This is a genomic window from Desulfobulbaceae bacterium DB1 (assembly GCA_001914235.1).
Lineage (GTDB): Bacteria > Desulfobacterota > Desulfobulbia > Desulfobulbales > SURF-16 > DB1.
In genome coordinates, this window is record MQUF01000002.1 from 57,672 (window position 1) to 115,342 (window position 57,671).

The following is a 57,671-nucleotide window of genomic DNA, read 5'->3' on the forward strand; positions in this document are numbered from 1 at the left end:
CGGACTCGTCTTTTCGGAGATGATCAGCTGCCACGGCCTGACATACGAACAGCAGAAAACATGGGAGATGCTGCAAACCGCGGCCGACGAAAGGCCGGTGGTCATGCAGCTGTTCGGCGCGGAAACCGATGTCATGGCCCGGGCAACGGCCATGATCGCGAAACTCCCCATTGACTGCATTGATATCAATATGGGGTGTCCGGTCCGCAAGGTCGTGAAAAAAGGAGCCGGATGCGCCCTGATGAAAACACCGGAACTGGCCGGCGAGATCATCCGGGCCGTGGTCGGCAATACCGACAAGCCGGTCACGGTGAAATTCCGTTCAGGCTGGACCCATCAATCCATCACGGCACCGGATTTTGCCCGAATGGCCGAAGAAGCGGGAGCGGCGGCGGTCACCATCCATGCCAGAACATGGAGCGACGGTTTTTCCGGCAGCGTGGACTGGAAAATCATTGAACGCGTCAAAAACAGCGTTGGCATTCCGGTGATCGGCAACGGGGATATCCATTCCCATGCCGAGGGAATTGCCATGATGGAAGCAACCGGTTGCGACGGCGTGATGATCGGCCGGGCCGCCCTCGGGCGCCCGTGGATCTTCAGTCCGGAAGAGATGCCCTCCTCGCCCGGTGTCCGCCTGCTGGCAGTCAAGCGCCACCTGGAACTCATCGCCCTCTTTACCAAACCGGCACACGCCCTGGGAAAGATACGAAATTACGCCGGCAAATATTTCAAGGGAATGCGGCACGGAACCACTATCCGCAACACGATTTACGCAATGAAAACCTTTGCCGAGCTCGATCGCTATATCACGTCGCTGCTGGACCGGTCACTTGCGGAAGATCGACAGGATCAGGGAGACAACAACACTGATGACAATTGAGGTGGCCAGGGGAAAATAAAAACTGAAGCCTCCCCGGCGCACGACAATATCACCCGGCAGTCGTCCGACGGGAAATTTGCTCAGCCAGGGCCACAACAGCCCGACTATGATCAGTATTGCGCCGATAAGAATAAGATTTTTCGCCATGGCGGAAGGATGCGCAACTTCTCGTGCTTGTAAGAGTCAATAAAAACTGCTACGATTTGGGTTGATGTCGGCCCGGACGGAAAGCTGCTTCTTGACATCGTCCGAAAAGAGTCCCCGGAGGCCGACAAAATTTTTTAAAAAATACCATTAATAGATCATGTCCACAATACTTGTTGTTGATGACGAACTCAGCATGCGCGAGTTCCTGAAAATCCTTCTGGAAAAAGAAGGGCATCAAGCGGTAACCGCCCAGGACGGTGAAAAAGCCCTGAAAATCATTGATACTCAGGAATTCGACCTTGTCATTTCCGATATCAGGATGCCGGGGATGGGGGGCCTTGAACTGCTTGAGCATGTGAAAAAAAAGCACAGTGATCTTCCTTTTGTCATGATAACCGCCTTCGCCTCGCCCGAGGACGCGGTGCAGGCCATGAAACACGGGGCCTACGACTATATCACCAAACCGTTCAAGCTCGATGAAATCAAATCCATCATCCATTCATCCATAGCAGGTTCGCCAAATATCGCGGCCGGCAAAAAGGATACGCCTTCTTCCTTTCCCAATATTATCGGGGAAAGCGCGGAAATGAAAAAAATCTTCGACCAGATTGATCGAATCGCCCCCACCCATGCCAATGTGCTCATTGTCGGCGAATCGGGCACGGGCAAAGAGCTGGTGGCCCAAGCCATCCATCAAAAAAGCAAGGCGGCAGACAACAACTTCGTGCCGATCACCTGCAATGCCATCCCGGAATCACTTTTTGAAAGTGAACTGTTCGGTCATGTCAAGGGGTCTTTTACCGGCGCCAATGCCAACAAGATAGGTCTTTTTGAGCTGGCCAACAACGGCAGCGCCTTTCTCGACGAAATCGGCGAACTGACCCCCCTTGTGCAAACCAAGCTGCTGCGCGTGCTTCAGGAAAGGGAATTCAAACGGGTGGGCGACACCAAAACAATCAAGGTCAATGTCCGCATCATTTCGGCGACAAATCGCGACCTGGAGCAGGAAATCCTGGAAAAACGGTTCAGGGAGGATCTCTTTTACCGTCTGGCGGTTGTCCCTCTCCGCATGCCTCCCCTGCGGGAAAGAAAAGGCGATGTCCCTCTGCTGGTGGACTATTTCCTGAAAAAATACTCAAAAACATTTGAGAAAGATGTCCAGCAGCTTTCCTCCTATGCCATGGAGGTGCTGATGAACTATGATTTCCCGGGCAATGTCAGGGAACTTGAAAACATTATCGAACGGGGAGTCGCTCTTTCCACATCAAACATCATCCTGCCGGAAAGCCTGACATTATCTTCCCAGCGCCGGATTGAACCTCTCTCCGCACCTGTCCCTGAAAACGGAGATACGCTTTTTGCCCTGGCCGGCGAAGAAGAGCTTTATGACCTCGGCCTTGAACAGGTAACGAGCAAATTCGAAAAAAAAATGATCGAACTCGCCCTGAAAAAAGCGGGCAACTCGAAAATGAAGGCCGCGGATCTCCTGAAAATCAGTTTTCGTTCCATGCGCTACAAGGTGAAAAAATATGATATCCAGTAAACCACGGCTCCATTATTTCTCCCGAAACAGAAAAAGAACCATGCTTCACCAGGTCGACGCGGCCTGATCCCCGCCACCGGACAAAGCACAAGCCACTCTCATGATATTGAAAAAATTACGTTCTTTTTCCAGCACCGCAACCGAGGCTGATTATCATCTGAAAAATCAACTGCACTGGGTTCTTTTTCTCCGGGTTGTCATTCTGAGCATACTCCTCGGCCTCACCGTGCTGCTCCAGAACAAGGAACATGACATCGTTCTGCCGCCGATTATCCATATCATCTGGTTTTTGGTCGGAACGTACCTTTTTACCATCATCTCCGCCCTGCTCCTCAAGTTCATTTCCTGCTATCGCCGTTTTGCCTATTTCCAGATCACCATTGACTGTGGTCTGACCAGTTGTCTTGTTTTTTTTACGGGCGGCAGCGAATCCATCTTCACCGTTATCTATTTTCTCCCCATCATCAGCAGCGCCATGATCCTTTTCCGCCGTGGGGCTCTGCTGCTGGCGGCGTTGTCAACCTGCAGTTACGGCGCAATCATCGCCTTGGAATATCTCGGCCACACAGATCCCCTTCTGCGCAGCGGATCTTCCCCTGTCACCAGTATCAGGCTGGCCATGCACTTTTTTTCCATCCGCGGCATCAGTTTTTTTCTGGTGGCAATCCTGAGTTCCATGCTTTCCGAACGGCTTTACCGAGCCGAAGCCCAACTTTCAAAGGCATCTCGCGATCTCGACAGACTTGCCTTGCTGTACAAACAGATCTTTGACGATATCGCCACCGGCATCATCACCGTTGATTCAAATGGACGCATTTCCTCCTTTAACCGTTCCGCCGGTATCATAACAGGTTATGGGGCCATGGATGTTCTCAGTAGAAGTTTTGATCGCATATTTCCGGAACTGACAACCGAAAAAACCGACACTCTTCGCCCCATGACCTATCTGAAAAAAAAGGGGGGAGACAAAATTCCGGTGGGATACTCCTGGACACGGCTCAATATGCCCGGTGACTGCACCAATTGCCGGGTCTATACCATGCAGGATCTCAGCGTGATAAAAAAGATGGAAGAACAGGTGCGCCAGTCAGAAAAAATGGCGGCCATCGGCGAGATGGCGGCGGGCATCGCCCATGAATTCCGGAACCCTCTGGCCGCCATTTCAGGAGCGGCCCAAGTGCTTGAAAACGATTTTGAACCGGGGACTCCATCCAAGAGCCTGATGAATATTATCGTCCGGGAATGCGATCGCCTTGAAGGAACGATCAGTGAATTTCTCCAATTCTCCAAACCAGCCACGCCGGAAAAAAGCTGGATTTCCCTGCGCGGCATTGTCGAGGAAGCCCGCGACCTGCTGCAACAGAAAAAAGATTGGGGCGAACGATTTCATGTGCAAACGAAAATCCCTGAAAATCTTGACTGCTGGGGAGATGCCCGGCAGATAAAACAGATTTTCCTCAATCTGATGGAAAACGCGCGCAATGCCATGGAACAAACCGGTGGCATCATGACGGTGTCAGCCGAAGAAATAAGCGAGGATGAACAGGAAAAAACCCTCCTCCACATTACGGATACCGGTCCGGGGATAGCTCAGAAACATAGAGAACGAATCTTTGAACCTTTTTTCACCACCCGGGAAAACGGCACCGGACTTGGCCTGGCAATCGTCAAGCAACTGGTTGAAAGCCATGGGGGGGAGATCCGGCTTGAAGAAAACCGGGAACAAAAAGGAACCACATTCAGCTTCACCCTCCCACTTCCCTGACATTATATTGCCTCATGACAATCCCCTCACACGCCACGACAACCAGCAACATCCCGGCGACCCGGCAAAATCCGCTTTGCCGTGCCTTGTCCGGCAAATCAACACCGCGAAGATATCTGGTCGGATATCTCTTCATCTTCGCTTTTGTCTTTAATTTCCAGTCAATCGCTTATGGCGCTTCAAGTTTTTCTTCTCTTTTCGGCTACACCTCGGAACCGCAAGATACCCTGCATTATCTTCCCCAGTGGCTTACCGTACTTGAACGCCACCTTATCGAGGATGTCCCTGAAGGGAACTGCACGGATTCCTTCTTTAACCGCTGTCATTTAAAGAACTGGCTCCAGTTTCTCGAAACGATCAAGACCAAGCCTCTTCTGGAGCAGATTAGCGAAGTTAATCTGTATGCCAATCAAAAAACATATATTCTTGATATGGCCAATTACGGGAAAGAAGATTACTGGGCCATTGCCAAGGAATTTCTGTATAACGGCGGCGATTGTGAAGATTATGCGATAACCAAGTTTTTTTCCCTCCGCTGGCTTGGTTTCGACATGGACAGCATACGTATCGTCATCCTGCAGGATACGAATCTGCGTGTTGCCCATGCCGTTCTCGGGGTCGAGTACAACAACGACGTCCTCATTCTTGACAACCAGACGCAGCAAGTCGTTTCCCACAAAGCCATTGTCCATTATCTTCCACTGTATTCCATAAATGAAAAAAAATGGTGGCTGCACCTGCCCGGAATGTAAATCCGGCTAAATGGCCACAAAAAAGCAGCGTATCATGCGTCAAAATCTCCAATGAGTTTATTTTCTATTACATGGGCAAGCGCTGCAATCACCTTTCTGTCATATTTTTCCCCGGCAAGACGCAGAAGTTGATCAAGGGCATCCGTGATAGTGAGTTTCTCCCTGTAGGCCCTCGGACTTATCATTGCCACGAAACTATTGGCTGCCGAAAGAATGCGAGCAGTCAGAATAATTTCATCACCCTGCAGCGAATTGGGATAGCCGGCCCCGTCAAGGAGCTCATTCTTCTGGGCAATGGTTTGCTGCACCGGACCATCGAAATCGATGTCAGCCAATATTTCCGTCGCATAAAGAGTCTCCCGGCGCAATATATCCTGTTCCTCATCCGTCAACGGCGAAGTCTTCAAAAGAAGTTCCCTGGGAATGGAGAGCTTGCCGAGATTGCAAAGGTTGGCGGCTACCTTGAGGGTTGTCACCGACACACTATCAAGACCCATCGCCAGAGCTATTCCCTCCGCCACCTGTGCCGTTTTACCGGAATGGTTGGCCGAGTGTGGGTCGTGGAGATCAATGGCCCGCATCAAAGCGGCAATGATCTGCTGCATGAGCCGTTCTTTCCGGATTTGCGCCTCCCGCAGGATGGTCACATCGTTCAAAGTGAGAAGAGTTGCCGGCCGACCGTCATGTTCGTAACGGATCTGCAAACAGCAAACCTGAAAAACGAGCAGATCCTCCCCAAACGACAGATCCACCTCGCCGGTTACCACCTTGCCGGAACTCTCCGTCTCCGAAATAAAAATTTCAAGCTGCCTGAAATTTTCCGGTCCGAAAACATTGCGCAACCCCTTTCCCTGGAGCCCGACGGGAGAAAGGCTCAACTTTTCCGCCAAGGCACGATTGGCGAAAATGAGCTGTTTTTCGTGGTCCAGCAGCATAACGTAATCCGTCATGTTGTCATTAATGGCATTCAACAGTATCGTTTGCGCCTCAAGCTGACCGGACTTGACGGACAGTTCCCCGGCAGCCTTTCTTTCCCTGATACTGGTGCCGTGCCACCAGGCAGCCACCATCAGACTGGCGCCGACAAGCAGGGCCATGAGCAGGGTAACAAGCAGAAAACGTTGATGCGTGTTGGATTCCGCCAGCGCCTCTGCCGTGGATATCTTCTGGACAAGAGTCCAGCCCAGCATATCCAGTTTACGACTGGTGAAAAGGCATTCCTTGCCGGCATAATCACTGCCGCTGCCGAACTGGCCGGGATGTTGCACGGCATGGGCGGAAATGAGATGCTCCGTATCGGCGGACAGCGACCGTTTCAGCGCAGGGGTGTTATCGGCGAGAGGAGACAGATAGAGAATCAGGTCATTCTCTTGGCGCACGAGCAAGGCCTCTGTTGTCTCGGTGGAAAATCCGGCATTGCTCAACAGAGGGAAAAGCGAATCCACGGCATTTTGGAAACCATAAAGAACCGCTATCGGCTGCTGCCGGTCACTTTGTTTCTGGAGAGCAAAAATCGGCACGAGAAACCCGGCCACCGGCTGATTGTTGGCATTGAGGTGCATGCCGAAAAACAATTGTTTGCCGCCGGCAACAACTTCACGAACAGCTTTTTTAAGGCTGGGATCAGGGAGGGTCACACCTGGGGTTGCAGTGACGATCCGGCTGTCCGGAGAAAAGATGACTATCCCGTTATCCGCGTGAAAGGCGACATTTGCTTGAACCAAAGGCGCCCCACCCTGTCGACTTTCAAAACCGCCGCGCTGGGCGGTGGCAACCAGCAGATTCCGCAGGTAGGAAAGCTCTACCGGTTCCGCCGTGCGATTTTCCTCCGGTCGCTCAACAAGCTGTTGCACATAAAGCTGCAAGGAACCGTTATCGGCGAGTTCCCGCAATGTTGCAAACCTGCCGTCGGCCCACTGATGAACGGAATTTGCACGGCTGTCCGCCATAACGCCAAGAGTCAGCATCCAACTGTTCAGGTCCCTCTTTCTTTCGTATCCGGCAAGAGAAAAGACCGCCCATACACCAAAGATGAGGATACAACACAGCAGGACGACACTGACATAAAATGCCGCGGGACCGGATCCGGATTTTTTCATAGTACCTTTCCTCGACAACAAAGGGGAAGTGAATACAATATCCTTTTTTGCGTATTTCAAATAAAATCAGTGTACACAATCTTCCGACCTTACATCAAAAAAAAAGGCGAACCGAGGGGATATTCCTCGATTCACCTTTTGCCGAATTGAAGCAAATGATCTAAACCGTATCAGTCAACAAACACGACGGACTCTTCATCTTCGTTTTTGACGGCAATCTCTCCGATAAGATACGGAGATTCCCCAAGGGCTATCAACTGTTGCGAAACATCATCCACGATGCGTGAATCAACAACAAGCACCATGCCGATACCGCAGTTGAAAGTGCGAAACATCTCCTCAGACGATATTTTACCTTTTTTCTGCAAGAATTGAAAAATCGGCAGAATCGGCCAGCTTTCCTTCTGGATGCAGGCCTTGGTTCCCTTGGGCAACACTCGGGGAATATTATCGATAAAACCGCCGCCGGTGATATGCACCAAGCCCCGCACCTTGAAATTTCGAAAAAGGTTAAGCAGCGGCTCGACATAGATACGTGTCGGCTTCAATAATTCCTCACCCAAGGTGCCGCCAAGTTCCTTGACATAATCCGTGACCGACAGGCCCAGCTCTTCAAAACAAATTTTCCGCACCAGGGAATAGCCGTTACTGTGGATACCGCTGGAAGCAAGGCCGACAAGCTTGTCGCCCACCTTTATTTCCGATCCGTCAATAATCTTGTCGCGTTCGGCAATGCCAACCACGAAGCCTGCCAGATCATAATCGCCGGCATTGTACAGCCCCGGCATCTCAGCGGTCTCGCCGCCGATCAATGAACATTTTGCGATCTCACACCCCTTGGCGATGCCCCTGACAACGTCTGTCGCCACATCCAGCTCAAGTTTGCCGATGGCAAAATAATCAAGAAAAAAAAGCGGTTGAGCTCCGGAAACGATAATATCGTTAACACACATGGCAACCAGATCGATGCCGATGGTATCATGAACATTGCAGAGACCGGCTATCTTTAATTTTGTCCCGACACCGTCCGTGGATGACACCAACACCGGATCGCTGAAACGGTCTCCACCGATAGCAAACAACCCTCCAAACCCACCAATATCAGTCAAAACTCCCCGTCTGAAGGTTGCAGCCACCAACGGCTTGATATTTGAGATAAATTGATTTCCCTTATCAATATCAACACCTGCTTCGGCATATCTGGAACTTTGTTTTTGATCCATTTTTTTTATTAACCGCATTCTCGTTAATTAAGGCCTTGAAAGGACTGACGCCCGGCGTAAAGTACCGGGGCAGACGAAAGGCTATAGTTTTCTGATATATTACTTCCTAAACACCTTGCCGGATCACAAAATGGCAATTAAATATGCAAATTATTTACTTTTCAATGGGTAAAAAGTCAATTGCTTTTCTTTAAATTCCGCCGTGACAATTTCCGACAAAAAACAAAAAAACTTACAAATTCAAAATGTTAAAAGAGACAATGCGAACAACTTCACCGGTCAACAAAATGAATCCCCATTCACCAGGTTGATTTCCACTATCACATGCGTTATTTTAGAAAAATGAAAAAAAATCACATACTCAACATTTTATTGTTCATAATGATGCTTATTTTCGTAGCACGTTCTCTCAATTTCGGAGAGAATCGAAAGGCCACATGAACGCCGTTCTTTTCACTATCCCAGTCTGCGGATATTTGCGTTCTTCCTGAAACCAGAAAATAATTCCCCATTGAAAAGGAGTTCCGCCATATGCTGACCTATGATGCTTGTATCAAGTACGCCGAAGAAGAACATTATTGCCCTCATTGCAAAACACGCCTTTCCTGCTGCGAGACCCCCCCTTTCCATATCGGGGACGGACTCGGTTGGGGATGCGATGTCATGTTTGTCTGCCTCAACGATGAATGTCCCATCTTTGAACGAGGCTGGAAGCACATTGAAGAACAATACGGGCACAGCGGCTCCTATCGCTACATGCTGCTCCCCGGCGAAAAAAAAGGCGATCTGATGATGGTCGGCAGCAGTGAAGCTTTTACCGGCTGCATTGTCGATCCCGAGGCGTTGAAAGGGCAGAACATTCGCTACCAGAAAGAAAAAGAGGCTCTCAGTCAACTGCCGACCTGCATCGAGAAACACGACATCGCCCCCTTGCTGACTCTCTTGCTTGATGAATGCGCCGGTTTACAAGGAAGAATGAGCGCCTGCAAGCTCCTGGTCGCAATGAATGATCTTGGCTGCATCGACCCCATACGAAATCACAAATTTGCCAATACGGACCTGGAACAGAATGCCAATATGGCAATCCGCCAAATCCTCCAGGCGAATTTCAAGAAGGAATGCCCGGCCTGCCTGGAAATAGTTAAAAGTCAGGCTAAAATATGCAAGCACTGTAACAAGGAATTTTGATTGATACCGGCACGATAATCCGATGATTCATCGTGACGGAAATCCGGCATCACCACTTTTTACCGGTTCGTCAATTTTCACCTTGCTATTAAAAAAAGAATTTATTATAAACACAGGACTTTAATATGACCACGTGATTAAAAGTTGGATGGTGGGCGTAGCTCAGCTGGTGGTAGCTTCGGATTGTGGCTCCGACGGTCGTGGGTTCAAGTCCCATCGCTCACCCCATTCTATTTTAAGGAGATTTAAGCAATTTGCTTAAATCTCCTTTTTTCTTTTTCATTGCCCTCCCCTCTCCGCCCGACAGGAAAATTCCCCCTTGGACAGCTATAAATCGCGCTTTTTTTTGCGGTTCAAAAGAACAGTTCATAAATACATATGATTATGTTATACAGCTGTCAAATTTCCTCTAGAATCCTGCCTTCCTCTTAAATTTTATTGTGACCGCATAATTCAATATGAGAGAAAACAAAACGATTGCAAGACGACGGTCGCTCCGGCGGATCATCGAAATGCATCCCGCGCCTTTGGTGGCATTCAGTTTTGTCCTGTTTATCATCGCGGGGAGCTTCAGCCTGATGTTGCCGGCCGCGACACAATCAGGTGACATGCATTTTATCGACGCATTATTTACCGCCACCTCGGCGGTTTGCGTTACCGGCTTGGCTGTCGTTGATACCGGAACCTTTTTCAGCACTTTCGGCCAATGCATCATTCTGGCACTCATGCAGATCGGTGGCCTTGGCGTCATGACCGTATCAATCATGCTGTTCAGGGCCATCGGCAGGAGCATCACTTTCCGGCAGCGCATGGTCCTGCAGGATGTCTTTGCCCATACCCCTCGTGAAGACATTCTGCATGTGCTGAAGACCATCATCGGATTCACGTTTCTCGCCGAAGCAGGCGGATTCATTTTTCTCTATCTCCACTGGAGCGCTGAATTCCCTCCAGCCAGGGCCGCCTTTCTCGCGCTGTTCCATGCCGTTTCCGCCTTTTGCAACGCCGGTTTCTCACTTTTCCCAGACAGTATGGTGCGTTACAGCAACAACATACTTTTAAATTTCACCATCTGCGGGTTAATCGTCACCGGAGGCATCGGCTTTCCGGTGGTGCATGATATTTTCAGAAGAACCAGACAGGGAGGGACAAGGCGAACCAGATTGTCCGTGCAGACAAAAACCGTGCTCCTGACCACAATAATCCTGATCGTTGTCGGAAGCTTGATGTATTGGTTGCTTGAATATGGCCATTCTCTTGCCGGCAAATCCCTGTCGGAATCCCTGCTGGTTTCCCTCTTTCAATCAATTACCTGTCGGACTGCCGGGTTCAATACCGCGGATATTGCGGCGCTCAATCCCTCCACGCTGACCATGATGATTGGTCTCATGTTTTTCGGGGCTTCGCCGGGTTCCTGCGGCGGAGGGGTCAAGACCACCACCTTGGCGGTGATCATCTTGTTTACCTGGAGTCGAATCAGACACAAAAAGCGGGTAAACATCTTCCACAAAAGCATTCCGTCTGAAACGATAAGCAGGAGTTTGTCGCTGGCCCTGGTGGCGACCTGTCTCATCGGCGTCACACTTTTTCTGCTTCTGGCAGGTGATACCTTTGCCAGGATACATCCTTCTGTTGGGGGCGAAATGTTTCTCGCCTATCTTTTTGAAACGGTTTCCGCTTTCGGTACCGTTGGTCTTTCCATGGGATTAACGACAATGCTGTCCACCTGGGGAAAATTACTCATCATCTTCTTGATGCTGGTCGGCAGGGTCGGCGTGCTGACCTTTTCCTATATTATCATAGGCGGTGCCATTGCCGACGGCATTGAATATGCGGAAGAAAATATCATGATCGGTTAGCGGTGTGACGTGATCACACGGCAAAGGAGTCAGGAAGCATGAAAAAATTCGCGGTTATCGGACTCGGCAATTTCGGATTTCATGTTGCCAAGGCCTTATACAATGACGGCAATGAAGTTGTAGCCATTGATACGGATAAAGCCCGCGTCCAGGCTATTGGCCCATATTCATCCGAGGCAATCGTCATGGATTCAACGGACAAAGAGGCCTTACGCACCTTGGGACTGGACCAGATGGATGGAGTCATCGTTTCCACCGGCACCAAAATAAGCACCAGTGTTCTCATCTGTCTGTATCTGCAGGAAATCGGCGTAAAGACTATTTTGGCGAAAGCCCTGGATGAAGATCATGAAAAAATATTGAAACGCGTCGGCGCTACCGAGATCATCCACCCGGAACGGGATATGGCCCTGCGCATCGCCAGGGTCTTGTCCACTCCCAATGCCCTCGACTTCATTCCGCTGGCCAAGGATTTCGAACTTGTCCAGGTGGCACCACCCAAGGAATTTCTCGGCAAAAGTCTGACGGAATTGAATCTGCGGGCCAGGTATAACATCCAGATCATTGCCGTCAAGGAACTGGCACCGGAAAATATGGTACTGGCACCGCCGGCGAATTTCGTCGTCAAAAACAGCGACCTTCTTATCGTGCTCGGCAAATCCCAGGACATCAATAAAATCAAGGCACTCAGACAATAACACTTTGGTGATGATGTATGTTTTTTTCTTGATGATGCCGAATTTCACCCAAAAAACGCAAAGGTATTTGATCAAACATACAGATATTCGCCTGCTTGACTAACAAGAAACTAATAGACGATCTCCCGTGATCATTGCTATAAATAGAGATACGATGAAAGGGTTCCTTGAAAAATTGTCGAGGAAAAACCGATGGAAAGATTAGACGGAACGCATCCCGCGAATGCCGTGATCGTCGGCTGTGGACGCTTGGGTTCATTGCTGGCCGGCGAACTGAGCCGAATGGGCAGTCGGGTAATGATCATCGACCGCAACAGCTCTTCCTTTGAGCTTCTTGACGTCGGATTCAGTGGTTTTCGGGTGATCGGCGATGCCGTTGAGGTCGAGGTACTGCTGGCCGCCGATTTACAGCAGGCTGATTGCCTTCTGACCACAACGGAAAAAGACACGGTCAATCTCATGGTGGCCCAGGTGGCAAAGATCCTTTTTTCGGTCCCGCTGGTGCTGGCACGGGTCTATGACCCGAAACGGGAAGTCCTTTATCGTGAATTCGGCATTGAAACCATCAGTCCAACGAGCCTGACGGCTGATGCATTCCTGCGCGCTCTTTGCCCGAAAAGAGGTTTGTCGTGAAGGTCATCATCGCCGGCAGCGGTAAAATTGTCTATTACCTGGCCAGGCAGTTTGCCAAAAAAAGGATTAAAACCCTGGTTGTCACCCCTCACCCGGACGAAGCGAAGGATCTGGCACAACGAATCGGCGAACCTGTTCTCAAGGGTGACGCCACTGATCCCCGTATCCTTGAGGAGGCAGGAGCGCTTCAGGCCGATGCGGTGCTGGCGTTGACACCGCACGATGAAGACAATCTGGCCATTTGTCAGATTGCCGGCAAAATGTACAAGGTGCCCCGCACCATCGCCCTGATCAATGATCCGGAAAACGAGGAAATTTTCCACAAACTCAACGTCTCGGTGGCCATCTCCGCAACCCGTATCCTGTCCATCCTCTTCGAGGAACAGGCCGGTTTTGAGGAAATCGGCAAAATGATTTCCGTGGCCGGGGGGAATGTCTCTGTTTCAGAGGTTATTCTCCGGGAAGGATCACCTGCCGACGGCGCCGCAATTCAAACGATCGCCTTTCCCGAGGAGGCATTGATCGGCGGCGTCATTCGCGGCGGCAAAGTACTGATCCCCAAAGGCAGCACGGAGTTGCAGGGTGGCGACCGGCTGATCGTGATTGCCACGGAGGCGAGCCTTGATCAGGTCCTGCATGTTCTTACCGGAGAAGGAAAGATTGAGTGACAGGCGCTATCGTGCATACCTGGGAGAACGGTATCGCGTTCTTGGTGGCTATACCGGCGTTCTTTTCTGCCTTGTCGGCGTGATCATCACTGCTCCGGCAGGGCTCGTCCTGCTCTTCCCCGGCGAAAAAGAGACGGCCATGGGATTTCTTTGGCCCGGTCTTGTCCTGACTTTTGTTGGAGCTGTTCTCCGCATTACCCTGCGACCAAAGCAAAACGATATCCTTTCGACCACCGAAGGCGCCGCGATTGTCGTCATGGCCTGGAGCGGTGCCGTCATTGCGGGAGCCGTTCCTTTTCATTGGGCGGGCCTGGATGTGACGCAGGCCGTGTTCGAGGCAACCAGCGGCTGGACAACCACCGGCCTTTCAGTGATCGATGTCGCGCGGATTTCACCGCTGCTGTTGTTCTTCCGCAGCCTCATGCAACTGGCAGGAGGGGCCGGTTTGGCCATCCTGATGCTCGGCGCCATGAGCGGACCGGCAGGTGTCGGCCTGAGCACAGCCGAGGGCAGGGCCGACCAACTCGTACCGCAAGTCCGACAGTCTGCCCGGTTAGTCCTGAAGCTGTATACTCTTTACACCCTGCTGGGCGTGGCGGCTTTGCATTTTGCCGGCATGGATTGGTTTGACGCCGTCAATCATACCTTTTGCGCCGTCTCCACCGGTGGATTTTCAACCCGGCTTGATTCAATCGGTTTCTGGAACAACCCGGCAATTGAAGCGGTGTTGATTCTGCTGATGCTCCTCGGCACCACGAATTTCCTGACCGTCTATACCATTGGGCACGGCAGGCTTGGAGCGGCTCTGCGTAACGGCGAATTGCGCGTCATGGCCCTCCTGCTGCCGGTATCGGTCACCCTTCTTTTCTGCGGAGCAACCTTCACCGCATATAAAAACGCATCCGAGCAGTTCCGGGCAGCCATTTTTCAGGCGGTCAGCGCCCTTTCCACCACAGGTTACGCCACTGTCTCTTTTTCCGGCTGGAACGGTTTTACCTTGCTCGTCATCATCATACTGATGCTTATTGGCGGCGGGACAGGATCAACGGCGGGCGGCATCAAACAGCACCGCATTTATCTGCTGGCCAAGGGATTGAAAAGGGAACTGAGCAAGGTCTTTTTCTCCGCCAAAGTCGTTTCCGAAGATGTTTTCTGGCTGGGGAACCAGCGCCGCTTTCTCGAGGAAAACGATCTGCTGAAAGCAGGACTGTATATCGCGCTTTATCTCTTCACCTGGCTTGCCGGAGGATGCGCCATTGCCGCTTTCGGTTATCCCCTTGCCGACAGCCTTTTTGAATTCGCCAGCGCTCTCGGCACGGTTGGGCTTTCCGTCGGTGTCACCTCGCCCACAACACCGGCCGGGCTGCTTTGGATAGAAATTATCGGAATGCTGCTGGGCCGTTTGGAATTTTTCGTGATTTTCTGGGGCATTATCAAGATCGGCAGGGACCTGTCACTCTTTCTGCCGGGATGCCGCGTCGGCAAGCAATAAGCCTTTGCTGCCGCAACAAACCGCGGCGAACGAACTCAAACAGGCTATATCGCTCGTGCGGCACGACGCAATATATCACGCAACTCCCTATCCATGTTATCCCGATGCGACCCGGCCCAATAAATCTTGCCGCAGCCCTCGCATTGATGAAAAACCGTATAATATTTTTTTGTCAAAGGTTCGAGCGCCCCCAGCACGTCCTCTTTGCGCGCGGCATACAGCAATCCGTTACAAAGAAGGCAACGGCTGCATGGATTTATTTTATTCCGGAGACCATAAAGCCGTATCACTTCAACAATCTGATCACTCGGCCGTTTTCCCCTGACAAGATGACCGAAATCAACAACCTTCCTCTTGAGCAGGTTTCGATCACGGGTTAACAGAATCCTGCGCCGGCAACCGGCAATTGCAGCGATCCTGGGGTCTCCGAGGCTTTCGGAAAAAAGCGTATCAAATCCAAGGTGACGCAACTTGACGCCAAGTTTTCCGACATTGACATCAACAATAAAGCGAAAATCAACTAACGGATCAGGGCGGAGAAGAGAAGGGGAAAGGAAGTCGGATGCGCTGGAAATGGGGAAAATTTCAATTTCCGCATGAGGGTGAACAGCGGCGCCAAAACCAGTTTCAGCACCATCAATCAAAATTTTTTCAATTTCCGGATGCGGGACCCCGAAGGACTCAATCAAATCCTTGACAGATGTTTGCCGTTGCAAATCAAAACGGACAAGGGAATCCTTGATAAATTGTCGCGGCAGTAAATCGACAAGATTGCCGTTAAAATGAAGGGTGACCATGTGTCTGCGGTTATGCGGCACGTTACGGCAACAATTTGTCAACCACTCCGTAACAGCTGGAGGATCTCTTCCATATCAGGCCACAAGGGTGCCTCAAAAGACAAAAGTTCACGAGAAACGGGATGATAAAACGACAGGCAATGGGAGTGCAAACATTGTCGCTGCATGGTCGACTCGGCGATGCCCTTCTTCTTCCTGCCATACATTTCATCTCCGGCAATGGGGCATCCAAGATGAGCCATGTGAACACGAATCTGATGTGTCCGGCCTGTTTCAAGATGAACCTTGACATAAGCAAAGCCGGAACGAAACGTCTCAAGAACTTGCCAGTTGGTGACCGCCTCACGCCCACCCTGCTCCAGAACCGCCATTTTTTTTCGATGGATCGGATGACGTCCGATACAAGTGACGATCCTGCCTGCTTTTTCTTTCGGAATGCCGGAAAGGATTGCCAGGTACGACTTGACCACCTTCCGTGACTTGAATTGATTGACCAGGCTTTGATGGGCCGCATCGTTTTTCGCGACAACCATGACGCCGGAGGTATCCTTGTCCAGTCGATGAACCACGCCCGGCCGCAGCTGTCCGCCGACACCGGACAAATGGGAGCAGTGATAAAGCAATCCATGAACAAGGGTACCGCTTGAATGACCATGAGAAGGATGGACAACAAGTCCGGGGGGCTTCGCCACAACAACCAAGTCTTCATCCTCAAAAAGGACGACGAAATCAAGATGCTGAGGAACAAGGGAAGAGGGTTCGGGCGGCGGCAGAAAGATTTTTATTTCTTCTTCCTCCCTGACACGGTATCCGGTCTTTTTTATTTGATCATCGACAAGAATATTGCCGGACCGGATAAGATGCTGAATGCGGGATCGAGTCAACCCGGCGCACGCAGGGTGATCAGCCACCAGCTGATCGAGTCTTTTTCCGCGAAGCGCGGCTGAGACAATAAAAGTGATATCTTCCTTATTGACGGATGGTGAATCGTGAACGTTCAAATGAAAACAGGATAAAGGGTCGGCAAAAGGCACCGTTTCAACCGCGCTGTACGTGAAAAAAACTTAATTGTCGAAAATACGTTCGATATCCTTTTCAACCTGATCCTCCTGGACCTTGTTGGCAAGGGCAATTTCTTTCATGAGAAGATTCTTTGCCGTATCAAGCATTTTTCTTTCGCCGAAAGAGAGGTCCTTATCTTCTTTGAGAAGATAGAGATCACGCAAGACCCCGGCTATCTTATACACTGAACCGGTCTTTATTTTTTCCATGTATTGCCGGTAACGTTGATTCCACGGCTGTGCTTGAATTTCCACATCCCTGTCTTTCAGAATATCAAACACCCTATCCGCTTCAGCGGAAGAAATAATGCCCCGCAGACCGACATTTTCACTGTTACTGGTAGGAATCATGACCACCATGCTGGTGTCTATGATTTTCATCACATAAAACGACTGCTCACGATCACCTACCGTTCTCTTTTCAATTGACTGAATCTCACCTACACCATGAGCGGGATAAACCGCCATATCGCCTTTATTAAACACACTATCCCCCTTTGTCCGCCTAAATTTGAAAAAATGGCATAACCAGGTTTGACGGTCTCGCCGAAAGCCGCTCGATCGTCGTACAGTAGTGCATGATAACTGTTTAATTAATCGTCACAAAAATTCGGTGCCAGGATTTTCAAAAGCCATCAAGTTTCCGGCTAAACAGAAAACTAACCATACTCTAATCTATTTATCATAACACGGATCAGGGGGTTTAGCAATCAATCGTTCTCAAAGGGGAAGAGGCGCGCCGATCGACGGCGGAAAAACAGGACAAGAAAAAGATCTAATTATCTATTTTTAAAGAATTTACATGGTTCATTGCGGCTTCGACACCCTTGGTGACAATCAAGCGAACCGCATCGAAAACAAGATCACGCAATTGGTAACAGTCGCCAAGCTCCGCCTGGGTCATTTGCTGCAACACATATCCTTCGATTGCCTGTCCATTTGCCGGGCGACCGATGCCGGCTTTTATTCTGACAAAATCCTTGTTGCCGATATGGGAAATGAGCGAACGAATGCCGTTATGGCCGCCCGCTCCACGATTAACCACTATCTTGAGGCGACCAAGGGGCATGTCCAGGTCATCATGTATAACGATGATTTTTTCCGGGGGGATTTTATAAAAAGAGGCAGCGGCAAGAACAGCGGTGCCGCTCAGGTTCATGAAAGTCTGCGGCTTGACCAGCACCAGTGGATGATTGTCAAGGGTGGTCCTGGCAACATCCGCCTGCCATTTGCTTACGCTGAAATCAGCATGCAACTGCTCGGCAAGATAATCAACATAAAGAAAACCGACATTATGCCTGGTTAAAAAATATTTTTCCCCTGGATTACCTAGTCCAACCACAAGAAACATAATGGCACCAAAAAAGCACGACGGGAGAGGTAAATAAAAAAAGCCGGGAAAAGGCAACCCTTCCCGGCTCTGGAATAACAATGAACGGTCTTTGTTATTCTGCTTTCACAGGCGCGACAACAGCGACACAGACTTTGTCCTTTTTGCCCACCAAGCTGACATTCGCAGGGAGAACGAGATCCTGGCATGTAAACTGCTCATTCGTTCCCAAGGGAGTCACATCAACTTCGATCTCGTCGGGAATATCAAGCGGATTCCCCTTCACTTTGACCTGATTCACGGAAATGGTCATATCGCCACCCATGTCAACGCCGCGTGCTTTTCCGGTATATTTAACCGGAACGGTGAAGAGCGCGGGTTTATCCAGGGCGATTTCGTAAAAATCAGCATGCTCAAGGGTATTCGTAACAGGCTCAACCTGAATTTCCTTAATCATCACATGGCGTTTTTCCTGCCCGACCTCGGTGTCAATTTCAACATTCAATACGGCATTTCTTCTTTGCAGATGCAAAAGTGTCTTGGTAAACGAATGTGTATCAAGCGTTAAAGCAATGGACTCACGTATGGGACCGTACAATACCGCGGGAGTCTTTCCAGACCGACGCAAAGTTCGTGCAGCACCTTTACCAAAATTCTTTCTTACCTGGGCAGATACATCAATCTGTATCATGGTTCAAACCTCCTCAAACGATAAACTCCGAACAAAACACCCGCAGCGGATGTTCATAACCTATCCATATAATTATTTCTCGGAACAACAAACAACAAAGACAACGATGAAAAATATTCTCAAACAAACAAGGAACTTACTGAATCTTCCGAATGAATGCAACGGATCGAATCGCCAAGGAGTTCAGAAACAGAAAGCACTTTGATCTTGCCGCATTTTTTTGCTTCATCCGACTGAGGGATGGTATCGGTAACAACCAGCTGCTTAATACAGGATGCATTGATCCGGTCAATCGCCGGACCTGAGAGGACCGCATGGGTGCAATAAGCAAAAACCTCCCTGGCACCTTCTTTAACAAGAATTTCAGCAGCCTGACACAGTGTGCCGGCAGTATCAACCATATCATCGAGCAGGATGGCGTGTTTTCCGGAAACATTGCCGATGACGTTCATCGCCTGGGACTGATTCGCCCGTTCCCTGCGCTTATCTATAATCGCCAGTCCGGCATTCAACCGCTTGGCAAAGGCGCGCGTCCGCTCAACTCCGCCGGCATCAGGCGAAACCATAATCACTTCTTTATCGGAAAAGGATTCCGAAATATTTTTTAACAAAACCGGAGCGGCATAAAGATTGTCAACAGGGATATTAAAAAAACCCTGAATCTGACCGGAATGGAGATCCATGGTCAGAACCCGTCGCACGCCGACTGCCATCAGCATCTCCGCCACTACCTTGGCTGAAATGGGTACCCGGGGAGCAACTTTTCTATCTTGCCTGGCGTATCCGTAATAGGGCATGACCGCGGTGATACGTCGGGCCGAAGCACGACGAAGCGCATCCGACATTAAAATCAATTCCATCAAATGGTCATTAACCGGGGTGCATGTCGGCTGCACGATAAAAATATCTTTTCCCCGAACATTTTCACCTATTTCAACGTAGGTTTCGCCATCGCTGAACTTTCTGACATCAGCCTTACTGAGTTCCATTTTCAAATGCGCGCAAATGTCTTTGGCAAGAGACGGGTTGGCATTTCCACTGAAAATCATGATGTCTTTAAGGCTGCCCATAATAATTCCGTTTCATTCAGTTGTACTTCCACCATTGTTCGCAAATGATGTAAAAGCAACATATATTTAGTAATCTTGCTGATTATCAAAGATGAAGCAAATGGCTGGGGCGGCAGGATTCGAACCTACGAATGCAAGAGTCAAAGTCTTGTGTCTTACCGCTTGACGACGCCCCAGTTTAAAATACCATCAAGAAGTGAGCGGCTTTGCGAAAAACACCCTTTCAGGATACTTCTCCAGCAGTTCATTCCGGCATCGTGCTGCTTGATCCAGATCTGTAAATATACCGAAAACTGTTGGCCCGCTTCCCGACATCAATGCCGATACAGCCCCGCGTTCCATCAGCATTGACTTGATTTTTCCTATTTCAGGATATCGACCGATGGTTACCTGTTCAAGATCGTTGCCTCGCGCATCAGGGCAACGATTGGCCGACAAGGGGCCTAAGATAAATGGATTACCCTTTATTGTCAACGCAAAATTAGCAAGTTGCGAGTGATCAAGATTTTCAAAAACCCATTTTGTCGAAACAGGAAAACCGGGATTTACCAACAAAAAACAACATTCCGTCAGCGCCGCCCTCTTTTCAAGCTTTTCACCGACACCTGTTGCCAATGCCGAACAGTAATCGGACACAAAAAAAGGAACATCCGCTCCGAGGGCCAGCCCCAGGTCCATCATTTTTACTTCACTCAACGGCTGCGCGTAAAGCAGGTTCAATCCCTTCAAGACAGCGGCAGCGTCACTGCTTCCGCCGCCTAAACCCGCCGCAACCGGAATATGCTTTCTCAGGGTAATCTCGACGCCGCCCTTTGCCCCTGTTGCCCGGAAAAAAAGGCGGGCAGCTTTATAGGCCAAGTTCGTTTCATCCTCCGCAAGCCCGGAATCCGGGCAGCTGAGTTTGATGCCCGACGAAATTTCTTCAAGGGCAATCGAATCAGCCAGGTCGATCTTCTGCATCCACGTTGCAAGTTCATGATATCCATCAGGTCTGCGGGACAGAACCTTCAGAAAAATATTCACTTTTGCCGGTGCCCGCAGATGAAGCGTTCGGCCTCCGCCCATTTACGACTTTGCCTTTACATAGCGCATCTTGAGATCATAGAGGAATTTCCCGAGCATATTTTCTTCTTCCTCGGTCAAATTCCCCCTGGTCTTTTCCTTAAGCACATGAAGCGTATCAATGGTATGTTTCACAAGCACGAGATCCTGCCTGCGCAACCCGGTTACAGGGTCGGCGATCTCCCCGAGATGAAAAAGGGCTGAGGTGTTAAGAGACATGACAAAAGCGCCAAATGTGACTTCCGGCATGATGCATTTGCCGTCCACCATCTCTCCACCCGCGCATTTACATTTTTTCTCCGCCTCATCCATGTTGTTTTCCGACCCGCGTCGTTTAGCTCAGATCAAGTACCATGGCACTGGTTATATTCTCGAGCTGCATGACGCTTTCAAGTTGTTCCTTGGTGATCAAGGTATCGGTGTTGAGCAGAATTACGTTGCGTGACTGATCGCCCTCACCCATTTCCCGACCGACAGTCATGCGGGAAATATTAACGCCGGCCTTGCCCAAAGTCACGCCTAATGCACCGATGACGCCGGGCACATCCTGGTTATAAACAAAAAGCATCGGACCATCCGGCAAGGCCTCGAGCCGGAAGTTGTTCAGCCGAACCAAGCGCGGCTCTTTTTTACCGAAAACGGTGCCGGCAAGCACATTTTCATCTTCCGATGTTTTCACTCGTACCGAAAGCAGATTGGTGAAATCGTCGGAGTCAGCGGTTTTTGATTCAATCACCCTGATGCCTCTTTCCTTGGCGATCATCGGCGCATTGACAAAATTTACCGCATCTTTCAGGATCGGGGTGAAAAGCCCTTTCAAGAATGCCACGGTGATGGGTCCGGTCTGCATCTCGGCGAGATCACCGTTAAACTCAATGTTCACCTCTTCCACGCTGCCCTTGGCAATCTGCATATGGAAGGAACCGAGCATCTCGGCAAGGGTTACGTAAGGCCGCACCTTGGAAAGCACCTCGGCGCTGACGGAAGGCACGTTCACCGCATTGGCCACCGTATTATTGAGCAGATAATCTGCAATCTGTTCGGCAATGGTCACGGCGACATTTTCCTGCGCCTCGGCGGTTGAGGCGCCAAGATGCGGGGTGCAGATGAAATTATCCAGACCAAGCAGCGGAGTTGTTTCCAGTGAAGTCGGCTCTTTTTCAAAAACGTCCAGCGCGGCGCCGGCAATTTCTCCACTTTTCAATGCCTCGTAAAGCGCTGCCTCGTCAACCACGCCGCCCCTGGCGCAATCGATAAACATAGCGGTCTTTTTCATGGCCTTGAACTGTTCCGTCGAGACAATCTTGCTGGTTTCCTTGGTCAACGGAACATGAACGGAAATATAGTCGGACCGTTTGCAGAGTTCATCCAGGCTGACCAGTTCCACGCCCAGCTTGTCGACAAGGTCTTTCGGCATGTGCGGATCAAAGGCGATTACCTTCATGTGCAATCCCTGAGCCCTGTTGGAGACAATGGCGCCGATTCGGCCTATGCCGATGATGCCCAGGGTCTTTCCGGTAACCTCACGGCCCTGAAATTTCTTTTTGTCCCAGCCGCCGGCCTTGAGACGGGCAGTGGCCTGAGGGATGTTCCGGGTGAGCGACATCATCATGGCAATGGCGTGTTCCGCGGCAGTGGTGGCATTACCGTCCGGAGCGTTCATGACGACGATACCCCTTTTACTGGCGGCGGCGATATCGACATTGTCAAGCCCGATGCCGGCACGTCCGACAACCCGGAGCCTGTCAGCCGCTTCGATTATTTCGGCAGTAACTTTTGTGGCGCTGCGGATGACCAAACCATCATATTGGCCAATTTCCTTTTTCAGCTCTTCCGGGCTCATTCCTGTCTTGATGTCAACCTCAAGCCCTGCATCCAGGAGAATTTTAGCTCCAACCGGGGCCAGATTATCACTGATAAGTACCTTCATGACCGCTCCTTTGTCATATAAAACCGCTGTAAATTATAAAAAGTATATCTTAAAATGAGCAAGTAATTAAAACATAGCACTATGCTTTTGTTGCCAATTTTTGTCAAGGACAAAGAAAAAAAACAACTCGCCCGTTGAAAACGGATCACATGGCCGTTTCATTGCGGTAAATGGGACAAAGAGCTGCCCAACGAACAGAAAAGAGAGACGTTATGCCGTAACGGCTGCTAATCCCGAAAACATGCGGAGAAATCCGCGGGGCCTTCATCATCTTCATCCGGTTCCGCGGGCACGGGGGCCAACCTCCGAGCCAGTTCAAATTCCTTTTGAAAATCGGCAATTTTCTTTTGCAGGAGACGTTGCGGAAAACGTTCACCGCCCAGATATGCACTGACATTCTCCTGAAGTTGCGTCAACAGTTCCGAGAGAACGGCATCCTTTTCCTTTTCGTCGATAAAATTCCGCTCCTTGCAAATCACATGGGTTATTTCCCCGGCGAATTTCCGTTTGAGTTCATCAACCAGATTTTCATCATCCACGGACTGGAAAGCGTCATCTCCGAGCTCAAGCGACGCCTCGCAGCGAACCTTGACCAACCAGCGGTCCGCCGCCACTTTTCTCGATAAGTCGTAAAAACCGACCTTTATGCCGTTGGGAAATTTCTTTTCCTGGAGAATTTTTTCCGTCACTTTGTATTCACTCATATTGTATAACGATGGTTGATTAGGTTAGATGAAAAGGGTATAAAGTATTTTTTTATTTTCAGTTTCCAAACATATGCACATTATCAGTCCATTGCGGAGCCCACATGACCGTTTCAATTTACAATACCAAGACCGGCCGAAAAGAACCTTTTTCCCCTTTGGAAAAAGACCACATCAAACTTTATGTATGCGGCATCACCGCCTATGATTATTGCCATATCGGCCATGCCAGGTCGACCCTGGTCTTTGACATGATCGTCCGCTATCTGCGCTATGCCGGTTTCAAGGTGACCTACGTTCGCAACTTTACCGACATTGACGACAAAATCATCAAACGGGCGCAGGAGCAAAATACCACAACCGAGGAACTTGCCAACCGTTTTATTGATGCCTTCCATGAAGACATGGAAAGCCTCGGCAACCAACCTCCCGATCTTGAGCCCAAGGCCACGGAAAATATCCAGGAAATTATTGAGATAATTGAAAAACTCATAAAAAACGGTTACGCCTATGAGGTAAACGGCGATGTTTATTTCAGGGTGGAGCAATTCAAAAATTACGGATCGCTGTCCGGGCGCAACCTGGAAGACATGATGGCAGGCGCCCGCATCTCCATCAACGAGCAGAAGCAGCACCCCATGGACTTTGCCCTGTGGAAAAGCAGCAAACCCGGCGAACCGACCTGGGACAGCCCCTGGGGTCCGGGACGCCCCGGCTGGCATATTGAATGTTCCGCCATGAGCCGCAAGTTCCTCGGCGAAAGTTTTGATATTCACGGCGGCGGCAAGGATCTTATTTTCCCGCATCATGAAAATGAAATTGCGCAAAGCGAGGCAGCATCAGGCAAACCTTTTGTCGCCACCTGGATACATCACGGCTTTGTGACAATCAAAGATGAAAAAATGTCCAAATCCCTGGGCAACTTTTTGACCATCAGGGAGATCCTGGCAAAATACCCGGCGGAAGTGCTGCGCTTTTTTGTTTTCTCCACCCACTACCGAACTCCCCTGGATTTTTCCGAAACCGCGATGAAGGATGCGGAGTCCGGCCTCACCAGGCTTTATACCTGCCTGGCGGAGATCGCCAAAATTCCCGGCGAAACATCTCCGGAGCAGAAATCGGTTGCCGGCAAAAAAAATGTCGTGAAAATCCAATCACTGGTTGACCGTTTTGTCCAGGCCATGGATAATGATTTTAACAGTGCCCAGGCCCTGGGCCATATCTTCGAAGTGGTGAAGGCACTCAACACCATCCGACAGGCGCTGCCGGAAAAACCGGCGGAAACGGATGTCGAGCTTCTTCGCTCAGGCGCTGAAAAGATTAAGGAACTTGCAGGGATCATGGGCCTCCTGCAGCACGACCCCGTTGCCCATATCCGCGCGAAGCAGGAAAAAATCCTGGCGCAGCTTGACATTGACGAGGAAAATATCAAAAAATTGATCGATAACCGCACCGAGGCGCGCGAACAGAAAAACTGGACCCGCGCCGATGAAATACGCGACCAGCTCTTGTCCCACAATATCGAGATCAAGGACGAATCCGACGGAACGACCAGTTGGCAGGTGCGAATATAAAACCCAGAAAAAGAAAGAGGGATCACCATGAAACGATCTCCCGTTGTTGCCGATCATTTTTACCCGGGTGATCCCGATATCCTGAGAAAAACGCTCACCCATCTCATTCCCCGGACGGACAAGAAAAAAAGAAAGGTTATCGCTGCGGTTTCCCCCCATGCCGGTTATGTCTATTCCGGCGGCGTTGCCGGTGAAACATTTGCCGAAATCGACATCCCGGAAGACGTCATCATCCTGGGGCCGAACCATCACGGCCACGGGGCGGCCATTGCCCTTATGGCCGACGGGGAATGGGACATGCCCATGGGCAGGGTGCCGATCAACAACGAACTGGCGGGTCTGATCCATGACCCGATCATCAAAAAAGACGACCTGGCCCACCGCTACGAGCATTCTTTAGAGGTCCAAGTCCCCTTTCTCCAGTTTTTCCAACAGAATCTGAAAATCGTCCCCTTGGTTATCTCCCATATCCCCTATTCCCTTTGCCTGGCAATCGGCAAGACGCTGGCCGAGGCGATCCGCGCCTACCAGAAACCCGTTCTTCTGGTGGCCAGCACCGACATGACCCATTATGAACCGCGACAAACGGCAAGCAGCAAGGACCACCTGGCCCTGACCCATTTGCAGAACCTTGATCCCGAACAACTGTATAATACCGTCACCGGGCAGCGCATCTCCATGTGCGGCATCATGCCGACGACGATTGTGCTGATCGCGGCCCTTGAGCTGGGAGCCACCCGGGCGGAACTGATCCGCTATACTGATTCGGGCGCCGTAAGCGGCGACACGGACCATGTTGTCGGTTATGCCGGGGTTGTCATATCCTGAAGCGAAGAAATCAGTGATTTTTCCTTGACTTTTAGAGCCGTATTATCTAAATAGAAAAGCTCAACTCTGCTGGGAGATCGTCTAACGGCAGGACAGCAGACTCTGACTCTGCTTATCGGGGTTCGAATCCCTGTCTCCCAGCCATTTTAATTTCTCCAACTCTCTCTCCATCTGCAACAGCTTTCAACCGCTCTTCTTAACGGCAATCTGGGTTGTCAAAATAAACTATTCCCTCACTATCCATACAATAGGAAACATTGTATGGATTCGCCGGCCGGGAAGGAAGAACACCGGAAGAAGTCAACTCCTCGATAGATAAGGGTTTGCGCCCGTATTTGTTCTCATACTTTTGCGTGGCCTGCTCGATCACATGCACCCCTTCCAAGGCATGCAGCCGGTCAACGATGTCCGCGTAGCCGGGTTCGCTTTCCGGTTTATCAACAAGCATTGATTTCATCAACGCAATGGCCGCCGCGGTTTCACCACCTTTCTGGGCCAGACGGGCGCCGAGAATGGATAGAAATGGCGGGGCATTGGGTGCCTTGGCGGCTTCAAAAAAAATTTTGCCCGCCTCTCCCGGTTGATCAAGAAAGTAATAGGCGTTAAATCCCATGGTGTGTAAGGGCTGCCAATCCCATGGACGGTTTTTTGCAGCGGTTTTCAGTATCTCCTGCGTTTCAGCTACCATGTTCGCCGGTTCCCACGGAAGCCACCCTTGAGCCACGATGAAAGTCTGGGCAAAGGAAGGATCTAGTGTCTGACTTGCGACAAACAAGTGATGGATACCCGGCCAGTCGTACTTTTTTTTAACAACTAGGAACCCTCCTTCGGGTTTACGCACAAGCTCGGTGCCCAGTTGCGCACCTGCCTCCAAGGTCAAATAGTCGGACATTAACCCCTTGAACTCACCTGCTATAGCAAGTAGAGCGATGGGTGGAAGATTCCATATTCCAGAGCTTGAACGTGATGAGCACCCGGTGACGTCGCGATGTTGAAGCAAGGCGTTATAGCTCATTGCATAGAAACAGACCAAGGCCAGTCCCGTCATAAGATTGAAAGTCAACCGCCTGTTCATGCCAGCTCCTTGCGCTTAAACAGCAGGGAGGCGAGATAGATCAGCAACGCCGAATAGGAAATACAGTACAAACAGAGCAAGGTGAATTCCTGACCACTGAAGGCAATGCCGTAGGCGGCAATATACTTCTTGTCAAAAAGCGACAGGTTCGGAAATATCCAGGAAAGGGCGACAACCAGATTCTCCTGCCCAGACAAGGCTCCGGCACTGGTATTTTCCAAAACCACCCTGCGTAACAGTTCCATGTTTTGGCCTACAAGATAGGAGGAAACAGCCAGCAGCAGGGCAACAAAGGGTTGACTGGCAAAACTGAAACAAAGCACGCTCACCGCCAGTACCACCACCAGGCTCATATACTGACAAACCAGGGCCATTAAATAGGTCAACCAAGAGAAGTCGGGTGGCACATAGGCGGGGTATTTCCAGAGCACATATCGCATGGACAGGGCGGCGGATATCCCGAGGATGAGGGTGGCCAGAAACAGGATCATGGTCACGCCCATGAACTTGCCGGTCAGATACTGCCAAATTGAAACCGGCCGGGAGAGCAGCATGAATATCCGACTCCGTTCCAAGTCATCGGCCAGGATTTTCATACCGAGAAAAAAAACCAGCAATAAGCCGGTGAAAGCCACGGCAGATAGACCGAACTCCACGGAAACCTTGCCCAGATCCCAGGAGTAAAGGGTGGCAACTCCCAGGTTTGCCATGTTGAGCAGTACCGCGAGACAGACAATGGCCCACAGCGCCCGATGGCGGATACCCTCTGTACAGGTGGAGAGGGCCAGAAACCAAATGTTACGCAGCGCTTGTATGGTTGGCCTCCTCAATAACCCTGACAAAACGGTCTTCCAGCTTCGTCCCTGTCTTCAGGAAATCTCCCAGCTCACCACTATAGAGCAGCACTCCCTTATGAATGATGCCGATGCGGTCGCATAACGCCTCGATGTCACTCAGGATGTGGGAACTGAAAAAGATGGTTTTGCCTTCCAGTTTCAACTCGGCGATAAGACTCTTAATCTGGTGGCGACCCACCGGATCAAGCCCACTCATGGGCTCGTCAAAGATCAGCACTTCAGGGTCGTGGATCAGGGCGTTAGCCATGCCCAATCGCTGCTTCATTCCCTTGGAAAATCCCGCAACCCGGCGATCCGCCGCATCAACCAGAGTCATACGCTCAAGCAACAGGGGAATACGTTGGTCAATGACCTGCCGAGTCACGCCGCTCAACCGACCGGAGAGTCGCAGGGTTTCCCTTGCGGTGAGGTGATCGTAAAAAAAAGGAAATTCGGATAGATAGCCGATTCGGTGACGGAACTCTTCCTGTCCTACAACATGACCCATGATTCGTAGAGAGCCGGAATCCGGCTTCAGAAACCGCAGCAACAGTTTAATTGTAGTGGACTTCCCTGCCCCATTGGGCCCTAAAAAACCAAACACCTCGCCCTGAGCAATAGTGAGGGAGAGGTTGCGAAGCGCATGGTTTTTTTTGCGTCCTGCTCCAAAAACCTTCTTCACGCAGCTAATTTCTATGGCGGGAAATCTATTCATGCTTATCTGCTTGAAGGAGAGGAAAGTTCTCTCTTGTAGAACAAACCAGCCCCGGCCGATGTTCACGACCGGGGCTACTGAACAATTCAAACTAGGCGAAAGACGCTTATTATTGCACCATTTGCCATGTAGTAGTTGGCGCACCACCACCAGCAGGTCCAGCGTTGGTAGGATCATTGTCTCCGTCAAATTCGTTAGCCCCAGTTGTCGCATTTCCCCAGGCATAAGCAGCCATTATTCCAGCGTTGTTAGGCCATGTAGGATTACTAACGCTATATAAATTCGTGGGGACATCAGAGTCAGACCCGTAAGCAGTGTCACCATTAAAATGTCTTGTGATTACATTGTGTGATGTTGCTTCATTAGATCCAGCCACTGCGGTCGGAGTATTGGTCCACATAATCATGTTAGCACCAATCCCGATGGGTACCGCAAATGTCTTCAGAGTACCTGCGTTGGTTCCGGCGATTCGTCCTCCAGCGGCTGCACCGGTTGCCCCTGATGCCAAAACGGGATCAACTGTTGAATCTGACTCTGCCGCTATTCCTGTTCCTGTCGCCGGAAGAGCGGCAAGGTTTGCCGCTGCAGCCTCCGACTCTCCATAACAACCGAGTTCAGCATTAAGATCAGACTGGGAACTTACTGTCATCTTGTTTAATGCCTTGGCGTTTGCGTTCATGGAGCGGGTCCTATACGCCGCAAACTGCGGAATGGCGATGGCCGCCAGAATACCGATGATGGCCACAACGATCATCAACTCAACCAGGGTAAAACCTTTTTGGTTGTTTTTCTGCATTTTCTTTAACAACGAAATCATGATATGCCTCCTTTGGAATTAAAACTACCGAGTTTTTTTTGTCATCCATGACATGATGTGTGAATTTGAATTGTATTAAAAGCTAATTTCATGCCACGAGCCCATCCTGTTTCAAAAATCCACATAACCATCTAATTTTACTTTTAAAATATTAATTTTTTTCTCCCAAGCGGTAATTTGCGTTAAACCATTTCATCACCTTCCGTCTTCGGTTGCTCCAGAAATGACATTTTTTGTCAGCATCTGGTGACATTTTTTGTCACACGAATCCGGCTCGTGATTCACCGAAGGAAAAAGCCTGTATAGTGGACCCCAGTTTTGAGACAGCAATTTAAGCTATGCGCTACCATCAAGGAGCAGGAAGCGATGAGCGAAAAGAAAAAGAGAAAGGTCCACACTCCGGAGTTCAAGGCAAAGGTTGGCTTGGAGGCACTGAGGGGGCAAAAAACAATCAATGAGATCGGGCAAGAGTATGGCGTCCATCCCATTACGGTTGGGCACTGGAAGAAAGAGATCCAGGAGCAAGCCAAGACCTTGTTTGAAGGCAAAAGAGGCCCCAAGCCGATTGCCGGGCACCAAGAGCCGGAGCTGCTGTTCAGTGAGATTGGAAAGCTGAAGGTAGAACTGGACTGGCTTAAAAAAAAGTCCGGGATCAGCCGGTAATGACACGACGAGGCTGGATAGCCAAAGAAGGGGTGATTTCCGTGAGTCGGCAATGCATTCTGGCCGGGGTCTCTCGTGCGACGCTTTACGCGCAGCAGAAGTCCAGGCCTGTCAAGGAGGATAGTCTGCTGTTCAGTCGTCTGATCGACGAGGAATACACCCGTCACCCGTTTTACGGCAGTCGCCGGATGGTGATCTTTCTCGAAACAGCAGGCTATGCCGTGAATCGAAAACGGATACAAGGTCTGATGCGGGGAATGGGCCTGGCAGGTATGGCGCCCGGGCCGAATACCAGTAAACCGTGTCCCGAGCACAAGGTGTATCCCTATCTGCTGCGTGGTGTTCCAGTGGTCAGGCCAAACCAGGTGTGGAGCACGGATATCACCTACATCCGGCTGGCCCGCGGATTCACCTACCTGACAGCGGTCATAGACTGGTACTCACGACGGGTATTGAGCTGGCAGATCAGCAACAGTATGGATGCAGCATTCTGTGTCGATTGCCTGGAGGAAGCCTTACGCACCTACGGCAAGCCGGAAATCTTCAACACGGACCAAGGCTCACAGTTCACCAGCGCCGCCTTTATCTCGGTGTTGAAACGGGAAGAAATAACCATCAGTATGGATGGGAGGGGTCGCGCCTTCGACAACATTTTCGTTGAGCGTCTCTGGCGTAATGTGAAATATGAAGATGTGTACCTGAAGGACTATACATCGATGGGTGACCTGGCTGCGGGCCTGAGCAAATATTTTGTCTTTTACAACACAGAGCGCCCTCATAAAGCGCTAGGGCAAAAGACGCCAGATGTTGCGTACCGGTTCGCAAAGCACGGCGGGGCGTTGATCGTGGACAGATTCCCAGACAGAGAAAAGAAAACTGAACAGGCAGCACCAGAAAAGATCAAATCGGGACAGCGCCGTCCAGCTGTGGATGAAGTCAAATGTGCAGCTTAAACTCTGTGTTTTTTTGTCTTGACTCAGGGGTCCACTTTACTGCATACAATTAAGGTGTCAGCTCAAGGGCAAAATATCCGAAGAATTATCCTGTCTCAAGAAAACATAATTGACTATGCTCCATGTCAAGTATATACTTTGAAATATAAACTTTACTATGGAGGGGTGATTATGAGAGCAACCGCAAAAGACCTAAGATTCAATTCAAAAGAACTGATAGACTCCGTGAATAGGGGCGAGGAAGTTGTTATTACCTTCCGAGGAAAACCGTGCGCCAAACTTGTTCCCTACCAGGAAAGCAAAAGGCAAACAGAAAAAAATAAATTGTTCGGAATTTGGCAAGATAATGACATGGTAAAAAATGTGGATGAGTATGTAAGAAGTTTAAGGAAAGGAAGATTCTAATGGTTATCGATACTGACGTTCTAATTTGGTATATGCGAGGTAATGAAAAAGCATATCAGCTCATTGAAAACTCAAACAATTTTTTCATATCTGTCATCACATATATGGAAGTCGTCCAAGGATTGAGAAATAAAAAAGAGTTAGTCCAACTCCGCAAAGCACTCCATGAATGGAAAACACAAATTCTGTATGTGTCCGAAGAAGTATCTGCAAAAGCCATGTTCTATGTAGAGCAACATTTTCTCAGCCATTCCATGCAATTGGCAGATGCTTTAATTGGAGCTACGGCAATCGCATATGGCCTTCCTATTCTCACGGGAAACGACAAACACTATAAGGTAATGAAGGATCTTCAGATAAAGAAATTTGTGCCGTAGCAACATGGAACCTAAAATGAGCTAACGAATAGTAAGGACTCTAGCCGCGATAAAGATACGCATAAGGCGAGGGACAAACATGCAAACAATCAAAGCTTCGGATTTCAAGGCAAAATGCCTACATTTTATGGACGAGGTGAACCGGGCGGGCGGAGGGTGTAAATTAGTTTGTGTAAATGGCCATTCAGGGGTAGAGATACTCCTCCCCCTCTATAAGGAGACAAAATGGCCATTGAAAAAGAACTACTGGACCGGCTGCTTGCCGACTACAAAAAGCCCGAAGACCTGATTGGGGAAACCGGGTTACTCAAGCAACTCACCAAAGCCCTTTTGGAACGGGCTCTGGAAGCAGAGTTGACCGAACACTTGGGGCACGAAAAGCATGCCGCAATTGCTGCCAAGGGCGGCAACACCCGTAATGGAAAGTCGGCAAAAACCATTAAGGGCGAATTTGGCAAGCTACCGATCGAGGTACCACGCGATCGCGACAGCAGCTTCGAGCCGATTATCATTCCAAAAGGCCAGACCCGGTTCACCGGCTTTGACGACAAGATCATTTCCCTCTATGCCCGAGGGATGACCACCCGCGAGATTCAGGGGCATCTGGAAGAGATCTACGGCGTTGATGTCTCGCCCAGCCTGATTTCCGGTGTCACCGATGCCGTTGCGGATGAGGTTAAGATCTGGCAAGAGCCGACCTCTTGATGCCCTCTATCCCATCGTCTACATGGACGCCGTCCGAGTCAAGGTGAGGGATAACGGCCATGTCAGCAACAAAGCGGTCTACTTGGCCCTGGGCGTCACCATGGACGGCGTCAAGGAGGTGCTGGGTATGTGGGTGGCGGAAAACGAAGGTGCCAAATTCTGGTTACAAGTGGTAACCGAACTGAAAAACCGTGGAGTCCAAGACATCTTCATTGCTTGCGTGGATGGCCTCAAGGGCTTCTTCCCCGAAGCCATCGAGACGGTCTTTCCTCGCACCCAGATCCAGCTCTGCATCGTTCACATGGTGCGCCATTCGCTCAAGTATGTCTCGTGGAAGCAGCGCAAAGAGGTAGCGGCTGACCTGAAAAGCATTTACCAGGCGCCGACCGCCGAACAGGCTGAAATGAATCTAACCGAATTCGAGGAGAGATGGAACGAAACCCATCCTTCCATTGGCCAGAGCTGGCGGCGAAACTGGGAGCGAATCACCCCGTTTTTTTCCTATCCTGCGGAGATTCGCAAGGTAATTTATACGACCAACGCTATCGAATCGCTGAACATGTCGTTGCGCAAGGTCACCAAGAATCGGGGCTCATTCCCCAATGACGCGGCTATGCTGAAGCTACTTTACCTGGCGCTAAACAATATCGCAAAGAAATGGACTCTGCCGATCAGAGACTGGAAGGGCGCTCTCAATCGTTTTTCCATCCTGTTCGAAGATAGAATGCCTGTTTATTGAAAGGCGAAACCAAAACCATTTACACAAAATTCTTTACAGGCTCGGCGGGGGGGAAACAACGGTTTATTCTCCGAACAGAACTCGACGTATGGCGTTTTGATCTTCTGCAAAACGGCTTGCTTGGGATCCCTTTACAAGGATCAACAGTTATTCGTGCCGGTCAACTGCGGTCATTTCACGGTGATCCAGCCGACCGAATGATTGTCGCCACCGCCATTGATAATTCAGCCACACCTATAACGGCTGATGAAAAAATTCTCTCCTGGGGCCGCTTTCACCAAAAAATCGGCGCACGAGTATAAAGCGAACAAATCTCTCTTTTTTTCTCGCATCTACAAAGAAAGCGCCTGTACACTCACGACTCAACCTATATCCCATGCCGTAATTTATTTCATTTCGAGACACCCACCTCCCTTAAAGTCGGAGGAGGCAATTTTACTAATGAATTCATACCGGGAGCAAACTCAAAGAAAACATTATTGTCAGAATCTTCAGCAATATATCGGAGAGTCACGGGTTCACCGATCTGTACATCGACATTAAGCCCCTCTCGTGATGGCTTATAAATTACTCCATTATCCAGCTTCAGGGAATGATCCTCATATTTCTCGACAATATTCCCGGAGACAATTTCCGATTGAAGCGCCAGAGCCGACCAGCTCATGGAAGCCTGGAGACAGAATGCCACCCACAACAACAGGGAAACCACGACCGATTTTGTAATTCTACCCAGCATGATTTTTCACCTCCAACGTATCATTTCCATTAACATTTTCAATCTGGACATCCCCAGCATGAACAGAAAGCAACATTACGGCTGCATACTGTTACTGTCCCGCCAGTAATACAGTTCCAATCCCAATCCTGGTGTTTCTATTTCGTACGGGTTATCAGGATCAGGCCCTGGCCCGATGACTGCGCCACCCATACTGGCCATGGCTGCGGCATGGCCTCCGCTGGTAATGATGGTAAAACCGGATGGAATACCGTAGATGTTGGTAAATTTCTTGTAACGATCTGTAATATCAAGCTTATCGGAGTCAGGAAAATTCAGATCATAGGCCGCGCTGGCATCAAGATAATTCAGCGCATAGACAAAACCATTGCCCTGCGGATTACAAGGATCACTGATTGAAGCCTGATACGACGTGAAATAGAGAGTCCCATAATAGAGAATCGCCTGGCTTAAAATCTGCTCACCCTGGTGATCATCATGACCACTGCTGGTTACCGCGTCAACAAATGTCGGATAGGTCATATGTTGGCAAACCGTGCTGTCTCCCTGGTCTTCAAGCACAATGTACCAGCCCTTGGCATCATTCTCGTGCAAAGAGCCTGCTTCCATGGCCGGCGTGGTGCCGTACACGGCATCATCGGTCAGCAGCGATCTCAAGTATTTCTTCATATCACCGGAAGTATCCGTCGCGTCACAGAGTCCATCCAGTGCTCCAAGATAGCAATCTTTAATAATAGAATCCGTCCCAAGCTCATCACAGGTAAGATTCAGCAAATCATCCTCGACATACGGCGAAGAAGTCACTGGAACATCAGTTGTTCCAGACAAGGTGGCAGAAACCGACGAATCATCATAGACGGCATAAAAACGATTGCGTATCATCGTGTAGCGAGGATTTTCCCTATCCCCGGTCCCAAAGAAAAGTGAGGCCATAATTTTCGCGTCAAAGGCCACATCGGGAAAATAGTAATTGCCCGCTTCGAAATAATCTTTTGAACCGCCCCATGATATAGCGGGAGGATAAAATGCCTTGCGCCCCACATCCACCGTATCAATACCGCCCCCCATGGTTCCGCTGCCGCTCTTGCTGCCTGGATTGGCGCTGAAAATCTTATCCACCAACCAGTTGGCGCTGGACACCTTATAAGTTCCGGCATATTCCACATCAAAGTCAAACCTTACCTTATAAAGATTGGCGTATATATCAATTGCATAAAGAGACAATAAAACGTTGTCCTTTAATCCAGTTGTCGTCCCCCCCCCATCGCTGTATATGTATCGATCCGTGCCGGTAACAACGGTAGGGCTGGCCGGGAAAGAAAATTTCATATCAGGGAGTGTTTGCGTAACCCCTGTTGTGACTGAAGCAGCTCCGTAGGTAACGGAAAACGGAAGAATCTGCTCAGACGAGCCATCCCCGAGCGTGACGTTGGTCACAGCGGCTGGATCATCAATATCCACCACAAAAACACCTCGGCCATGTTCATTCATTTGCGGATTATACGTATTGTAAATGTCATCGTTATATACATCTTGAGCGGCGTTTGTTTTCGTCCACTCCTGATTATCCAGATTGCCTTGATCGGTGTACGGCGTTCCATTTAAATCAAGATCGTTAAACGGTTCAGGGAATAAATCCTCTTCCGGGTCATAACCACCAGAAAAAATGACAACATCCTTGAAAGACTTTTCCCCGTCAGCGGTAATGCCGACAGGAACACTCGCCACCTTGACCTCCGACCAAGACTGAGTAATTTCAGCATTGGTGTAATTCCAGGCCACTGTCCATTTCGAGGGATCAGCATCTGATATGTCAAGATTCCAGAAAGCCCCTCCCCCTCGTCTCTCACCGAAAATCAGATATTTCGGATTTTTATCCCGACGATACAGGGTGATGAGTCCGTCAATCGTGTCATACATGTAATTTGCCTGCACATCTTTAAGCTTTGGCAAAATATCCTCAGGGATGAATGCAAAAACCTCGCGGCCTGTCTCATCATCAAAGGCATGAAGCATTCCATCGTTACTCCCGACAACAATATACCGTTTTGTCAAGGGAAGAACGGGATCAGTCGTATCAAAATAATCAACCACTACGGGTCGCGAATGAATTATTGATCCAAGCACCCAATCCCTCACCCCCAGGGGAACCCCTGTGACAGCGTCAGCATCGTATGTGTAACCATGAACAAAATTAATCAGCTTGTCTCGGGTGGCATTATCAGCCACACCAAGATCTGCAGCAGTGATACTTGTTGAGTCAAACTTGACCATTTCCTTGTCACCATCTCCGTCACCATCCTTCCATGTATAAATGGGACGTGACCAATAGAGGCCGTTAGTGAAGAAATAATTGACATCCTCCAGAAGTACTTCACCAGCGCCATCCTCCTTGACATCGGACGCACCATAGTTGTCAGTGTCATTCACATCAAGATCATCACCCCAGAAAGCTGCGGTATTGTCCAAAAATTGTCCAGAGCTGTCTACGGCTTCCCTATTGGCATGATCATAAATCATGAAGAGTTCAGGCCGGTCTACCGAACCGTCACCAAGCTTGAATTTCTTAACGTTGCCAACCCAATAGGCGCTGTCCATTGGCAAAAAGAGCCCCATATAGAGATCGTCACCACTTTGGATTTTGTTTACAGCATCAACCGAGACAACTGGAGCAGTAAATGAAACAGCCTCTGACATCATCAGGGCCAGGGAGTAAAAGGCGGCCACTAATTGCTCCTTGTTGTAAGCAACTATATATTCCCCCCCAGACTCCTCGGCCGCATCCCTGAGTAACGGATGTTTGGCGCCAAAGGCAATATGATGGGTCGTGACGTTCACATAGGAGTTAGCCGGATCAACGACTTCCGTCTTATCCATCCAGCTGTGGGTATACAGCCAATGGGCCACATCATCATAATAGTCGGGTTTATTGCCGAGACCCTGGTATGGGTCTTGCGTCCACTCATCCTTGTCCCAGTCCGAAAAAGTTACCCCGCCAATACGACTCGGATCGTCATCATCAGACGGGAAGCCATCTGTCATGGAAATAATATAATTCTTACGGCACAACAGATTATCCAGTTCGTGTCTCTTGATATAGTACCCCTGTTCAAAAACATCCTGTAATGCTTCCATAAGCGGAGTTCCGCCCTCCGCTTTCACACCTTCTATGTGCTCAACAATCGCGGCACGATTTTCATCATCGTTAAGGTTCGGGTTAAGGGCCGATTCAATTTGCGCCCCGTCACCGTTTTTAAAGGCGGCAAATCCCCAGTTCAGCTTCCCCCTGAACTCTTCCACGACATAAACAAGCGTATCCTTGGCCACGTCCAACCGGCTCTGCATAACATAGGATCCACCCGCAGCCTCTTCATACACCACGCGTATCTTGTCAATGGTGTATCCTCTCCCGGTTGTGGAGTTATCTGATTTAAGTTTCAAGGCGACAGTGTCACCTGTGATCACCGGTGACCAACCGTCATTGGCGCTGATCGGCTTGTTGTCATTGTCATGCTGGGCAACAACATTGCCCGCCTGATCATAAATCTTCACATAATCTTTGGTGAACGTGGCCACATTATTATTTCTCTGCACATCAAAATCGGAGAAATGAACCTGGATATACTTTGCGCCGGCATGAACAATGGTGCGTGCGGTATCTGTTTCGCTTAATTGGTTGAGGTAATTTACCGCACCCTCCGGATAATCAAGGACATGGCCGATCTCCGCCCAGGAATCCGGCGTAATCGGAAATGGCTCAAACGGCCAGGCAGGATCACCCTGAAAGGCGCCGGGAGGCTCAGGATTATTCGTGGTGTAATGCAGGTTGTACATGGCCTGCATATTGACCCAGTTCCCCGTAACAAAAAAATAAACATCAAGATCACCGGTTTCCACCTGATCAAGCGCGTTGACCGCAACCCCTTCATAGCCGCTGAAGTAATAACCTGGGGCATTCAACAACCCATTGAAGCCACTATCGACAACAGAACCGTTATAAAGTGTGGCAAAGTCATGCGCCTTGATGTCGAGTCCCAAAGGGAGACGGACATTATCAAGCCTGATATATCCATCAGCATCAACGGTAATTCTTCGCAGTCCAGTGCCATCGTCAGCCAGATTGCCGCTTGCATCAATAACCGTATGCGTATCAACAAGATTAGCCATAAACCACAAATAATCAGGATCTGCCGCGTCACCGGAAAAGGCAACATCCTGCCCGTCAACAGTGGCTATGGTCGCACCTATTCGCCCTTTCCATAGATATATTTGTTTGGCCGGCTTGTGGTTCTGGTAAAAAAAACTGCTATTTGTAACGGTATCATAGATATAATCACCATAGTCACCTACCGGGCTATCTTTTAACGTAAAAAGATAGTCGAACATTTTTCCGTAATCAATGCTATGTTCATACACTCCGAAATTCATTGAACCGGAACTATCCATCAATACGTAACAGTTTTGCTTGACGTTTACCGAGTATATATCAGTATCTCTCGCGGTGGCGGACGTTGACAAACAAAGCACCAGAGACAATAAAAGCGAGACCCGGATAGATTGTTCACGATTTTTCTTCATCGTCTCTTTCATAACAATGCCTCCTTTGAACTTACATGAAAAAAAATTTCATGTTTGCACATGAACCGGTTGCGAATAACCCACGCAAACCCAGCCGACTCAGTTGGACGAAGCCGCTACGCGGCAGACGAGTCACGAGCGAGCTTGTTTATCCATCATTAACATGTTGTAATCTCACGGCATACGGTAATAAGTAGAGAGTGGCGGAGCAAAGGCGAGGCCGCCGCATCAACTATTACCAAGGAGGTTACAATGAACACCACCATGCCACAAGATTCCCTCTTCAACAAGCAGTATCAGAAACACCTGAAATGCCTCAAACTGGGCGGTCTGCAGCCCAAGACCATCGACGCCTACGCCAGGGCGATCCGGCGTATCGGCAACTATTTCGATTGCAGGATTGACAACCTCAACTCCGGCCAGTTGCTCGACTATTTCACGGAACTCCTGGACACGCATTCCTGGAGCGCGGTCAAGCTCGACCTCTACGGCCTGAAGTTCTTCTATTCCGGGGTACTGAACAAACCCTGGGAAGATATCCCCCTGATCAAGCCTCCCAAGACATCCAGAATCCCTGACATCCTGTCCGTCGAGCAGACGGAGCAACTATTTGCCGCAACCAAAACCTTGAGCTACAAGGTCTTCTTTTTTACCTGCTACAGCATGGGCCTGCGCCTTGGCGAAGGCATTCGACTCACAGTCGGCGACATCGACGCAGGCAACATGCGGGTCCATATTCGTGATGCCAAGGGTAACAAGGACCGGCTGGTGCCGCTGCCAGACAAGACCTTGCGGGTGCTGCGGGAGTTCTGGGCCATGCACAAGCATCCCCGGTTCCTCTTCCCCAGCAGGAAAAGAGGTCTGAAAAATGCCCACCTGGTTGATTTGCCCCTGGACAGGGGCGGCATTCAAACCACCATGCAGACCGTTGTCCGGCAACTCGGCATAAAAAAAAATCTCATGCCACTCCCTGCGTCACAGCTATGCCACCCACATGCTGGAGGCCGGGGTTGATCTGCTTGAGCTGCAGCAGATCCTTGGCCATGTCAGCATCCTGACCACCGCCAGATACACCCACCTGACCTCCACCACGGCCAACAATGCGAGACTGGCCGTCAATTCCCTGGTCAACTCCCTGGACATCAGATGGGGAGGGCGTAAATAATGCTGCTCTCCACGATCATCAACAAGTTCAGGGACAGCTTCTTCCGCACCTACAACAAAAATCTCCTGTCAGGCCACATCAAGGCTCTGGAGTCCATGGCCCGATGCAGATACGAGCATGGACCGCACATGCTGGCCCGTTGTTCGGACCACCGGTGCGGCGAACGGATCTATATTCCCCATTCCTGCGGCCACAGAAACTGCCCCCATTGCCAGAACCATGAGAGCCGGCAGTGGCTGGAAAGCCAGCTTGACAAACGACTGCCGTGTCAATACTACCTGATCACCTTCACGCTGCCCGGGCAGATGCGGGATCTGGCGTGGAAACACCAGAAAACCGTTTACGCCCTGATGTTCAGGGCAGTACAGGACCTCCTGAAATCCTTCACCAATAACGACAAAAAACTCGGCGGATCAGCGGGATTCACCGCCATCCTCCACACCCATTCCAGAACCCTGGACTATCATCCGCACATCCACGTTGTCATGCCCGGAGCAAGCATCAACCCGCAAACCGGGCTGTGGAAGGAAAAATCCGGGAAATATCTCTTCAGCCACAAGGCCATGGCCAAGGTCTTTCGGGCGAAGCTGCTCCAGACCCTGGTCGAAAACAAGCTGCCGGTTCCCCATGATTGCCCCGATCAGTGGGTGGTTGACTGCAAGGACGCGGGCAACGGCGAGAAGGCCCTTATCTATCTTGGCCGTTATCTGTACCGGGGTGTTATCCGGGAAAAAGACATCCTGCACTGCCGGGACGGCATGGTCACCTTCCGGTATCGCCATGCCAAAAGCGGAGAAGACCGGACCCGAACCGTCAAGGGCGAGTACTTCCTCTACCTGCTTATGCTCCATGTGCTGCCCCGAGGGTTTCGACGGGCAAGGTCGTATGGTTTTCTCCATGCATGCAGCAAAAAGCTGCTCCGCTTCCTGCAGCTGGTGCTGCGGGTCGCGCCATGGCGCGCCCTTGTCCGCAACCTGAAGCAACGGCCGGCTATCATCTGCCCGGCCTGCGGGGCCGCCATGGTGATCGCCGCGACAATGATCGCCCGGCCACCGGCCATGGCCGCTCCGTTACGGCAATAGACGAGCCGGAGGCATCGGGTATGTAAACGAAAGCCGTGAACTTGCCGAGGACACAAGCCGGATTGCACCGGGACGGGACTCCTGCGCCCGAAAAACGCCGGAAATCAGCGTAAAGCAGCATGATACAGCACCAAAATCCTTTTCAAAGAACATTGCGGGGGCCACTCCCGTCTTCCTTCGCCTGATCCGATCCCTCCGGAACCCAAAAGCTCTTTTCTATATATGGCCACCGGGCTCGTCCAACCACCGGTTCAGATTGTGGCTCGCTGCGCTCTCACAATCTAACCTTGTTCGTTATATTTTCAAAAGCACATAGCGTATCTTTACAGGCTTGCCTTTACGCCAATCTTTGTCCCGCCGAGTTCAACAATCGCTGGGGCAAGAATCGCACTCCCCTGCACACGAAATTTATACCCCGAAAAAGAACTTGGATCATAGCCCATGGGCGGAGTATCGGGATAGAGATAGGTAACCAGATAGCGGTAGTCAAATTCATTGGTCATCACCGGCAGATTGTCATAATTCTCCACAAGATTTTGCCAAGGCCAGGTAGTGGGGTCAACCGCGGTGATTCCCCCAAAAACATTATCGGTGTCGTTTCCGGGATCAAAGTCAGCATCTGAGGTGGGAACCAGAGGTTGATCGCTAACGCTGGGATTTGCAATCTGATAAAACGGTTGAAGGAAAAAACCGACTTTACCCGCCTCGGCATTAGCTGCGCCCTCGGCGATATTAAATTGCTTCTCAACCCGTTGTAATCCTCCCGCAACATCCAGCTCGGAACGGGATGTGTCCATTGCCCAAATACCCAGCAATGAAAGAGCCAACAGGACAACCATTGCCATGACCAAAACAAATCCCGCTTCGCGAGTATCAGTTTTTGCCTGTACCGGCAGCAAATAAAAAAACATGATGAGATAATCCCTCGATGAAATTACAAGCTGATATTGTTATACTTTATTGTTGTCATCTCCAACTTCGCAGGCCCCATTGGCGAGTCCCAAATCATAAATACCCTGATGGTTTTATTCAGCATCTCTCCAGTTGCCAAAGTCCTATCCTTCACATCCCAAGCCAAATGATAAAAAATATCGGATCGATCAACAATATCGCCCGCGACTCCTCCGGGAGGCATTTGTATCAAAAACTGCATCTCAGGGAACTGCGCCGCGGTAAAAGTTCTCACTTTAGCTGCATCGATCAAAAGTTGTAATTCGCCGGAAGTTCTTATATTATCAAGCTCAACAGCAGTTGCAGTGGTCTGAACCAGATTCGGATCATCAAAAGAAAGGCTTTTCAGATTTTCAAGAAGTGATAACGCTACACTGTTGGCGCCGGTTCGATTCATTGCTGAAGAACTGGAACCTACGGTCTGAATCTGCATACCCAAAGCAGCAAGAACCCCAATGGTCAAGACGGCTATGGCCACCATTGTCTCAACCAAGGTCACGCCTTTTTGGTTTTTAAACACAGCAAACATAGCCTTAATACTCCATATTCCGACATTGAATAGTGGCCACCACCAGTCTGCGGCGAAAATTATCATCAGGAGGATCCCACACCACGCCCGACGCTGCTGTATATGTGTTCGTGTTCAGAAAATCCTGAGCAGGATTAGCCGATCTGGCCAGGAGAGAAACCTGTACCGCTCGTATCTTGCTTAAATCAGGCGGGGTTAAAGTTGTTGTCCCATCATTTAGCATATAATTAAATTCAAGTGCGTCGATATTATTCGCCACACCCTGAAATCCTCCCGCATTTCCAGTTTGCCTGCCCAACGTTCCTGCCCCAGACCAGGCAGCACCGCCGTTATCAACGATTCCATCATTATTCGTGTCTTGACCGGCTTGAAAACCATAGGCGATATCTTCATCGACATCATCAACATCGCCATCAGCACTATTTGCATTCACAGCATTCCCTCTTATATCCATGGTAAATCGGAAATGATTAAGGCTCGCAACAAGAATCCCCGCACTATTACTCTCTGTTGGGTCGCATCCGGCTTTACGAATCTCCATCGTCAATATGGCGAGAGCTCCTCGCAAATCCTGTTGAATATTGGCCACATCATCATGGGCGGAGTAACTTTTTGATTGTGCGGAATATACCATTGCAAGACCAGCCATAATAACCCCAGAAACAGCAACCACAATCATCAACTCGACAAGAGAGTATCCTTTTTCATCTAACGTCGGAGTACACTTTCTCCCCTCGCTATAAAAAACCATACAAATATTCCTCCTTTTATTGCATGGCAATTCTGCCGGCGCTAGAAACTGTGACCGCTCGCCAATATGTCGGCTCACCAATGGGACGAATACCAATGCCACCCATCCCAAGTCCACCAGTGGAAGCATTCACAGGAATTCCCCGAGAATTAAAAACGAGAGCATTATTGGCAAAGGAAACACCATCAGCTGCTGCCACCGGCGGAGTTGCGGCAAAAGTAACCCTGCTGGACAAGCCTGGATCAGATACCAAAAGCACACTCTCGCCTGGATCTACCACTTCGTCGTTCGCTGTACCCCCTCCGGCGCCATTATCCAGAAACATTGAGTATGATGCTGCGGCAGGCACGAACAAAATTGTCACATTTTCTCCCCGTTTAATTGCTTCAACCTTGGCCTGCATCATTGTCGAATAAATATCCCTGGCAGCACTACGCAACCGCATATTGGAACGTGCACCACCCAACATCTGATAGGCAAACCCAGATAATATGCCTATAATCGCTACAGCAATCACTAATTCAACCAGTGTTAATCCTTTTTGATCTTTCAAAATACCCATGTTTCCACTCACTAGCACTCATTTCACCCTGCTAAATATATCGATTAACACATTTGTTTACGGATTTCTTTTCGAAATATTAATACTACATGCAAAATTTGACCCATAATCTCACCCAGCATTAAATTACTTGTAACTATCCAGCGTTGCGCCCTGGGTCCAGGCTTTATTTTCTAAGTAGCATGGAGCCAATTTTCGCTGAAGCAGCGGTCAAAATCAAAAACTAACCAATAAATCCCATTGTTGAATTTAATTATATTATCAAAACCGATGATAGATATGAAATTATTTTTAAAGCAAAAAAAATCTACCATTTGCCTGACATTATAAAATTACTTTTTAAGGTCGCTCTTCTTCCTATAAAAAAATTCTGCCACACACCCCTGATCAGCTTTATCACTCCATACCAAACTGGAACTATTAAAATAATTAACACACCATAGGTGGCAGGCAAGGCAGGCATCAATGTCCGTTATCAGAAAAAAATCTCACCCCCCTCCTCTTCAGCAAGGGTCATTTACGCGGGAGGAAGCAAATCACCACATTTGCCGCAGGCAATAACGTGACGGACCTGTATTTTTTTCCCTCGTTCAATGTTCTCGCTCTGTCCCCTCCATTTTGTTTTCCCCTTTTCCCTCCCCTTGAATTGACTATAGCACACTTCAACCAGCAAAGGAAAATCTCCGCAGCGCTCACCGCTTATTCTGCCGTTGAGCTTATATATAACGCCTGTCTGATTATCGGTTGCCCTGAAAGTATGAAGATACTCCTGAATCGACACCATTCCCTGATCAAAAAAATAGGTGGAGGCAAGAAAAAAGGATGGAAGAACAACGCTTCCATTCTGCCGCAGGATGATATTTATTGTCAGCAGCCTGTCGTGATTATTGCCGATCATTTCCCGGCCGCTGAAAAGCTGAATGCTCCAGGACGAATTATTCGTTACCCGCATCTGGGGCACACCGTTACAAAGCTCCATCTCACCGACTTCGATCATGCCTTGCCGCAAGGCTTCGTCATAGTCTATCCTGCCTTCTTTTTTTTTGTTTACCTCGCAAAACAGATCAATCGGAGCAACTCCCTGCTGAAACTTCCGCATGCCGGACCATGTCCCCATCATTCTTCCCATGTCATCCTCCTTCTGTTTAATTTTTTCTTGCAATCATCACATCTTTCTTCCAAGATACAGAAGCAGGTAGGACAAACAGTGTCCGACCAAAAAAAATCCGATAAAAAAATGAAAAAATTTAAACCGCAGCACAGCCGCCTGCTTTTCATCGACAAAAAAATAAGGGAGGGAACATACCCCAACTGCGCATCTCTGGCCGCGGAGTGGGAGGTAAGCGCAAAAACGATCCAGCGGGATCTCGACTACATGCGCGACAGTCTTGACGCGCCGATGGAATATGACGCAAAAAACAGGGGCTATTACTACACAACGGAGAATTTTCAACTTCCGGCCATCCCGCTGAATGACAGCGATCTTTTCGCCCTGTTTATTGCCGAAAAGGTGCTGAAACAATATGAGTCCACCCCCATTTATCCAAGGCTCAAATCGTTTTTCGCCAAGGTGCAGGATTCGCTGCCCGACAAAGTCACCATTGATCCGGCGCAACTGGAGGACAGATTTTCCTTTTTCAGCAATCCCCACACCATGGTATCCTCATCGGTTTGGGATACCGTCTTCGCCGCCCTGCGCAAAAACGAGTCAATCCGCATCAGCCACGGCAAACCGGGCTCGGACCAATTAATCGAACGCACCATCGAGCCCTACCACATCGTCAATTATCAGGGAGAATGGTATGTCATCGCATTCTGCCGTTTACGACAGGCGGTCCGCACCTTTGCCCTTTCCCGCATAACCAAAGCGGAGGCGACAGGGATTTTTTTTCGTATTGCCGATGATTTTAATTTTCAGGAAACGACCAGAGATCGTTTCGGGGTCCAATGGAGCAATGAGACATTCGAGATACGGATACTTTTCAACCGACAGGCCGCGTCGTACATTGAAGAGCGGTTATGGCAGGAGGGACAGGAGATCCACAGACAGGAGGATGGCGGCATTATCATGTCCTTTACCGCAAGCCATCTGCTGGAGGTAAAACGCTGGGTTCTTTCCTGGGGCGGCGCGGCGCGGGTGCTGTGCCCCGCTGTTCTGGCCGAGGAGATCAAAGTGGAACTGGCAAAATCTTTACAAAATTATGAAGCAGGAAACAGGAAAGGGAGCCATAACCAATGACGATTTCCTTCAAGGCAGACCGACACCTCATTCACTGGATGACCGATATCCGTCGGGAGATCCATCGTTATCCGGAACTTGCCTTCCATGAATTCCGCACGGCGGACTTGCTGGCGGACAAACTCGACGAACTTGGCATCCCCTGCACAAAAGGGGTCGCGGGAACCGGAATAGCGGCAGCCATTGGTGACAACATTGACAATGGATCAACCGTGGCGCTCCGGGCCGACATGGACGCCCTGCCGATCACGGAAGAAACGGGACTGCCCTTTGCCTCGCGCAACCCGGGGGTGATGCATGCCTGCGGCCATGACGGCCACATGGCCATTCTTCTGGGGGCCGCGGCCCTGCTCAAAAAACAGCCGTCACTGCCGGGCCGTGTCGTTCTTCTTTTTCAGCCTGCCGAGGAGGATGAGGGGGGGGCGCGGAAGATGATAGCGGAAGGAGCGCTCAGCGGGGTCAACGCAATCTTCTCCGGCCACATCGAACGCCATTTCGCCGTTGGTGAAATTGCCGTGCAGCCCGGCATTATCTGCGCCTTTACCGATGATTTCATCATCAATGTCCGGGGTTCCGGCGGTCACGCGGCCAAACCGCATGAAAGCCCGGACTGCATTGTCGCCGCCTGCTCGCTGGTTACCAGCATGCAGACCCTTGTCTCCCGTGAAACAAACCCGGTTTACCCGGCGGTGGTCACGGTCGGCAAATTTAACGGGGGAACCGCCTCAAATGTGATTGCCGGTCATGTCACGCTTGAGGGGACCATCCGCACCACTTTGCCGGAAGCCAGGGAAAGAATTTTTAGCGGCATCCGCAGAATGGTCGACGCGGTCCAGCATCTCTATGGGGTCACGGCGGAGATAGAAGTGACAACCGGATATCCGCCGGTAGTCAATGACCCGCACGCCGCGGAAATTGCCAGAAGCGCGGCCCTGGCAACGGTCGGTGAGCGAGGAGTCAAAAGCCAGCCTTATCCGAGTCTCGGCGGGGAGGATTTTTCTTTTTTTCTCCAGCAGGTTCCCGGCTGCTTTGCCCGTTTCGGGGCACGACGGGATGATCTCGCAAGCGGCAATCCCCACAGTTCAACATTTGATTTTGATGAAGGGGTGCTGCCCATTGCCGCCGAATATCTTGCCCGCTGCGCGCTTCTCTTTCTCCAGCAAAAAAAGCCGACATAAAATTGCCGCCCCACGTAAACCGTGCCGGGTCGGCAACCGGTCGGCGCAAAAAACTAGCCGACGAGCGATACTTTCAGGGAAACGATGGTTTCCAGATGATGGGTCTGGGGAAACATGTCCACCATCTTCATTTTTTCTATCAGGTACCCCTGTTTTTCAAGCAGGAGCAGATCACGGCACAGGGTGGCCGGATCGCAGGAGATGTAGAGTATCTGCGCGGCCGCAAGGGCCGGCAGAAAGGCAATCACCTCCGCGCATCCCTGCCGGGGGGGATCAAGAAGAACCAGGTCGAATTTTTCCCCGTTTTCAGCCAACTGCCGGACTCCTTCCAAAGAAGAGTTCTGGCTGAAGGCGCAATTTGTAATGGCGTTGATCTCAGCATTCCTGACAGCGCTGCGGATGGCCGATCGCTGCAGATCCATTCCCGTAACAGACCCGACACTTCCGGCCAGGGGAAGGGAAAAATTGCCCATGCCGCAAAAGAGATCAAGCACACGTCCTGTTTTATTGACCATCGCCCAGTCACGCAGCAGACCAATCAGATTCTCATTCTGCTCCAGATTGACCTGACTGAAGCCGCCGGGCTCGACCGTCATCCGCAGATTGCCGTCGGGCAAGGGAAGAGAAAAGAGCAGCAAAGGTTTTTCCGGGCCGCATTGCCGGCCGGGCAAGGAATCAATCATCCCGGCTCCTGCCGCAAAAACCAGCACACTCTTGATAAGCTCATGGCCCGCGGCTATTTCGCGAAAAATCTTTTTCTCGGCCGGTCTGGTTTTCCGCGAAAGATGAAAAATCACAACAACCTTTTCATCCTCCGGACTGAGCAGCAGCTCGATTTCATCAACCAGCGAGGCGATTTTCCGCCACGACGGCCCGGAAACAAGGAAGGAAAGCGCATCATTTAACTCCGGACGGGCAAGAAGGCAACTGGTGATCGGTTCCACCTGATGCGATTGATGGCGGAGAAATCCCGGCCTGCCGCTTTGATCCACATGCAGCCTGATCCGCTGCCGATAACGAAATGACCCGGCCGCGGGCAGCGGCGGCTGCAGAAAACTCGGATAACGGGAACCGAATCCGCTGCGATGGAGCTGTTCCTGGAGAATCCGGTTCTTCAGTTCCGCCTGGTGTGCCGGATGAACGTACTGAAAATCACAGCCGCCGCATTTGCCGTAGTACGGGCAGGGCGGCTCGGTCCGCAAGGATGACGGCTTAACGACGTCAACCAGACGGGCCTGAACAAAACTTTTCTTGCTGTCAACCGATGCGACGACGACTTCTTCCTCGGGCAGAACACCGGGAACGAGAACCACCTTCCCGTCAGGAAGATGCCCCAGCCCCTGACCGCCGATTATCAATTTTTCAATGGTAACGGGAAAGGCCATAACAATGAGAAATCCTGTTGGTTTTCAAACAAAAATCCCGCTCGGCCAACATGCCGGGCGGGATTTTTTTGCAATGAAGAGCGGCTCGCGAACAACCAATGCAACCGGAACACTCTCCGCCGGATGCCTGGTCAATATTTTTTATCCGCATAGGCCAGCCAGCCGCCCGCCATGACAAGATCCCTGTCAAAGGAGTTCAGACTGAAACCGCAGGTAAACTCCCGGCTGCCTTTCGCGGTTATCGTTTCCTTTTCGAGGTCAATGGAGATCATTACATCCTTGCCGAGGGAAAAAAGGGTGTCGATATCTTCTTTTTTCAGCTCAATGGCCAGCATGCCGCAGTTGAACATGTTCTGCCGGAAAATCCTGGCAAAACTCTCGCCGATGACCACATTGATATCATTGACCTCAAACACCCAGACCGCGTGTTCCCGGGATGAACCGCAGCCGAAATTGGAACGGGTGACAACCACTCCTGCATTTTTGACATCAGCAGCAGGATCAAAACCCTCCAGCTTCAGGTCTTCAAGGATGTAAGGCTTCAAAGCCGACTTGGAATTCTCGGTCAGATATTTCGCCGGAATGATCTCGTCGGTATTGATATCGCTTCTGTCCAGAAAAAGGGCCGGACCACCAAATGTTTTCATAAAAACCTCATTCTTTTGTATTGCGGATTTCGGATTTGGGATTGCGGATTGGTTACTCAACAGAATTTCTTCAATCCGCAAATCCGGAATTCCCAATCAGATAAATTCGCGTGGATCAACAATCTCGCCTTTCACCGCAGCGGCGGCGGCGGAAACCGGGCTCATCAAGTGCACCATGCCGCCTTTGCCCATCCGTCCGTTAAAATTGCGGTTGGTGGTGGAAGCACACACCTCGCCTGCCGCCAGAACACCGTTACTCATACCGAGACAGGCGCCGCAGGTGGGGTTGGTCACGCAGAAGCCGGCATCCATAAAAATTTTTATCAGGCCTTCTTCCATGGCCTGATTGTAAACCTTCGGCGTGGCCGGCGAAAGGATGGCGCGCACCGTGGGGGCTATCGTCCGGCCCTTGAGTATCGCCGCCCCGGCCCGCAGATCTTCGATGCGGCCGTTGGTGCAGGAACCCATGTAGACCTGATCAATCCGGGTGCCCGCCATTTCAGTGACATCCTTCACTTCATCCGGCTTAAAGCCGTATGTCACCTGGGGCACCAGGGCGGAAACGTCAAATGTCTTTTCCACAACATATCCGGCATCCGTATCGGAATGCCATTTGCGGAAATCCGCCACGGCGGCCTCAAGGGAATCATATTCATCCTTGATAAACGGCCAGAGATATTCGGCGGTGACCCGGTCCGGCAGGCAGACGCCGCAGGTGGCACCCGCCTCGATGGCCATGTTGCACAGGGTCATGCGTGATTCCATGCTCATCTTGTCCACCACCGGTCCGACAAACTCCATCACCTTGTCGGTGGCGCCGTTCACCGTCAGTTCCTTAATGACCTTCAGGATAACATCCTTGGCAGAGACCCCCTTGCACAGCTCGCCGGTAATGGTGATCTTCATGGTTTCCGGCAGGCGGAAGGAGCAAACACCTTTGAGTATTCCCACCTCGAGATCCGTGGTGCCGATACCCGCGGCAAAAGCGCCAAAGGCTCCGTGGGTACAGGTATGGGAATCGCCCATGATGACCGTGTAGCCGGGCCGGATAAATCCCTTCTCCGGGAACAGGGCATGGCAGACGCCATTGGCCCCGACATCGAAGAAATCCTTGATATGCTGCCGTCTGGCCCAGTCGCGCAGAATTTTTGCCTGGGTGGCTGTCTTCGAATCCTTGGACGGGGTGACGTGATCGATGACCACCTTGATCTTTTTCGGGTCAAAAACCCGGTCCATCCCCCGCTCATGCAGGTCATTTATGGCAATGGGCGTGGTGATTTCATGGCACATGACCACATCAATATCGAGTACAACATTATTATCAGAGGGAACATCACGCTGATGCGCCTCAAAAATCTTTTCCGTTATGGTTTTACCCATGGTCCTTTTTCCTCCAGATGGTTACCGGTTGTGGCCGTCATTCATAAAGGAGCAGATTAATCAATCCTGCACAGATAATCAATTTTTTTATAGTTTGTATCCTCTTCATAATATGCTATAAAATCCGTAAATGTCTTTTCCCGCGGTCCGCACCCATAACATTCCATATTTCTACCCATGGTGAACACAAGCTCCGCCCCTCTTCCCGAAGACCTGCCCCCTTTCCAGGCAAACCCTTCCCGGCAGAGTCTTCTCATGCTGATTTCCACCTTATTCAGGAACGAATTCAGCACATCGCCAATAACCGCGCAATTTGACAAACTTTTGCATGATGTCATGGACCTTTATGAAGGAAAATGGCAATCACACGAAGCCTGCCAGGTGGAGTATCACACCATTGATCACAGTCTTGAGGTTGCCCTTGCGGCAGCCCGCATGGCAATCGGCTGGAACAGGGTGAAAGAGGGTGAGGACAAATTATCGGACACAATCTTTTTATGCGGCATGGCGGCCGCGCTTTTTCATGACAGCGGCTACCTGAAAAACAAAAACGACACCAAGGGCACGGGCGGCAAGTACACTTTTTCCCATGTCAAGCGCAGCAGGGATCTTGCCTCCGGGTATCTTGCCGAAAACCGATGGGATGAAGGCGAAATTGCTTTTATCTGCAACACGATCGACATTACCGAATTCAACAAAACGCCGGACCTTTCCGTTTTCCGGGACAAAGCGGAAATCGCCATGGCCAGGATGGTTGCCTCGGCCGACCTCATTGCCCAGATGGCCGACATCAACTATATAAGCCGATTACGGGATCTGCATGACGAGTTTCTCGAGGCGTATGAAAACGAGGGCCGCAAAAATCTCCGGAACCGTTCGGTTCACATTTTCGATTCATTTCATGAAATCCTGGACAACACGCCGGAATTCTATGAAAAATTTGTTCTCCCCAGGCTTTCCCTGCTTGACAGGATGGACCAGTATCTGGTCGTTTTTTTTGCCGACGGAAGAAATCCCTATTTTGAAAACATCATTGCCAACATTTCCGGCCAACTGCTGAAGCACCGCGTCCAGTGGCAACGACTCGGCGACATCCTGCAACAAATGGGTCTTGTCCGGCAGGATACCCTCACCGAGGCCGTCACGCGACAAAACAACAATGTCGCCTCAGCCGCGCAAAAAACCAGTCACTCCTCCGCGAGCCTGTCGCGCCGATTGCTCGACTGGCTGACAACACCCTCGCGGAACAAAACACGACTCGGCGACATCCTCATGGAAATGCAGGCGGTGGAACCGAAGGCGCTGCGCACCGGCCTTCTTTCCCAGCTCCTGCCGGAACAGCTGACCCGGCGCCTGACGGCGGGCGAACTGCTGTATCTCCTGCAGATTTCACTGCTTGCCCAGAATCTGTATGATGATCCATGGATCTTTGGACAGATTATCGAGATATCGCTGGAACTGCTGGGAAGCGAATCCGGTTCCCTGCTGCTGATCAACAACCGGAAAACGGAAATGCTCCTTGCCGTCCACACCGGACCGCACAAAAAAAGCCTTGAAGGGAAATCCCTGCCGCTTGACAAGGGACTTTCAGGCTGGGTTTTTCGCCATGCAAGGGCGGCGTATGTCCCGGGATCAACCATGAAGGATTTTCCCCGTGAAAAAGGCTATCATGAGGAAATGACAATACGCGGCATTCTTGCCGCGCCCCTTTATGTTAACGGGGAAATCATCGGCGTTGTCGAAGTGCTGAATAAAAAAGAGTCCGAATTCAACGACCATGACGCCGATATCCTCACCCTGGTGGCCAATATCATGGCCTCATCCTTGTCACTCGCCAACCAACTCCAATTGAACAGGACACCATGAAATTCATTTCGCCATTTTCCCAAAAAACCTTTTTCCTCCCGTTTGTTTTGCCGGTAACCGTGCTCGTGCTGATCGCCGCCGCTTTCCTTGGCGGCGGCACGGCCATTGCCGCCCACGGGGTGAGCATTGACGGCAAACTGAAATATCCGCCCGGCTTTTCCCGTTTTGATTACGCCTCACCGAGCGCGGTCAAGGGAGGGGATCTTGTCCTGCACTCCCTCGGCAGCTTTGACAAAATGAACCCTTACACCCTGAAGGGAACGGCTCCCGACGGCCTTGCCGAACTCGTTTTCGAAACCCTGGCCGCGACGAGCCTGGACGAACCGTTCGCCGAGTACGGCTTGATCGCCGAGGATATCCAACTTGCCGAAGACCGCATGTCGGTCACCTACACCCTGAATCCAAAGGCACGTTTTTCCGACGGCACCCAGGTCACCGCGGATGATGTGAAATTTTCCCTGGACACCCTGAAAAGCCGGGATGCCCACCCCTTTTACGCCTCGTATTATCATGACATCAGCAAAGCCGAGATTCTTGGTCCGCATCAGGTCCGTTTGCACTTTGCCCGGCCGAACCGGGAAATCCACATGATCGCCAGCCAGCTGCCCGTGCTGTCAAAGGCCTTCTACGAAAAGCATCCCTTCAACGCCCCGAACATGACCATCCCGGTGGGCAGCGGTCCCTATGTCGTCAGTGACTTCAAGCAGGGAAAATCCATCACATACAAACGCAATCCGGATTATTGGGGTAATGATCTGCCCTGCAGACGCGGCATGTTCAATTTCGACACCGTCACCTTCAAATTCTTCAAGGATCAGATTGTCGCGGTGGAGGCCTTCAAGGCCGGGGAATTTGATTTCATGCACGTCAATATCGCCAAGCAGTGGGCCCGGGATCTGCAGGGCAGCCGCTTCGACCAGGGTGAAATCGTCAAGGAACTTTTCCCCCACAAAAACAACCAGGGCATGCAGGCCTTTGTTTTCAACATCCGCAAGCCGCTTTTCGCCGACCTCAGGGTCCGCCGGGCCATCGGACTTGCCTTTGATTTCGATCGCACCAACAAGACACTTTTTTTCGGCCAGTACACCCAGACAAGCAGCTACTTCAGCAACTCGGAGCTTGCCGCAACCGGCCTGCCCGAAGGGCTTGAACTGGAAATGCTGCAGCCGTTCAAGGGCAAGATCCCCGACGAGGTGTTTACCACCCCCCTGACGCCGGTGGCAACCGGTTCGCCCCAGGCACTGCGGGACAATCTGCGCCGGGCGAAACAATTGCTGGCCGAAGCCGGCTGGACCATCAAAGACGGCAAACTGGTGAATGGGCAAAACGAACCGTTCACCTTTGAAATCCTGCTCGTTTCCCCCTCATTTGAGCGGGTCATGGCCGATTTCACCAAAAACCTGCAAACTCTCGGCATCAATGCATCCTACCGCACCATTGACCCGGCGCTTTATGTCCGGCGCATGCAGAAGTTTGATTTCGACATGACGGTGGAGGTCTTCGGCCAATCGCAATCGCCGGGCAACGAGCAACGGGATCTCTGGACATCGGAGGCGGCCGACAAGGAAGGCTCCCGCAACGCCATCGGCATCAAGAATCCGGTGGTGGATCAGCTGGTTGACCGCATCATCTACGCCACGACCCAGGAAGAACTGACCGCCGCCTGCAAGGCCCTTGACCGGGTACTCTGGTATAATTATTATGTCGTGCCGAACTGGTATCTCGCCACCTATCGGCTGGCCTACTGGAACAAATTTTCCCGGCCGGACACCTTGCCGCTTTATTATGCCCCGCTCCAGTTGTTGATGACATGGTGGAAAAGCAATTGAAAATTTATAATGGATAATTGAAAATTGAAAATGACACGAGACAATGTCATTCAGGAAAAAAGTTATGCCTTTGCTCTCAGGATTATCAAGCTTTATAAACACCTGACAGTCGAAAAATCCGAAACGATTCTCGCGAGACAGGTTTTAAAAAGCGGCACAAGCATTGGGGCAAATGTTGAGGAAGCCCTCCAGGCGGAAAGCAGACCAGACTTTATCCACAAATTATCCATTGCCAACAAAGAAGCCCATGAAACAAGATACTGGCTCATGCTGTTGCGAGACAGCGAAATTTTGACAGATGATGACGCGACAAATTCAATTATCGAGCAATGCATTGAGCTAATCAAATTATTAGCGTCAATTATCAATACCTCCAAAAACAGGAACCAAACCTCAGTTCCTTAATTATCAATTTTCCATTACCAATTCTCAATTATGTTTTCATACATTTTCCGCCGCATACTGCTCATGATCCCGACCCTGTTCGGCATCATGCTCATCACCTTCACCGTTACCCAGTTCGTTCCGGGCGGCCCGGTGGAAAAGATGATCGCCGATCTGCAGCGCTCGTCCCAGCGAGGAGAGGTGAGCGGAGGGGCGGCAAACCTCTACCAGGCAAGCCAGGGACTGGACGCGGAAAGGCTGGAAGAAATCAAGTCTCTGTACGGTTTTGACAAGCCTCCGGTGGAGCGATTTCTCACCATGATGGGCAACTATCTGGTCTTTGATTTCGGCAACTCCTACTATCATCACCGGAGCGTGGTCGACCTCGTCGTCTCCAAACTGCCGGTTTCCATGTCGCTCGGCCTCTGGTCGTTTGTCATCGTCTACGGCATCTGCATCCCGCTCGGCATCAAAAAAGCGGTGCGCGACGGATCACGCTTTGATGTCTTTTCCAGTTCAATCATTCTGGTCGGCTACGCCATTCCGGGATTCGTGCTCGCCATTCTGCTCATCGTCCTTTTCGGCGGCGGCAGCTTCTGGAACATCTTCCCCCTGCGGGGACTGGTATCGGACAACTGGGCGGAAATGAGCCTGATGGGCAAAATTCTCGACTATCTCTGGCACATGGTCCTGCCCATCATCTCAAGCGCCGTGGGCAGCCTGGCCGTCATGACCCTGCTCACCAAAAACAGCTTTCTGGAAGAAATCCGCAAGCAATACGTGCTGACCGCCCGCGCCAAGGGCTTAAGCGAAAACAGGGTGCTGTATCACCATGTTTTCCGCAATGCCATCATCCCGATCATCACCGGCTTTCCCGGCTCGTTCATTGCCGCCTTTTTCACCGGCAGTCTGCTGATTGAAACAATTTTTTCCCTTGACGGCATGGGGCTCCTGGCCTACGAATCGATCCTGAACCGCGATTACCCGGTGGTGCTCGGCACCCTCTACTTCTTCACCATTATCGGATTGTTTTCCCGGCTTCTGTCGGATCTCAGCTATGTGGTGGTCGATCCCCGCATCACCTTTGACAGCGTTCAGTAATCAGGCGGCACGAGACCTTCATGACAATGAAAAAAATGAAAAGAAACAGCCTGCTGAAACGGCGCTGGCGCAAATTCACCGCCAACGGGAGAGGGTTCTACAGCCTCATCATCTTTGCCGTTCTTTTCATCTTCAGCCTGGGAGCGGAGCTTATCAGCAACGACAAACCATTGCTGGTCATTTATGAGGGGGACTTTTATTATCCCTTGCTGCAAACCTACCCGGAAACAACTTTCGGCGGCGATTTCGCCACCGAAACGGACTACCGGGATCCTTATATTCTCGAAAAGATAACCACCGGCGGCAACCGGGTTTTCTTCCCGCTCAATCCCCACAGCTATTCTTCCATCAATCCCAACCTCGATGTGCCGGTCCCCTCCCCGCCGACCAGGGAAAACCTGCTCGGCACCGATGACCGGGGTCGCGATGTTCTGGCCCGCCTGCTCTACGGCTTCAGACTTTCCATTCTGTTCGGCCTGGCACTTACCCTGGTGGGAACCCTGACCGGCATCCTGGCCGGAGCGATTCAGGGCTATTTCGGCGGCAGAACCGATCTTTTTTTCCAGCGGTTCATTGAAATCTGGAGCTCCATGCCGGAACTGTATCTGCTCATCATTTTTTCCTCTATTTTCAAACCAAGCCTGCTGCTGCTGCTTGTTCTGCTATCCATGTTCGGCTGGATGGGCCTGTCCGATTACGTGCGGGCGGAATTTCTCAAAAGCCGCAACCTCGATTACGTCACGGCGGCCAAGGCCATGGGGGTTGGCGACGCCACCATCATGTTCCGCCATCTGCTGCCGAACGGCATGACCCCGGTCATCACCTTTCTCCCCTTTCGCATGTCAGGCGCCATTCTCGCCTTGACCAGTCTTGATTTTCTCGGTCTCGGCGTGCCGCCGCCCACCCCGAGTCTCGGTGAACTGCTGGCCCAGGGCAAGGCCAACATCGATGCCTGGTGGCTGTCGCTCAGCACCTTCATCGTCCTGGTCGGCACCCTGATCCTGCTTATTTTTATCGGGGAAGCATTGCGTGAAACCTTTGACCCCCGCAAGGTGTGAAATGAACGGCACACTGCTCGACATACAACATCTCAATGGCGGATTTCATACCGCGGACGGACATGAAGATGTCCTGCGTGATGTGTCCCTGTCAATTGCGCCGGGAAAAACCGCGGCGCTCGTCGGCGAGTCCGGCTCCGGAAAATCGGTAACCGCGCTTTCCATCCTCCAGCTTCTTGAACGGGAGGCCTTCAGCTGCAGCGGCCGCATACTCTTCGAGGGGCGGAATCTGCTCGGACTGCCGGAGGAAAAACTGCGGACAATACGCGGCAATGACATTGCCATGATCTTCCAGGAGCCCATGACCTCGCTCAATCCGGTCTACACCATCGGCGATCAGCTTATGGAACCGCTCACCATCCATCAGAACCTCTCGGTTGAGGAGGCGCGGCAAAAAGCGGTGCAGCTGCTCGGTAAAACCGGCATTCCCGACCCGGAAAAAAGGATGGAGAGCTTCCCGCACCAGCTTTCCGGCGGTCAACGCCAGCGGGTGATGATCGCCATGGCCCTGGCCTGCCGTCCCAAACTGCTTATTGCCGACGAACCGACCACGGCCCTTGACGTGACCATTCAGGCCCAGATTCTCGCCCTGCTGCAAAATTTACAAAAGGAAATGGGCATGGCCATCCTGCTCATCACTCACGATCTGCACATGGTGAACAAGGTGGCGGATTATGTTTATATCATGCATGAAGGCCACATTGTTGAACATGGACCCACCAACGCAATCTTCTCCTCGCCGCGCGATCCCTATACCCAAAAGCTGCTGAGCAGCGTGCCGAAGGGCGATCCTCTTTTCCGGGAAAATGCCCCGCCGCTCCTGACAATCACCAATCTCTGCTGCAGCTTCTCCATCAAAAAAGGTTTTTTCAGACGCACGGTCGGCGAAATCAAGGCGGTTGACAATGTCAGTCTCATCATCCGCAAGGGATCGACGTTTGCCGTGGTCGGCGAGTCCGGTTCCGGCAAGA

At 50.7% G+C, this 57,671-nt stretch carries 54 protein-coding genes, 3 tRNA genes and 2 pseudogenes (2 of these 59 cut by a window edge); 31 read left to right on the top strand and 28 right to left on the bottom strand.

All coding sequences use genetic code 11. The features are described 5' to 3' along the window. Positions 1-883: the 3' portion of a tRNA dihydrouridine synthase DusB gene (locus tag BM485_01000; GenBank protein ID OKY76688.1), read on the top strand. 116 nt of this gene lie to the left of the window's left edge; only the last 883 of its 999 coding nucleotides appear in the window; the start codon falls outside the window, past its left edge; its stop codon occupies positions 881-883. Here BM485_01000 and BM485_01005 read toward each other — a convergent pair. After that, entirely contained in the window at positions 830-1,030 is a 201-nt protein-coding gene (locus BM485_01005; protein ID OKY76689.1) for a hypothetical protein, read from the bottom strand. The two genes, BM485_01000 and BM485_01005, sit on opposite strands and share 54 nt — an antisense overlap. A gap of 154 nt (positions 1,031-1,184) precedes the next feature. On the opposite strand from BM485_01005, the gene BM485_01010 reads away from it, so the two are divergent. The 3 genes from BM485_01010 (at position 1,185) to BM485_01020 (ending at position 5,090) form a co-directional block, all read left to right on the top strand. Next, positions 1,185-2,573 carry a Fis family transcriptional regulator gene (locus tag BM485_01010; GenBank protein ID OKY76690.1) on the top strand — a complete coding sequence of 463 codons (1,389 nt, stop codon included), beginning with the start codon at positions 1,185-1,187 and terminating at the stop codon, positions 2,571-2,573. Positions 2,574-2,673: 100 nt separating this feature from the next. Further along, the gene (locus tag BM485_01015) at positions 2,674-4,338 is read left to right on the top strand and encodes a hypothetical protein (GenBank protein OKY76691.1); all 1,665 of its coding nucleotides are present in this window, start codon (positions 2,674-2,676) and stop codon (positions 4,336-4,338) included. 134 nt (positions 4,339-4,472) lie between these two features. Further along, complete coding sequence (locus BM485_01020; GenBank protein ID OKY76912.1) at positions 4,473-5,090, top strand: hypothetical protein; 618 nt, start codon at positions 4,473-4,475, stop codon at positions 5,088-5,090. Positions 5,091-5,122: 32 nt separating this feature from the next. Here BM485_01020 and BM485_01025 read toward each other — a convergent pair whose 3' ends face one another. Together BM485_01025 and BM485_01030 are read right to left on the bottom strand one after the other, a co-directional pair. Next, the gene (locus BM485_01025) at positions 5,123-7,189 is read right to left on the bottom strand and encodes a hypothetical protein (protein OKY76692.1); all 2,067 of its coding nucleotides are present in this window, start codon (positions 7,187-7,189) and stop codon (positions 5,123-5,125) included. A 170-nt stretch (positions 7,190-7,359) separates the two neighbouring features. Continuing rightward, entirely contained in the window at positions 7,360-8,412 is a 1,053-nt protein-coding gene (locus BM485_01030) for a phosphoribosylformylglycinamidine cyclo-ligase (GenBank protein ID OKY76913.1), read from the bottom strand. A 531-nt stretch (positions 8,413-8,943) separates the two neighbouring features. Here BM485_01030 and BM485_01035 point away from each other — a divergent pair. From BM485_01035 to BM485_01065, 7 genes are all read left to right on the top strand, one after another. Continuing rightward, positions 8,944-9,600, top strand: coding sequence for a zinc ribbon domain-containing protein (locus tag BM485_01035; GenBank protein OKY76693.1), 657 nt, complete (start codon positions 8,944-8,946; stop codon positions 9,598-9,600). Positions 9,601-9,751: 151 nt separating this feature from the next. Continuing rightward, a tRNA-His gene (locus BM485_01040) sits at positions 9,752-9,828 on the top strand. A 230-nt stretch (positions 9,829-10,058) separates the two neighbouring features. Beyond that, on the top strand, positions 10,059-11,456 hold the full coding sequence (locus tag BM485_01045; protein OKY76694.1) for an ATPase: 1,398 nt from the start codon (positions 10,059-10,061) through the stop codon (positions 11,454-11,456). Positions 11,457-11,494: 38 nt separating this feature from the next. After that, the gene (locus BM485_01050) at positions 11,495-12,154 is read left to right on the top strand and encodes a potassium transporter TrkA (protein OKY76695.1); all 660 of its coding nucleotides are present in this window, start codon (positions 11,495-11,497) and stop codon (positions 12,152-12,154) included. A 192-nt stretch (positions 12,155-12,346) separates the two neighbouring features. Further along, positions 12,347-12,787 (top strand): potassium transporter TrkA, encoded by a 441-nt coding sequence (locus BM485_01055; protein ID OKY76696.1) that lies wholly within the window; start codon positions 12,347-12,349, stop codon positions 12,785-12,787. After that, positions 12,784-13,455, top strand: coding sequence for a hypothetical protein (locus BM485_01060; protein OKY76697.1), 672 nt, complete (start codon positions 12,784-12,786; stop codon positions 13,453-13,455). Before BM485_01055 ends, BM485_01060 begins: the two co-directional genes overlap by 4 nt. Next, positions 13,424-14,947 (top strand): hypothetical protein, encoded by a 1,524-nt coding sequence (locus BM485_01065; protein ID OKY76698.1) that lies wholly within the window; start codon positions 13,424-13,426, stop codon positions 14,945-14,947. The genes BM485_01060 and BM485_01065 overlap by 32 nt, the downstream gene beginning before the upstream one ends. Before the next feature lie 44 nt (positions 14,948-14,991). Here BM485_01065 and BM485_01070 read toward each other — a convergent pair whose 3' ends face one another. The 11 genes from BM485_01070 to BM485_01120 all read right to left on the bottom strand — a co-directional run bounded on the left by BM485_01070 (position 14,992) and on the right by BM485_01120 (position 23,592). Then, positions 14,992-15,744, bottom strand: coding sequence for a hypothetical protein (locus tag BM485_01070; protein ID OKY76699.1), 753 nt, complete (start codon positions 15,742-15,744; stop codon positions 14,992-14,994). A gap of 38 nt (positions 15,745-15,782) precedes the next feature. Continuing rightward, entirely contained in the window at positions 15,783-16,706 is a 924-nt protein-coding gene (locus BM485_01075; GenBank protein ID OKY76914.1) for a hypothetical protein, read from the bottom strand. A 102-nt stretch (positions 16,707-16,808) separates the two neighbouring features. Next, positions 16,809-17,273: a CarD family transcriptional regulator gene (locus BM485_01080; GenBank protein OKY76915.1), complete on the bottom strand. Its 465-nt coding sequence runs from the start codon at positions 17,271-17,273 to the stop codon at positions 16,809-16,811. A gap of 307 nt (positions 17,274-17,580) precedes the next feature. Beyond that, positions 17,581-18,156, bottom strand: a complete 576-nt coding sequence (locus tag BM485_01085) for an aminoacyl-tRNA hydrolase (protein OKY76916.1) — start codon at positions 18,154-18,156, stop codon at positions 17,581-17,583. A 94-nt stretch (positions 18,157-18,250) separates the two neighbouring features. After that, entirely contained in the window at positions 18,251-18,826 is a 576-nt protein-coding gene (locus BM485_01090; protein OKY76700.1) for a 50S ribosomal protein L25, read from the bottom strand. A gap of 119 nt (positions 18,827-18,945) precedes the next feature. Then, the gene (locus tag BM485_01095; GenBank protein ID OKY76701.1) at positions 18,946-19,896 is read right to left on the bottom strand and encodes a phosphoribosylpyrophosphate synthetase; all 951 of its coding nucleotides are present in this window, start codon (positions 19,894-19,896) and stop codon (positions 18,946-18,948) included. Between the two features lie 101 nt (positions 19,897-19,997). After that, positions 19,998-20,072: transfer RNA gene (locus BM485_01100), tRNA-Gln, on the bottom strand. 13 nt (positions 20,073-20,085) lie between these two features. Continuing rightward, positions 20,086-20,961 (bottom strand): 4-(cytidine 5'-diphospho)-2-C-methyl-D-erythritol kinase, encoded by an 876-nt coding sequence (locus BM485_01105; protein OKY76702.1) that lies wholly within the window; start codon positions 20,959-20,961, stop codon positions 20,086-20,088. Next, positions 20,962-21,270, bottom strand: a complete 309-nt coding sequence (locus tag BM485_01110; protein OKY76703.1) for a hypothetical protein — start codon at positions 21,268-21,270, stop codon at positions 20,962-20,964. 22 nt (positions 21,271-21,292) lie between these two features. Next, positions 21,293-22,888 (bottom strand): phosphoglycerate dehydrogenase, encoded by a 1,596-nt coding sequence (locus tag BM485_01115; protein ID OKY76704.1) that lies wholly within the window; start codon positions 22,886-22,888, stop codon positions 21,293-21,295. 227 nt (positions 22,889-23,115) lie between these two features. Continuing rightward, positions 23,116-23,592 carry a hypothetical protein gene (locus tag BM485_01120; protein OKY76705.1) on the bottom strand — a complete coding sequence of 159 codons (477 nt, stop codon included), beginning with the start codon at positions 23,590-23,592 and terminating at the stop codon, positions 23,116-23,118. 104 nt (positions 23,593-23,696) lie between these two features. Between BM485_01120 and BM485_01125 the strand changes: the two genes are divergently transcribed. The 3 genes from BM485_01125 to BM485_01135 all read left to right on the top strand — a co-directional run bounded on the left by BM485_01125 (position 23,697) and on the right by BM485_01135 (position 26,138). Beyond that, complete coding sequence (locus tag BM485_01125) at positions 23,697-25,166, top strand: cysteine--tRNA ligase (protein OKY76706.1); 1,470 nt, start codon at positions 23,697-23,699, stop codon at positions 25,164-25,166. A 27-nt stretch (positions 25,167-25,193) separates the two neighbouring features. Further along, positions 25,194-25,994, top strand: a complete 801-nt coding sequence (locus BM485_01130) for an AmmeMemoRadiSam system protein B (protein ID OKY76707.1) — start codon at positions 25,194-25,196, stop codon at positions 25,992-25,994. 70 nt (positions 25,995-26,064) lie between these two features. After that, positions 26,065-26,138, top strand: a tRNA-Gln gene (locus BM485_01135). A gap of 52 nt (positions 26,139-26,190) precedes the next feature. Here the strand turns inward: BM485_01135 and BM485_01140 are convergent. The 4 genes and pseudogenes from BM485_01140 to BM485_01155 all read right to left on the bottom strand — a co-directional run bounded on the left by BM485_01140 (position 26,191) and on the right by BM485_01155 (position 29,416). After that, positions 26,191-27,069, bottom strand: coding sequence for a hypothetical protein (locus BM485_01140; protein ID OKY76708.1), 879 nt, complete (start codon positions 27,067-27,069; stop codon positions 26,191-26,193). Next, positions 27,066-27,779 (bottom strand): hypothetical protein, encoded by a 714-nt coding sequence (locus tag BM485_01145; GenBank protein ID OKY76709.1) that lies wholly within the window; start codon positions 27,777-27,779, stop codon positions 27,066-27,068. Before BM485_01145 ends, BM485_01140 begins: the two co-directional genes overlap by 4 nt. Before the next feature lie 88 nt (positions 27,780-27,867). Next, the gene (locus tag BM485_01150) at positions 27,868-28,620 is read right to left on the bottom strand and encodes a hypothetical protein (GenBank protein ID OKY76710.1); all 753 of its coding nucleotides are present in this window, start codon (positions 28,618-28,620) and stop codon (positions 27,868-27,870) included. Between the two features lie 664 nt (positions 28,621-29,284). After that, positions 29,285-29,416, bottom strand: a pseudogene (locus tag BM485_01155) (prepilin-type N-terminal cleavage/methylation domain-containing protein). A 387-nt stretch (positions 29,417-29,803) separates the two neighbouring features. Here BM485_01155 and BM485_01160 point away from each other — a divergent pair. From BM485_01160 to BM485_01185, 6 genes and pseudogenes are all read left to right on the top strand, one after another. Next, a complete protein-coding gene (locus BM485_01160) occupies positions 29,804-30,100 on the top strand; it encodes a transposase (protein ID OKY76917.1) in 297 nt (98 codons plus the stop codon). Continuing rightward, positions 30,100-31,053 (top strand): transposase, encoded by a 954-nt coding sequence (locus BM485_01165; GenBank protein OKY76711.1) that lies wholly within the window; start codon positions 30,100-30,102, stop codon positions 31,051-31,053. Before BM485_01160 ends, BM485_01165 begins: the two co-directional genes overlap by 1 nt. A 171-nt stretch (positions 31,054-31,224) precedes the next feature. Then, a complete protein-coding gene (locus BM485_01170) occupies positions 31,225-31,458 on the top strand; it encodes a prevent-host-death protein (GenBank protein ID OKY76712.1) in 234 nt (77 codons plus the stop codon). Beyond that, a complete protein-coding gene (locus tag BM485_01175; protein ID OKY76713.1) occupies positions 31,458-31,835 on the top strand; it encodes a VapC toxin family PIN domain ribonuclease in 378 nt (125 codons plus the stop codon). The genes BM485_01170 and BM485_01175 overlap by 1 nt, the downstream gene beginning before the upstream one ends. A gap of 225 nt (positions 31,836-32,060) precedes the next feature. Continuing rightward, a pseudogene (locus BM485_01180) lies at positions 32,061-33,279 on the top strand (IS256 family transposase). Then, positions 33,276-33,581, top strand: coding sequence for a hypothetical protein (locus BM485_01185; protein ID OKY76714.1), 306 nt, complete (start codon positions 33,276-33,278; stop codon positions 33,579-33,581). Before BM485_01180 ends, BM485_01185 begins: the two are co-directional and overlap by 4 nt. 89 nt (positions 33,582-33,670) lie before the next feature. Here the strand turns inward: BM485_01185 and BM485_01190 are convergent, their stop codons facing one another. Further along, positions 33,671-34,015: a hypothetical protein gene (locus BM485_01190; protein ID OKY76715.1), complete on the bottom strand. Its 345-nt coding sequence runs from the start codon at positions 34,013-34,015 to the stop codon at positions 33,671-33,673. A 75-nt stretch (positions 34,016-34,090) separates the two neighbouring features. Beyond that, the gene (locus BM485_01195) at positions 34,091-38,605 is read right to left on the bottom strand and encodes a hypothetical protein (GenBank protein OKY76716.1); all 4,515 of its coding nucleotides are present in this window, start codon (positions 38,603-38,605) and stop codon (positions 34,091-34,093) included. A 240-nt stretch (positions 38,606-38,845) separates the two neighbouring features. Here BM485_01195 and BM485_01200 point away from each other — a divergent pair, with 240 nt between their 5' ends. Genes BM485_01200 through BM485_01210 form a run of 3 tightly spaced genes read left to right on the top strand, consistent with a single transcriptional unit; the run spans position 38,846 to position 40,840 of the window. Continuing rightward, the gene (locus BM485_01200) at positions 38,846-39,607 is read left to right on the top strand and encodes a recombinase (GenBank protein ID OKY76717.1); all 762 of its coding nucleotides are present in this window, start codon (positions 38,846-38,848) and stop codon (positions 39,605-39,607) included. After that, positions 39,588-39,758, top strand: coding sequence for a hypothetical protein (locus BM485_01205; GenBank protein OKY76718.1), 171 nt, complete (start codon positions 39,588-39,590; stop codon positions 39,756-39,758). Before BM485_01200 ends, BM485_01205 begins: the two co-directional genes overlap by 20 nt. Then, positions 39,758-40,840, top strand: a complete 1,083-nt coding sequence (locus BM485_01210) for an IS91 family transposase (protein ID OKY76719.1) — start codon at positions 39,758-39,760, stop codon at positions 40,838-40,840. Before BM485_01205 ends, BM485_01210 begins: the two co-directional genes overlap by 1 nt. A gap of 323 nt (positions 40,841-41,163) precedes the next feature. Here BM485_01210 and BM485_01215 read toward each other — a convergent pair whose 3' ends face one another. The 5 genes from BM485_01215 to BM485_01235 form a co-directional block, all read right to left on the bottom strand. Further along, a complete protein-coding gene (locus tag BM485_01215; protein OKY76720.1) occupies positions 41,164-41,751 on the bottom strand; it encodes a hypothetical protein in 588 nt (195 codons plus the stop codon). Positions 41,752-41,774: 23 nt separating this feature from the next. Then, positions 41,775-42,320, bottom strand: a complete 546-nt coding sequence (locus BM485_01220; GenBank protein ID OKY76721.1) for a hypothetical protein — start codon at positions 42,318-42,320, stop codon at positions 41,775-41,777. 4 nt (positions 42,321-42,324) lie between these two features. After that, complete coding sequence (locus BM485_01225) at positions 42,325-43,071, bottom strand: hypothetical protein (GenBank protein OKY76722.1); 747 nt, start codon at positions 43,069-43,071, stop codon at positions 42,325-42,327. 16 nt (positions 43,072-43,087) lie between these two features. Next, positions 43,088-43,633 carry a hypothetical protein gene (locus tag BM485_01230; protein ID OKY76723.1) on the bottom strand — a complete coding sequence of 182 codons (546 nt, stop codon included), beginning with the start codon at positions 43,631-43,633 and terminating at the stop codon, positions 43,088-43,090. Positions 43,634-44,150: 517 nt separating this feature from the next. After that, positions 44,151-44,762, bottom strand: coding sequence for a hypothetical protein (locus BM485_01235; protein OKY76724.1), 612 nt, complete (start codon positions 44,760-44,762; stop codon positions 44,151-44,153). 78 nt (positions 44,763-44,840) lie between these two features. On the opposite strand from BM485_01235, the gene BM485_01240 reads away from it, so the two are divergent. Both BM485_01240 and BM485_01245 read left to right on the top strand, forming a co-directional pair. Then, a complete protein-coding gene (locus BM485_01240) occupies positions 44,841-45,872 on the top strand; it encodes a hypothetical protein (protein ID OKY76725.1) in 1,032 nt (343 codons plus the stop codon). After that, a complete protein-coding gene (locus BM485_01245; GenBank protein OKY76726.1) occupies positions 45,869-47,050 on the top strand; it encodes a peptidase M20 in 1,182 nt (393 codons plus the stop codon). Before BM485_01240 ends, BM485_01245 begins: the two co-directional genes overlap by 4 nt. A gap of 53 nt (positions 47,051-47,103) precedes the next feature. On the opposite strand, the gene BM485_01250 is transcribed toward BM485_01245, so the two are convergent. The 3 genes from BM485_01250 to BM485_01260 all read right to left on the bottom strand — a co-directional run bounded on the left by BM485_01250 (position 47,104) and on the right by BM485_01260 (position 50,462). Then, complete coding sequence (locus BM485_01250) at positions 47,104-48,435, bottom strand: 23S rRNA (uracil-5-)-methyltransferase RumA (GenBank protein OKY76727.1); 1,332 nt, start codon at positions 48,433-48,435, stop codon at positions 47,104-47,106. Between the two features lie 131 nt (positions 48,436-48,566). Next, positions 48,567-49,082 carry a 3-isopropylmalate dehydratase gene (locus BM485_01255; protein OKY76918.1) on the bottom strand — a complete coding sequence of 172 codons (516 nt, stop codon included), beginning with the start codon at positions 49,080-49,082 and terminating at the stop codon, positions 48,567-48,569. A 96-nt stretch (positions 49,083-49,178) separates the two neighbouring features. After that, positions 49,179-50,462 carry a 3-isopropylmalate dehydratase gene (locus tag BM485_01260; protein OKY76728.1) on the bottom strand — a complete coding sequence of 428 codons (1,284 nt, stop codon included), beginning with the start codon at positions 50,460-50,462 and terminating at the stop codon, positions 49,179-49,181. A gap of 177 nt (positions 50,463-50,639) precedes the next feature. Between BM485_01260 and BM485_01265 the strand changes: the two genes are divergently transcribed. The 6 genes in view from BM485_01265 to BM485_01290 are tightly spaced (at most 59 nt apart) and all read left to right on the top strand, a layout consistent with a single transcriptional unit that may run on beyond the window. Then, complete coding sequence (locus tag BM485_01265; GenBank protein OKY76729.1) at positions 50,640-52,328, top strand: hypothetical protein; 1,689 nt, start codon at positions 50,640-50,642, stop codon at positions 52,326-52,328. 59 nt (positions 52,329-52,387) lie between these two features. Further along, the gene (locus BM485_01270; protein OKY76919.1) at positions 52,388-54,157 is read left to right on the top strand and encodes an ABC transporter substrate-binding protein; all 1,770 of its coding nucleotides are present in this window, start codon (positions 52,388-52,390) and stop codon (positions 54,155-54,157) included. A gap of 30 nt (positions 54,158-54,187) precedes the next feature. After that, positions 54,188-54,562, top strand: coding sequence for a four helix bundle protein (locus BM485_01275; GenBank protein OKY76730.1), 375 nt, complete (start codon positions 54,188-54,190; stop codon positions 54,560-54,562). A 30-nt stretch (positions 54,563-54,592) separates the two neighbouring features. Further along, complete coding sequence (locus tag BM485_01280; GenBank protein OKY76731.1) at positions 54,593-55,642, top strand: microcin ABC transporter permease; 1,050 nt, start codon at positions 54,593-54,595, stop codon at positions 55,640-55,642. Positions 55,643-55,662: 20 nt separating this feature from the next. Next, a complete protein-coding gene (locus BM485_01285; protein OKY76732.1) occupies positions 55,663-56,700 on the top strand; it encodes a peptide ABC transporter permease in 1,038 nt (345 codons plus the stop codon). 1 nt (position 56,701) lies between these two features. Continuing rightward, positions 56,702-57,671: the 5' portion of a microcin ABC transporter ATP-binding protein gene (locus BM485_01290; GenBank protein OKY76733.1), read on the top strand. Its footprint extends 629 nt past the window's final position; only the first 970 of its 1,599 coding nucleotides appear in the window; its start codon is at positions 56,702-56,704; its stop codon lies beyond the right edge, outside the window.

Coding starts and splice junctions, on each gene's coding strand:
- BM485_01110 (OKY76703.1), bottom strand. CDS start 21,270: ATGGATGAGGCGGAGAAAAAATGTAAATGCGCGGGTGGAGAGATGGTG.
- BM485_01085 (OKY76916.1), bottom strand. CDS start 18,156: ATGTTTCTTGTGGTTGGACTAGGTAATCCAGGGGAAAAATATTTTTTA.
- BM485_01105 (OKY76702.1), bottom strand. CDS start 20,961: ATGGGCGGAGGCCGAACGCTTCATCTGCGGGCACCGGCAAAAGTGAAT.
- BM485_01265 (OKY76729.1), top strand. CDS start 50,640: ATGGTGAACACAAGCTCCGCCCCTCTTCCCGAAGACCTGCCCCCTTTC.
- BM485_01260 (OKY76728.1), bottom strand. CDS start 50,462: ATGGGTAAAACCATAACGGAAAAGATTTTTGAGGCGCATCAGCGTGAT.
- BM485_01190 (OKY76715.1), bottom strand. CDS start 34,015: ATGCTGGGTAGAATTACAAAATCGGTCGTGGTTTCCCTGTTGTTGTGG.
- BM485_01210 (OKY76719.1), top strand. CDS start 39,758: ATGCTGCTCTCCACGATCATCAACAAGTTCAGGGACAGCTTCTTCCGC.
- BM485_01220 (OKY76721.1), bottom strand. CDS start 42,320: ATGTTTGCTGTGTTTAAAAACCAAAAAGGCGTGACCTTGGTTGAGACA.
- BM485_01245 (OKY76726.1), top strand. CDS start 45,869: ATGACGATTTCCTTCAAGGCAGACCGACACCTCATTCACTGGATGACC.
- BM485_01225 (OKY76722.1), bottom strand. CDS start 43,071: ATGGTTTTTTATAGCGAGGGGAGAAAGTGTACTCCGACGTTAGATGAA.
- BM485_01070 (OKY76699.1), bottom strand. CDS start 15,744: ATGGTCACCCTTCATTTTAACGGCAATCTTGTCGATTTACTGCCGCGA.
- BM485_01205 (OKY76718.1), top strand. CDS start 39,588: ATGCTGGAGGCCGGGGTTGATCTGCTTGAGCTGCAGCAGATCCTTGGC.
- BM485_01095 (OKY76701.1), bottom strand. CDS start 19,896: ATGGGCAGCCTTAAAGACATCATGATTTTCAGTGGAAATGCCAACCCG.
- BM485_01250 (OKY76727.1), bottom strand. CDS start 48,435: ATGGCCTTTCCCGTTACCATTGAAAAATTGATAATCGGCGGTCAGGGG.
- BM485_01230 (OKY76723.1), bottom strand. CDS start 43,633: ATGGGTATTTTGAAAGATCAAAAAGGATTAACACTGGTTGAATTAGTG.
- BM485_01120 (OKY76705.1), bottom strand. CDS start 23,592: ATGAGTGAATACAAAGTGACGGAAAAAATTCTCCAGGAAAAGAAATTT.
- BM485_01125 (OKY76706.1), top strand. CDS start 23,697: ATGACCGTTTCAATTTACAATACCAAGACCGGCCGAAAAGAACCTTTT.
- BM485_01235 (OKY76724.1), bottom strand. CDS start 44,762: ATGGGAAGAATGATGGGGACATGGTCCGGCATGCGGAAGTTTCAGCAG.
- BM485_01005 (OKY76689.1), bottom strand. CDS start 1,030: ATGGCGAAAAATCTTATTCTTATCGGCGCAATACTGATCATAGTCGGG.
- BM485_01045 (OKY76694.1), top strand. CDS start 10,059: ATGAGAGAAAACAAAACGATTGCAAGACGACGGTCGCTCCGGCGGATC.
- BM485_01030 (OKY76913.1), bottom strand. CDS start 8,412: ATGGATCAAAAACAAAGTTCCAGATATGCCGAAGCAGGTGTTGATATT.
- BM485_01200 (OKY76717.1), top strand. CDS start 38,846: ATGAACACCACCATGCCACAAGATTCCCTCTTCAACAAGCAGTATCAG.
- BM485_01015 (OKY76691.1), top strand. CDS start 2,674: ATGATATTGAAAAAATTACGTTCTTTTTCCAGCACCGCAACCGAGGCT.
- BM485_01080 (OKY76915.1), bottom strand. CDS start 17,273: ATGGCGGTTTATCCCGCTCATGGTGTAGGTGAGATTCAGTCAATTGAA.
- BM485_01025 (OKY76692.1), bottom strand. CDS start 7,189: ATGAAAAAATCCGGATCCGGTCCCGCGGCATTTTATGTCAGTGTCGTC.
- BM485_01055 (OKY76696.1), top strand. CDS start 12,347: ATGGAAAGATTAGACGGAACGCATCCCGCGAATGCCGTGATCGTCGGC.
- BM485_01035 (OKY76693.1), top strand. CDS start 8,944: ATGCTGACCTATGATGCTTGTATCAAGTACGCCGAAGAAGAACATTAT.
- BM485_01165 (OKY76711.1), top strand. CDS start 30,100: ATGACACGACGAGGCTGGATAGCCAAAGAAGGGGTGATTTCCGTGAGT.
- BM485_01115 (OKY76704.1), bottom strand. CDS start 22,888: ATGAAGGTACTTATCAGTGATAATCTGGCCCCGGTTGGAGCTAAAATT.
- BM485_01285 (OKY76732.1), top strand. CDS start 55,663: ATGACAATGAAAAAAATGAAAAGAAACAGCCTGCTGAAACGGCGCTGG.
- BM485_01150 (OKY76710.1), bottom strand. CDS start 28,620: ATGAATAGATTTCCCGCCATAGAAATTAGCTGCGTGAAGAAGGTTTTT.
- BM485_01065 (OKY76698.1), top strand. CDS start 13,424: ATGTTCTTACCGGAGAAGGAAAGATTGAGTGACAGGCGCTATCGTGCA.
- BM485_01215 (OKY76720.1), bottom strand. CDS start 41,751: ATGTTTTTTTATTTGCTGCCGGTACAGGCAAAAACTGATACTCGCGAA.
- BM485_01130 (OKY76707.1), top strand. CDS start 25,194: ATGAAACGATCTCCCGTTGTTGCCGATCATTTTTACCCGGGTGATCCC.
- BM485_01145 (OKY76709.1), bottom strand. CDS start 27,779: ATGGCAAACCTGGGAGTTGCCACCCTTTACTCCTGGGATCTGGGCAAG.
- BM485_01175 (OKY76713.1), top strand. CDS start 31,458: ATGGTTATCGATACTGACGTTCTAATTTGGTATATGCGAGGTAATGAA.
- BM485_01140 (OKY76708.1), bottom strand. CDS start 27,069: ATGAACAGGCGGTTGACTTTCAATCTTATGACGGGACTGGCCTTGGTC.
- BM485_01280 (OKY76731.1), top strand. CDS start 54,593: ATGTTTTCATACATTTTCCGCCGCATACTGCTCATGATCCCGACCCTG.
- BM485_01195 (OKY76716.1), bottom strand. CDS start 38,605: ATGAAAGAGACGATGAAGAAAAATCGTGAACAATCTATCCGGGTCTCG.
- BM485_01255 (OKY76918.1), bottom strand. CDS start 49,082: ATGAAAACATTTGGTGGTCCGGCCCTTTTTCTGGACAGAAGCGATATC.
- BM485_01275 (OKY76730.1), top strand. CDS start 54,188: ATGACACGAGACAATGTCATTCAGGAAAAAAGTTATGCCTTTGCTCTC.
- BM485_01090 (OKY76700.1), bottom strand. CDS start 18,826: ATGATACAGATTGATGTATCTGCCCAGGTAAGAAAGAATTTTGGTAAA.
- BM485_01160 (OKY76917.1), top strand. CDS start 29,804: ATGAGCGAAAAGAAAAAGAGAAAGGTCCACACTCCGGAGTTCAAGGCA.
- BM485_01050 (OKY76695.1), top strand. CDS start 11,495: ATGAAAAAATTCGCGGTTATCGGACTCGGCAATTTCGGATTTCATGTT.
- BM485_01170 (OKY76712.1), top strand. CDS start 31,225: ATGAGAGCAACCGCAAAAGACCTAAGATTCAATTCAAAAGAACTGATA.